At 72.0% G+C, this 40,823-nt stretch carries 39 protein-coding genes, 1 tRNA gene, 1 pseudogene and 1 CRISPR repeat array; of the genes and pseudogenes, 23 read left to right on the top strand and 18 right to left on the bottom strand.

The features are described from left to right. Positions 1-101 precede the first annotated feature (101 nt). Positions 102-1,115, bottom strand: coding sequence for an agmatinase (gene speB, locus ACFV88_RS07865; protein WP_385487194.1), 1,014 nt, complete (start codon positions 1,113-1,115; stop codon positions 102-104). Positions 1,116-1,392: 277 nt separating this feature from the next. Here speB and ACFV88_RS07860 point away from each other — a divergent pair, with 277 nt between their 5' ends. Continuing rightward, entirely contained in the window at positions 1,393-1,629 is a 237-nt protein-coding gene (locus tag ACFV88_RS07860) for a helix-turn-helix domain-containing protein (protein ID WP_385487192.1), read from the top strand. A gap of 174 nt (positions 1,630-1,803) precedes the next feature. Next, positions 1,804-2,781, top strand: coding sequence for a cation diffusion facilitator family transporter (locus tag ACFV88_RS07855; RefSeq protein WP_385487190.1), 978 nt, complete (start codon positions 1,804-1,806; stop codon positions 2,779-2,781). Positions 2,782-2,820: 39 nt separating this feature from the next. Here the strand turns inward: ACFV88_RS07855 and ACFV88_RS07850 are convergent, their stop codons facing one another. After that, positions 2,821-3,615 carry a phosphatase gene (locus ACFV88_RS07850; RefSeq protein WP_385487188.1) on the bottom strand — a complete coding sequence of 265 codons (795 nt, stop codon included), beginning with the start codon at positions 3,613-3,615 and terminating at the stop codon, positions 2,821-2,823. Between the two features lie 304 nt (positions 3,616-3,919). Here ACFV88_RS07850 and ACFV88_RS07845 point away from each other — a divergent pair, with 304 nt between their 5' ends. Continuing rightward, positions 3,920-4,117 carry a hypothetical protein gene (locus ACFV88_RS07845; protein ID WP_385487186.1) on the top strand — a complete coding sequence of 66 codons (198 nt, stop codon included), beginning with the start codon at positions 3,920-3,922 and terminating at the stop codon, positions 4,115-4,117. 13 nt (positions 4,118-4,130) lie between these two features. Here the strand turns inward: ACFV88_RS07845 and tesB are convergent, their stop codons facing one another. Together tesB and ACFV88_RS07835 are read right to left on the bottom strand one after the other, a co-directional pair. Continuing rightward, a complete protein-coding gene (tesB, locus tag ACFV88_RS07840) occupies positions 4,131-5,012 on the bottom strand; it encodes an acyl-CoA thioesterase II (RefSeq protein WP_385487184.1) in 882 nt (293 codons plus the stop codon). Between the two features lie 12 nt (positions 5,013-5,024). After that, positions 5,025-6,182: an acyl-CoA dehydrogenase family protein gene (locus ACFV88_RS07835; protein WP_385487182.1), complete on the bottom strand. Its 1,158-nt coding sequence runs from the start codon at positions 6,180-6,182 to the stop codon at positions 5,025-5,027. 252 nt (positions 6,183-6,434) lie between these two features. On the opposite strand from ACFV88_RS07835, the gene ACFV88_RS07830 reads away from it, so the two are divergent. Next, entirely contained in the window at positions 6,435-6,977 is a 543-nt protein-coding gene (locus ACFV88_RS07830) for a hypothetical protein (protein ID WP_385487180.1), read from the top strand. 45 nt (positions 6,978-7,022) lie between these two features. Here the strand turns inward: ACFV88_RS07830 and ACFV88_RS07825 are convergent, their stop codons facing one another. Next, a complete protein-coding gene (locus ACFV88_RS07825; protein WP_385487178.1) occupies positions 7,023-7,592 on the bottom strand; it encodes a GNAT family N-acetyltransferase in 570 nt (189 codons plus the stop codon). After that, positions 7,589-8,638, bottom strand: a complete 1,050-nt coding sequence (locus ACFV88_RS07820) for a hypothetical protein (protein WP_385487176.1) — start codon at positions 8,636-8,638, stop codon at positions 7,589-7,591. Before ACFV88_RS07820 ends, ACFV88_RS07825 begins: the two co-directional genes overlap by 4 nt. A 496-nt stretch (positions 8,639-9,134) precedes the next feature. On the opposite strand from ACFV88_RS07820, the gene ACFV88_RS07815 reads away from it, so the two are divergent. The 6 genes from ACFV88_RS07815 to ACFV88_RS07790 all read left to right on the top strand — a co-directional run bounded on the left by ACFV88_RS07815 (position 9,135) and on the right by ACFV88_RS07790 (position 13,720). Then, positions 9,135-9,683 (top strand): hypothetical protein, encoded by a 549-nt coding sequence (locus tag ACFV88_RS07815; RefSeq protein WP_385487174.1) that lies wholly within the window; start codon positions 9,135-9,137, stop codon positions 9,681-9,683. Positions 9,684-10,331: 648 nt separating this feature from the next. Continuing rightward, entirely contained in the window at positions 10,332-10,742 is a 411-nt protein-coding gene (locus ACFV88_RS07810; protein WP_385487172.1) for a hypothetical protein, read from the top strand. A 99-nt stretch (positions 10,743-10,841) separates the two neighbouring features. Further along, positions 10,842-11,945, top strand: coding sequence for a radical SAM protein (locus ACFV88_RS07805; RefSeq protein WP_385487170.1), 1,104 nt, complete (start codon positions 10,842-10,844; stop codon positions 11,943-11,945). Continuing rightward, positions 11,942-12,553: a dTMP kinase gene (tmk, locus tag ACFV88_RS07800; protein ID WP_385487168.1), complete on the top strand. Its 612-nt coding sequence runs from the start codon at positions 11,942-11,944 to the stop codon at positions 12,551-12,553. Before ACFV88_RS07805 ends, tmk begins: the two co-directional genes overlap by 4 nt. Next, positions 12,550-13,362, top strand: coding sequence for an endonuclease/exonuclease/phosphatase (locus ACFV88_RS07795; protein ID WP_385487166.1), 813 nt, complete (start codon positions 12,550-12,552; stop codon positions 13,360-13,362). The genes tmk and ACFV88_RS07795 overlap by 4 nt, the downstream gene beginning before the upstream one ends. A 25-nt stretch (positions 13,363-13,387) precedes the next feature. Then, a complete protein-coding gene (locus ACFV88_RS07790) occupies positions 13,388-13,720 on the top strand; it encodes a MazG-like family protein (protein WP_385487165.1) in 333 nt (110 codons plus the stop codon). Positions 13,721-14,038: 318 nt separating this feature from the next. Continuing rightward, positions 14,039-14,372: direct repeats of the CRISPR family, unit length 29 nt; unit sequence GTGCTCCCCGCGCGAGCGGGGGTGGTCCG. A gap of 40 nt (positions 14,373-14,412) precedes the next feature. Here ACFV88_RS07790 and ACFV88_RS07785 read toward each other — a convergent pair. Both ACFV88_RS07785 and ACFV88_RS07780 read right to left on the bottom strand, forming a co-directional pair. Then, positions 14,413-15,381 (bottom strand): ADP-ribosylglycohydrolase family protein, encoded by a 969-nt coding sequence (locus tag ACFV88_RS07785; RefSeq protein ID WP_385487432.1) that lies wholly within the window; start codon positions 15,379-15,381, stop codon positions 14,413-14,415. Positions 15,382-15,401: 20 nt separating this feature from the next. Next, positions 15,402-15,869, bottom strand: coding sequence for a MarR family winged helix-turn-helix transcriptional regulator (locus ACFV88_RS07780; RefSeq protein ID WP_385487163.1), 468 nt, complete (start codon positions 15,867-15,869; stop codon positions 15,402-15,404). A gap of 156 nt (positions 15,870-16,025) precedes the next feature. Here ACFV88_RS07780 and ACFV88_RS07775 point away from each other — a divergent pair, with 156 nt between their 5' ends. Then, positions 16,026-16,442, top strand: a complete 417-nt coding sequence (locus tag ACFV88_RS07775; RefSeq protein WP_385487161.1) for an HGxxPAAW family protein — start codon at positions 16,026-16,028, stop codon at positions 16,440-16,442. A 41-nt stretch (positions 16,443-16,483) separates the two neighbouring features. On the opposite strand, the gene ACFV88_RS07770 is transcribed toward ACFV88_RS07775, so the two are convergent. The 3 genes from ACFV88_RS07770 to ACFV88_RS07760 form a co-directional block, all read right to left on the bottom strand. Continuing rightward, entirely contained in the window at positions 16,484-17,287 is an 804-nt protein-coding gene (locus ACFV88_RS07770) for a phosphatidate cytidylyltransferase (protein WP_385487159.1), read from the bottom strand. Then, positions 17,284-19,143, bottom strand: coding sequence for an aminotransferase class I/II-fold pyridoxal phosphate-dependent enzyme (locus ACFV88_RS07765; protein WP_385487157.1), 1,860 nt, complete (start codon positions 19,141-19,143; stop codon positions 17,284-17,286). The genes ACFV88_RS07770 and ACFV88_RS07765 overlap by 4 nt, the downstream gene beginning before the upstream one ends. Positions 19,144-19,348: 205 nt before the next feature. Continuing rightward, positions 19,349-19,939, bottom strand: a complete 591-nt coding sequence (locus tag ACFV88_RS07760; protein WP_385487155.1) for a TetR/AcrR family transcriptional regulator — start codon at positions 19,937-19,939, stop codon at positions 19,349-19,351. A gap of 98 nt (positions 19,940-20,037) precedes the next feature. Here ACFV88_RS07760 and ACFV88_RS07755 point away from each other — a divergent pair, with 98 nt between their 5' ends. From ACFV88_RS07755 to ACFV88_RS07735, 5 genes are all read left to right on the top strand, one after another. Then, the gene (locus ACFV88_RS07755) at positions 20,038-21,660 is read left to right on the top strand and encodes a carboxyl transferase domain-containing protein (protein ID WP_385487153.1); all 1,623 of its coding nucleotides are present in this window, start codon (positions 20,038-20,040) and stop codon (positions 21,658-21,660) included. 7 nt (positions 21,661-21,667) lie between these two features. After that, positions 21,668-23,710: an acetyl/propionyl/methylcrotonyl-CoA carboxylase subunit alpha gene (locus ACFV88_RS07750; protein WP_385487151.1), complete on the top strand. Its 2,043-nt coding sequence runs from the start codon at positions 21,668-21,670 to the stop codon at positions 23,708-23,710. A 17-nt stretch (positions 23,711-23,727) separates the two neighbouring features. After that, positions 23,728-24,750, top strand: a complete 1,023-nt coding sequence (locus ACFV88_RS07745; protein ID WP_385487430.1) for a hydroxymethylglutaryl-CoA lyase — start codon at positions 23,728-23,730, stop codon at positions 24,748-24,750. Continuing rightward, entirely contained in the window at positions 24,747-25,913 is a 1,167-nt protein-coding gene (locus ACFV88_RS07740) for an acyl-CoA dehydrogenase family protein (RefSeq protein ID WP_385487149.1), read from the top strand. Before ACFV88_RS07745 ends, ACFV88_RS07740 begins: the two co-directional genes overlap by 4 nt. 95 nt (positions 25,914-26,008) lie before the next feature. After that, positions 26,009-26,872, top strand: a complete 864-nt coding sequence (locus tag ACFV88_RS07735) for a siderophore-interacting protein (protein WP_385487147.1) — start codon at positions 26,009-26,011, stop codon at positions 26,870-26,872. Positions 26,873-26,894: 22 nt separating this feature from the next. Here ACFV88_RS07735 and ACFV88_RS07730 read toward each other — a convergent pair whose 3' ends face one another. Beyond that, the gene (locus ACFV88_RS07730) at positions 26,895-28,523 is read right to left on the bottom strand and encodes a beta-N-acetylhexosaminidase (RefSeq protein WP_385487145.1); all 1,629 of its coding nucleotides are present in this window, start codon (positions 28,521-28,523) and stop codon (positions 26,895-26,897) included. Positions 28,524-28,670: 147 nt separating this feature from the next. On the opposite strand from ACFV88_RS07730, the gene ACFV88_RS07725 reads away from it, so the two are divergent. From ACFV88_RS07725 to glmS, 3 genes are all read left to right on the top strand, one after another. Continuing rightward, on the top strand, positions 28,671-29,579 hold the full coding sequence (locus tag ACFV88_RS07725) for a DUF4429 domain-containing protein (protein ID WP_385487143.1): 909 nt from the start codon (positions 28,671-28,673) through the stop codon (positions 29,577-29,579). A 140-nt stretch (positions 29,580-29,719) separates the two neighbouring features. Next, positions 29,720-29,977, top strand: coding sequence for a hypothetical protein (locus tag ACFV88_RS07720; RefSeq protein ID WP_385487141.1), 258 nt, complete (start codon positions 29,720-29,722; stop codon positions 29,975-29,977). Between the two features lie 48 nt (positions 29,978-30,025). Beyond that, complete coding sequence (gene glmS / locus ACFV88_RS07715; RefSeq protein WP_385487139.1) at positions 30,026-31,843, top strand: glutamine--fructose-6-phosphate transaminase (isomerizing); 1,818 nt, start codon at positions 30,026-30,028, stop codon at positions 31,841-31,843. A gap of 92 nt (positions 31,844-31,935) precedes the next feature. On the opposite strand, the gene ACFV88_RS07710 is transcribed toward glmS, so the two are convergent. Together ACFV88_RS07710 and ACFV88_RS07705 are read right to left on the bottom strand one after the other, a co-directional pair. Continuing rightward, entirely contained in the window at positions 31,936-32,505 is a 570-nt protein-coding gene (locus tag ACFV88_RS07710) for a GPR1/FUN34/YaaH family transporter (RefSeq protein ID WP_385487137.1), read from the bottom strand. A 282-nt stretch (positions 32,506-32,787) separates the two neighbouring features. Next, the gene (locus tag ACFV88_RS07705) at positions 32,788-33,312 is read right to left on the bottom strand and encodes a universal stress protein (RefSeq protein ID WP_385487135.1); all 525 of its coding nucleotides are present in this window, start codon (positions 33,310-33,312) and stop codon (positions 32,788-32,790) included. A 1,304-nt stretch (positions 33,313-34,616) separates the two neighbouring features. On the opposite strand from ACFV88_RS07705, the gene ACFV88_RS07700 reads away from it, so the two are divergent. The 3 genes from ACFV88_RS07700 to ACFV88_RS07690 all read left to right on the top strand — a co-directional run bounded on the left by ACFV88_RS07700 (position 34,617) and on the right by ACFV88_RS07690 (position 36,618). Further along, on the top strand, positions 34,617-35,840 hold the full coding sequence (locus ACFV88_RS07700) for a helix-turn-helix domain-containing protein (protein WP_385487133.1): 1,224 nt from the start codon (positions 34,617-34,619) through the stop codon (positions 35,838-35,840). 10 nt (positions 35,841-35,850) lie between these two features. Next, positions 35,851-36,462 (top strand): oligoribonuclease, encoded by a 612-nt coding sequence (gene orn, locus ACFV88_RS07695; protein ID WP_385487131.1) that lies wholly within the window; start codon positions 35,851-35,853, stop codon positions 36,460-36,462. 83 nt (positions 36,463-36,545) lie between these two features. Continuing rightward, a tRNA-His gene (locus tag ACFV88_RS07690) sits at positions 36,546-36,618 on the top strand. A gap of 95 nt (positions 36,619-36,713) precedes the next feature. On the opposite strand, the pseudogene ACFV88_RS07685 reads toward ACFV88_RS07690, so the two are convergent. Continuing rightward, positions 36,714-37,104, bottom strand: a pseudogene (locus tag ACFV88_RS07685) (helix-turn-helix domain-containing protein). 10 nt (positions 37,105-37,114) lie between these two features. Continuing rightward, on the bottom strand, positions 37,115-37,867 hold the full coding sequence (locus tag ACFV88_RS07680; RefSeq protein WP_385487129.1) for a DUF6879 family protein: 753 nt from the start codon (positions 37,865-37,867) through the stop codon (positions 37,115-37,117). A 169-nt stretch (positions 37,868-38,036) separates the two neighbouring features. On the opposite strand from ACFV88_RS07680, the gene ACFV88_RS07675 reads away from it, so the two are divergent. Further along, positions 38,037-38,222, top strand: a complete 186-nt coding sequence (locus tag ACFV88_RS07675) for a hypothetical protein (protein ID WP_385487127.1) — start codon at positions 38,037-38,039, stop codon at positions 38,220-38,222. A 133-nt stretch (positions 38,223-38,355) separates the two neighbouring features. Here ACFV88_RS07675 and ACFV88_RS07670 read toward each other — a convergent pair whose 3' ends face one another. After that, positions 38,356-39,135 carry an NUDIX domain-containing protein gene (locus ACFV88_RS07670; RefSeq protein ID WP_385487125.1) on the bottom strand — a complete coding sequence of 260 codons (780 nt, stop codon included), beginning with the start codon at positions 39,133-39,135 and terminating at the stop codon, positions 38,356-38,358. A gap of 122 nt (positions 39,136-39,257) precedes the next feature. Further along, on the bottom strand, positions 39,258-40,310 hold the full coding sequence (locus ACFV88_RS07665; protein ID WP_385487121.1) for a LacI family DNA-binding transcriptional regulator: 1,053 nt from the start codon (positions 40,308-40,310) through the stop codon (positions 39,258-39,260). Positions 40,311-40,823 lie beyond the last annotated feature (513 nt).

Genomic DNA, 40,823 nt, shown 5'->3' with positions numbered 1-40,823 from the left:
TCCGGGGTGGGGTTGGCCCGCCCGGCGGGGGGGGGGGGGGGGGGGGGGGGGGGGGGGGGGGGGGGCCCCCCGGGGGGGGGGGGGCCCGCCCCCCCGGGGGCTCAGCCCTCGGTGCGGGAGGCCGCGATCTGGCGGGCCATGATCGTGGTCAGTTCGTACGCGGTGTGCGAGGCGGCGACCGCGGTGATCTCGGCGTGGTCGTACGCCGGGGCGACCTCGACGACGTCCGCCGAGACGAGGTTGCAGGAGGCGAGTCCGCGCAGGATCTCCAGCAGTTCGCGGGAGGTCATGCCGCCGGCCTCGGGGGTGCCGGTGCCGGGGGCGTGGGCGGGGTCGAGGCAGTCGATGTCGATGGAGATGTACAGGGGGCGGTCGCCGACGCGTTGGCGGAGCTGGTCGGCGACCTCGTCGGCGCCCCGCCGGTAGACGTCGGCGGAGGTGACGATCCCGAAGCCCATCTTCTCGTCGTCGGTGAGGTCCTGCCGGCCGTAGAGCGGGCCGCGGATGCCGACGTGGGAGAGGGCGGAGGTGTCGAGGATGCCTTCCTCGACGGCGCGGCGGAACGGCGTGCCGTGCGTGTACTCGGCGCCGAAGTAGGTGTCCCAGGTGTCGAGGTGGGCGTCGAAGTGCAGCAGGGCCACCGGGCCGTGCTTCTTCGCGACGGAGCGCAGCAGCGGCAGGGCGATGGTGTGGTCGCCGCCGAGGGTCATCAGTCGGGCGCCGGAGCCGATGAGGTCGTCGGCGGCGGCCTCGATGGTGTCCACGGCCTCGTTGATGTCGAACGGGTTCGCCGCGATGTCGCCGGCGTCCGCGACCTGCGCCAGCGCGAACGGGGAGGCGTCCTGCGCGGGGTTGTAGGGGCGCAGCAGTCGGGACGCCTCGCGGATCGCGTTGCCGCCGAAGCGGGCGCCGGGCCGGTAGGAGACGCCGGTGTCGAAGGGGACGCCGACCACGGCGACGTCGGTGGTGGCGACCTGGTCGATGCGGGGCAGTCGGGCGAAGGTGGCGGGGCCGGCGTAGCGGGGGATGCGGGAGGAGTCGACGGGACCGACGGGCCCGGTGGCGGCCGGGCCGGTGGTGGGGGCGCCGTCGGCCGGGTTCTCGGTGCTGCTCATCGTCGGACTCCTCCTGAGTGCGGTGCGGGGCGGTGGTCGCCGGGGGCCGGGGGTGTCCCGGGCCGGAGGTCCGCCGGACGCTCGTGGCTGTGTGGTGGGCCGGAGGTCCGGACACCGCGGTGGTGCCCGGGGTGGGATCCGACCCCGTGTTCCAGTGTGGCGCACACCGGACGCCACCCCGGCCACGGGGACCCCGCCCGCCCGGGTGGTGGGCGGGGTGCGGGTGAGCAGGCCCTAGGGTGGCCGCGACCCCGGCGGAGAAGAGACGGAGACCACGGTGAGCAGCGGGAACGGTGGCGGTACGGGCGGCGGCAGGACGGTTTCCCCGCGGCGGGACGCGGTACGGAACCGGGACGCGCTGCTGGCGGCGGCCCGCGGGCTGTTCGCCGAGCGCGGGCTGGACGTGCCGTTCGACGACGTGGCGCGCCGGGCGGGGCTGGGCAGCGCGACGCTGTACCAGCACACCACTGCCTCGGCGCACCGCTCGACTGCGCCGAGGCGGTCGCCGCGCTGACGGAACTCCTGGCCGGCCGACCCGCACTACGGCTGGCCGTCGCACCCGACGCGCCGCGCTGGCGCTCCGCCACCCTGCCGCGGGGGCTGGCCGAGTTGCCCGTGCGGTTCGACTGACCCCGGCACCCATCGAACGACCCACCATATCCCTACAATTCCGGCATAATTCGCCTCCATGAACGAAAAGGGCGAAGCCGCTTCGGGGGGCGGGGAGAGCGTCACCACGGTGCTGATCGCTGCGGCGGCCAACTTGGGGATCGCCGTGGCCAAGGCGGTCGCGGGGGTCGTCAGCAACTCCAGCGCGATGCTGTCGGAGGCCGCGCACTCGGTCGCGGACACCGTCACGGAACTGCTCCTGCTGACCGCGTTGAAACGCGGCGAGAAGCCCGCCGACGAGGCGCACCCGGTCGGCCACGGCGCGGAACGGTACCTGTGGGCGCTGCTCGCGGCCGTCGCCACGTTCGTCGGGGGCGCCGTGTTCGCCCTGTACGACGGGGTGCACACCCTCACCCACGGCGAGGAGCCGGGCGACCCCACGGTGTCGTACCTCGTCCTCGCCGTGGCCTTCGTCCTGGAGGGCTACTCGCTGCGGACCGGCCTACGGCAGACCCGGCGGGAGGCACGCGGTCACGGGGTCCCCTTCCGGACGTACCTGCGGCACACCCCGGACACCGCGGTGAAGGCCGTCGTCCTGGAGGACACGGCGGCCCTCGCCGGGCTGCTGCTCGCCGCGGGCGGACTGCTCTGCGGCCAGCTCACCGGCTCCGGGGCGGGGGACGGGATCGCCTCCCTGTGCATCGGGGTGCTGCTGCTGTGCGTGGCGTGGGTGCTGGGCCGCTCCAACGCCGAGCTGCTGATCGGACGACCGCTGCCGGCCCCCGTACGGCGGGAGATCCGGGCGCTGCTGGTCGCCGATCCGCATGTGGACGCCGTGCTGGAGCTGACCACGCAACTGTTGGGGCCGCGCGAGGCCCTGGTGGCGGCCAAGGTGGACTTCCGGGACGTGTCGACCGCCGCGCAGGTCGAGCAGGCGTGCGAGGCGGCCGAGCGACGGCTACGGGCCCGGTTCCCGGTGATCAGCCGGGTGTACCTGGACCCGACGCCCGGCCCCGCCCGGCCCGAGGAGCCGGGCGGTGGGCGACCGGGTCGGTGAGCGGCGGGGTCGGTCCGCGTCGGCCAGCCGGTCGACCGGTCAGCTGGCGGTGAGGCCCGCGGCGGCCAACAGGTACGCGGTCATCGGGTCGTAGTAGCGCGGGCTGGGGACGTGGTCGTCCAGCGGAACGGTGACCTGGAGGGTGCCCTCCGCCTCGGCGATGAACAGCGCCGGGTCGTTGCAGTCGGCGTACCCGAGGGTGTCGAACCCGCGCTGCCCGGCGCGCCCCGCCCACCCGTGGTCGGCGACGACCAGGTCCGGCGGGGTGAGGCCGGCCCGCTCCAGACCGTCGAGCACGGCGTTCATCGGCTCGGGCGAGTGGGTGTGCCACAGCGTCGCCCCGCGCTCCAACATCGCCACGTCCGCGATCTGGTAGACGACGCCCTCGTCCACGTACAGCTCGTCCGGGACGACGACGATGTCGCAGCCCGCCGTGCGCAGGGCGGTGGCGGTGGCCCGGTGGACGTCCAGCAGCCCGCCCGGGTGGCCCGTCGCGAACAGCACGCGCTCGCGCCCCGCGGCGGCCTTCCGCAGTCGGGCGGCCATCCGCTCCAGTCCGTCGACGGTCAGCTGCGGGTCGATGGTGTCCTGGCCGTGGCGGTGCTGCGGGTCGTCGTTCACCCCGCACCGTTCGGCCATCACCGCGAGCACGTCCTGCTCGTCGGCCCAGCGGTCACCCAGCTCCAGGCCCAACCAGTAGTGCCGGTCCCCGTTGGCGAGCTTGCGGTAGTGGTCGAGGTTGTTCTCACGCGACGTGGCCACGTCACCCGCGATGCGCCTACGGATCAGATGGTCGACGAGATCGGCTCGGCTGGGTGTCCCGGATATCGGCATGCCGCCCATTGTGCCGTCGCACCCACGCCCGGCGGAGCCCGATCCACGACCCGGAACGCCGACGGCCCGCCGGGAGCCCTGGTCGACCGCCCCCGAACGTGCGACCCGATTTGAGACTTCCGACGGGCCGACTCCCCTCCCACCGGGCTCCTCGGCACGCGAAGCCCCAAGAAGGAGTTGCATGAAACGATTGAAGGAGCGCACCGGACCTCCGTTCCCGTTGTCGAGGGCGACGGACGTCCCGTTGGCGCCCGGGGCCCCACGAACCAGACGACCAGTCCACTCCCGACGAGAGGCACCACCCGTGAAGTTCGTCCTCGAAGTGAACGTCCCCGACACCGAACCCGCCAGCACCGCGGTTCGCGAGTTGTCCCGGGTCCTGCGGTACTGGGGCGGCAACCTGCACCACTACGCCCTGGAACCCGGCACCGGCGAGACGGTGTACGACTCCGCGTACCGGGAGGTCGGCCGGTGGACGATCACGGAGTCCACCGACTCCTGACCGTCCCGCCCGCTCACCCGGTGGGGGTGCGCGGAACCCTGATGACGCCCTCCTGGATGACGGTGATCGCCAACCGGCCGTCCTGGGTGTAGATGCGGGCCTGCCCGAGTCCCCGACCGCCCGAGGCGGACGGGGACTCCTGGTCGTACAGCAGCCATTCGTCGGCGCGGAACGGGCGGTGGAACCACATGGCGTGGTCCAGCGAGGCGCCCACCACGTCCCCGACCGCCCAACCGCCCCGCCCGTGGGCGAGCAGCACCGAGTCGAGCAGCGTCATGTCGGAGACGTACGTGGCCAGGCAGACGTGCAGCAGCGGGTCGTCGGCGAGCTTGCCGTTGGCGCGGAACCACACCTGGGAGCGCGGTTCGCGGGCCTCGCCGAGGAACGCGAACGGCGGGGCGTCGACGTACCGCAGGTCGATGGCGCGCCGCGCCTCCGCCAGCCGTCCCGGAACCCCGGGCAGCAGCACGTCCGCGTACCGGTCCAGGGTCTCGTCGGCGGTGGGCAGCGACTCCGGGTCGGGCGATGCCGGCATGGGCGCCTGGTGGTCCAGTCCCTCCTCGTGCACCTGGAACGAGGCGGACAGGTGGAAGATCGGCTGCCCGTGCTGCACGGCCACGACCCGGCGGGTGGTGAAGGACCGCCCGTCCCGGATGCGGTCGACGGTGTAGACGATCGGTGCGCCCGGGTCGCCGGGGCGCAGGAAGTACGCGTGCAGGGAGTGCGCAGGGCGGTCGGCGGGGACGGTGCGCCCGGCCGCGACCAGCGACTGGGCGGCGACCTGACCGCCGAAGACCCGCGGGACCACGGAGGGGTGGGAGCGCCCGCGGAAGATGTTCTCCTCGATCTGTTCGAGGTCGAGGAGATCGAGGAGCGACTGGAGTGCTGGGGCCATGTCGCGACCTTCTCAGAGACCCATGTCCTTCGCGATGATCATTTTCATGACCTCGCTCGTGCCGCCGTAGATCCGGTTGACGCGGTTGTCCGCGTAGAGGCGGGCGATCGGGTACTCGTTCATGAAGCCGTAGCCGCCGTGCAACTGGAGGCAGCGGTCGATGACCCGGTGGGCGACCTCGGTGCAGAACAGCTTCGCGGACGCGGCCTCCGCGGCGGTCAGCTCACCGGCGTCGATCGCCTCCACGGCCCGGTCGACGACGGCTTCGGCCGCGTCCACCTCGGCCTTGCAGGCGGCGAGTTCGAACTTGGTGTTCTGGAAGGCCGCGACCGGCTGGCCGAAGACGACGCGCTCCGCCACGTAGTCCTGCGCGAACCGTACGGCCGCCTTGGCCTGCGCGTACGCCATGACCGCGATGCCGAGGCGTTCCTTGGGGAGGTTCTGCCCGAGGTAGGCGAAGCCCTGGTGCTCCTCGCCGAGCAGGTCCTCGACGGGCACCTGGACGTCCGTGAAGGACAGCTCCGCGGTGTCGGACACCCGCAGGCCCAACTTGTCGAGCTTGCGCCCGATCGCGTACCCCTCGGACCTGGTGTCCACCACGAACAGGGATATCCCGTGCCGACGGTCCTCGGGGGTGGCCGCGGCGGTGCGGGCGCAGACGATGACGCGGTCGGCGTGGACGCCGCCGGTGATGAACGTCTTGGCCCCGTTGAGCACGTAGTGCGTGCCGTCCTCGGAGAGCTTGGCGGTGGTCCGCATGCCGGCGAGGTCGGAGCCGGTGCCGGGCTCGGTCATCGCGATGGCGTACATGGCGCGACCGGTCGCGAAGTCCGGCAGCCAGCGCTTCTTCTGGTCCTCGGTCGCGTACGCCTTGAGGTAGGGCAGGCACAGCATGACGTGCACGCCGCTGCCGCCGAACGAGACGCCCGCGCGGGCGCACTCCTCGGCGATGACCGCCTCGAACTTGAAGGTGGACAGCCCCGCGCCGCCGTACTCCTCGGGCACCTCGATCCCGAAGACGCCCAGCTCACCGAGCTTGTCGTAGAACGCGCGGGGCACCTGTCCTGCGGCGAACCACTCGTCGTAGACGGGGACGACCTCCGCCTCGATGAAGGCCCGGATCGTGTCCCGGAACGCCTCGTGGTCCTCGTTGTAGACGGTGCGGCGCACGGGGTCTCCTTCGGCTCCGGCGGGCCCTCAGCGGGCACGGCAACAAACTAAGCGCTTGCTCAGCCCCAGGTTACCCGCCGGTTACGCCCACCGTCCAGACCTCGGGCGGGCGGTTGGGGGGCGGTGGGACGCCGGCCCGCTCGTACGCACGTACGTACGCCCGCTGGCCCGTTGTGGGGACTTTCCCCGACCTGCTGCGACGCTGGCCGGGCATTGCCATGATGGCCGCACCAGAATGTCGGGGAGGGAATCGTGGCGCTGAGTGGTGCGCAGGTCGAGGCACTGGCGGCGATCGAGGCGCGGCAGGGCAAGCGGGGCTGGATCGCCGCCGCTGACCTGGACGTCGCCCGGAAGCACGTGGCCGCGTTGCAGGAGCAGGGCCTGATCGAGGGGGCGGACGTCGAGAACCGACGGCTGGCGGGGTCGGTGCGGCTGACGCCGGAGGGCCATGACGTCCTGGCCTTCCGCGAAAGCCGGCGTGCGTCCAGGCACGGCACCGGCGAGCCGCCTCCACGCACCAGGGCCGTGGAACTCGCACCGGCCGAGTTCGCCGCCGTCCGTCACTTCGTGGCCATCGCCGACCGCCTCCGCAAGCCTCCCGCCGAGGGCTTCGCGGAGGCGGTCCTCACCGCGAGACACGTACCCGAGCGGTCCCGGCACGTCCTGCACCTGACGAGGGCGCAGACGAAGTCCCTCGCCTACGCCATGCACTTGGAGGGCCTGGCGCTTTCGCGGTCCGGTACCCATCGCCTCATCCATGAGTACGGGCTGCGATACAAGCCCCTGCCGGAGTAGATCCGACGGGCCGTTCCGTGACGGTGTCGATGGCGACGCGGGCGATCAACCGGTGGGCTGCGGAACGTCGAGCACCATGACGGTGTAGGCCGGCCCTTCCTCCCGTGGCCGCACGGGGCCGACCTCGCGGTACCCCCACTTCGCGTACGCCGACTGCGCGGGCTTCGCTTCCGGCTCGGGCCGGACCGCGAGCGTCACCCGCTCGACGGCGAGGCCGTCACGGAGCAGGGCGTGCAGCCGGCCGGCAACTCCACGGCGTCGCCACGGCTTTCGCACGGCGAGCTCGAAGACGGCCAAGGTACGTGCACCGTCCTCCCTCGTGAAGTCCTCGTGCAGTCCTGGGACTCCCTGCCACCAGGCGGCGTCAGCCGCGAGGGGCAGACCGTAGGCGAAGCCGACCACCTCCCCACCGTCTCGCGCGAGGACCAGACGCATCCCGGGGCGCTGCACGTGAGCTTGGTAGTGCGTGACGAACAGGGCCACGTCGCCGGGCCCTTCCCGGTAAGGCGGCTCGGCATACACCTCCTCGTACGCCGGCATGAAGGTGTCGAGCTGGCCTGCGGCGCCCTGCCCTTCGAAGCGCTCGTAGGTCACCGCGCTCGGTGTCGTGGTCATGCTGCTCCCGTTGCCCGTGCGTAGTCGGTCAGGCATGCGACGGCCTGGCGTGCGCAGTCGGCATCCTGCCACCGCAGGAGGTTGGTGACCTTGGAGATTTCTTTGGCCACGCGACCGGATTCAACCTCTTCAAGGGACGGAATGGTCTCCACTGCGTGAGCGGCGCCTTCGTCGATCTCACCGGCCTTGACCAGGGTCGTTGCCAGGCGGATCCGGTACAGAGCCCGATTGCGACCGTACATCTGGTCCTGCCGGGCAAGGGTCTGGCGGAGGAACGGGATGGCGGCATTGTGCCGGCCGGCGTTGATGTGGAGCGATGCCTCCCAGTTGTCGAGTTCGGCGTGTCCGTGGAAGGCGGCCCACTCCGGAGCCGGCCTGCCGCGAGGGAGGTCGAGTAGGCGTCGGGACTCGGCCAGCTTCTTGCTGGCGCCGCTCGCGTCCGCGAGGAAGGACAGGGCGCCGGCCTCCCGGGCAGCCATGATCGACCGGAGCGCGGGCGAGTCGAGCCGCGCGGCCCGCTCCTGAGCGGCTCGGGCCAGGTCGACGGCTTCGCGGGGCCGATTCTCATGGCGCGCTTGCAAGCTCATGAACCCGAACACGTAGGCCTGGAGGTGAGCGTCCTGCACCATCGTGGCCGCGGCGAGGGCCTCGCCCCAGTATCGGCGGGCGGTGTTCTGGTCCTCGGCGTCGTAAGCGAGCCAACCGCAGAACCCGGCGGTTTCACTCACCAGGAGGTGGAGTTGGCGGGCGATGGCCTCGGGGGGATTTCCTTCGTTGAGTACGCGTCGGACGCGGTGCAGGTGACGGACGGCCAGCCGGAGAACGTCGCTACCGCCGTATGCGGCGTCGAGGACGAAGAGTGAGTTCAGGCCCTCGCGGAGTTCGACGAGATGCACGACGCCGATGGCTCCGGAAGATCCGGGTGGGGTCACGGGGCGGGTGTACGTCGGGAGGCTCGTGGATGCGGCAACGCCCGCGGCATCGGTAAGAAATGCACGTCGCTCCACTGAAGTGCCTTTCTGCGGTAAGGCCTCGATGGGTTCCACGTTGACACCTGGCGGTGGGCCGGGGAAGCCGAGTTGCTGAGGACTCGCCCCGAACATTGCATGGAGCACGTGCCAAGCCCCCGCCCGAGGCGCGGGCGGGAGCGGCTGTCGCCACCGGTGAAACTGACGCTCCGTCACCGCAACTGACAAACCCAGAGCAACAGCCGCCGCCTGAAACGCACGGAGAAAGTCGCGCGGCTTGGACCAGCCACGCTCGCTACACGCCTGCGCGAATGGCGTCACTGGAACATCCACACCCACACCCACCTTCGGTGACCAACCCCACACCGACGGTAGCGCCCGGACCTGCCGAAAGTCCGGTTTCCCAGAAAGTCCGGCGAAGTGTCCGCGCCAAGGTCCGATGGGGCAGGGCTCGGTCCAGTTGGCTCGTACGTGAAGAAACGCGCCGTCGTAGCCCGTTGGCCCGGATCCCCGGGTCACGACTCCGCCGCGGTTCCACCTACGGCTAGGGGCACGGCGACCCCGAGGAGTGTTCGTGACGTTGAAGAGCAAGCACCAACTCGACGGACGCGCCGGCTGGCTTCTGGGCGCGGCCGAGGACGCGAGCCGCGCCCTGGGCGAGTGGGCGTCCCAGGGCATCGCACTGTTGGGCTGCGGCCTGATCTTCTCCGCAGTCCGCGTGCCGGGAGACCTCGTGCATGCCGCCGCCCGGACGGATGACGAGCAGGAGATCGCGGCCTTCCTACGGCACTCCCTGGACGGCGGGCCGGTGATTCGGGACCGGTACGCCCGGCAGTACTACGTACTGGTGCCGGTCGGCACCGAGTTGTGGAAGGCCGCCCGGCCCGGCCGGTTGGAACACCTCGGACGGGACTGCTACCTCGGCGTACCGAAGGTGGAGTGCACGACGTCGGACGGACGCGCCTACTGGTGCGTGCCGATGACTTCGCCCGGACGGCTCTGCTCCATGACCCGGCTGAGGGAACTCATCAACGACGGGGAGAAACGCCTTCAGGCCGAGGCCGAGGATGCCTGCCCGTCGTTGAGCGGGGGCCGCCCGGAGAAGCCGGGAGGGCGGGCGTGACCAGCCGGGCCGCCGTGCGCGAAGGATGGCTGATCGGCGGTCCTGAGGTTCGTGACGGCCCGGTCCCCACCAACAGGTGTCGACGATCCCCGGCCCGGATCGTCCTTGCCGACAGCGAAGGTCCGTCGTGAGGCCGGCCACCGAGCAGGTGCTCTGCGTCGTGACGGTCGCCGCGCTGGTCATCAGTCTCGCGTACGGCATCACCCGCTCCTGAACCACGCCCGGCGGCGAACACCCCCGGCCACGGACCTCCCCCAGGGCTCCGGCTCCCAGCCAAAACCCTTCAGTCCTACCCTCGACACACCTAGGACCCCGCTGTGCCTCCTCCTCCCGTGCTCTGTGCCAAGTGCGACGAGCCCATCCGCTGGTGGCAGCGGCTGCCGGCACGGATGCTGTCGGTGGCGAAACTCATGACCCCTGCCACGCATCGCCGGTGTAGGCCGAGTGCCGTGCTGGAGACGGTGCGGTGCGCCCCCTGCTTCAAGGCCGCCATCTTCGAGCGGCCCGGCGACCACGGGTGCCACACCTGGACCGCGGGACGGGTGGCCTTCCGCGAGGGCCACTTCCGTCTGGGCATGAGCCCGGACGAGCGTCCCGCTCCCTGCCCCTGTCCCTGCCAGAAGCCGCAGCGAAAGCACGGATAGCGGCGTGGGCGTAGCGACCGTGTGGGTCGACTGGATCGTCGGCGAGTGCTGGAAGTGCGACGGCGACGACCTGCTCGTCACGTGGGTGGGGCCAGCCCAGTGGTACGGGCGGCACGCCCCCATCTACCTGTGCGAGGCGTGCCTCGTCGCCGTGGAGGAGCGGGTCCGCACCCACTTCGTGGAACACCCTGCCTCGAGTCCGGCGAACACGCCTGTCGTCCGCCCGTACTCCCCGCTCCCTCCGGTGAAGCCCGCTGTGCCCGATCCGGAACGTCCGGCGACCCACATTGCACTGTCGCTTGGCCTCGGGGTCCGCGTCACCGCGGAGGGCCGTACGGGACTGACGCTCGTCGCCGCGGCCTACGTGCTGCTGCTCGCGAGCGCGGTCGGCGCCGCTGCGTTCGGCCTGCTGTGACACCCGGTGGGCGTGACCGCCTACCGACGAACTACCGCCCCGGCCGTGACCGTCCGGGGCGGGCACCGGCACCACCCGTCTCTTCCCGTGGAGGTCCGTATGACCGCACGCCCGATCATCGCCCGTGGGCAGGCATCGTCCTGCTACTTCCGCACGACCGTCGACCAACAGCACCGCAAGGCCCTCGTTCAAATCTGCGAGCCGTGCAAGCACTGCTTCGTGTCGGCGACGAAGCGTGGCGCCTACATGAACGTGGAGGCGGTCCGGGACCGGCTCATCCCCCAGCTCGTCGCGGCCCGTGTGAAGCGGGTGACGGTGACCGGCGGTGAGCCGTTCATGCACGCCGACCTCATCCAGATCATCAGCGAGTTCCGGACCGCGGGCATGGACGTGGGCGTGTGCACGAACGCGACGATGTCGACGCCGCACCAGATCGAGCGCCTGGCGGAACTGAAAGCGCACATGAACGTCTCTCTCGACGGGTTCTCCCCGGACTCGCACGGCGTGTTCCGGGGCCGCCGTGAGGGTTTCCAGGAGACCGTCGACAACGTCCGCGCGTTCGCTGAGGCAGGCATCCTGCAAGGGCTGCTCTGCACGCCGAACAACCTCGCCCAGGACGAGGAGTACGCGCAGCTCTGCGCATTCGCCAAGGAGCAGGGTGCGCGGTACGTGTTGATGAACCCCCTGGGCTCGATGGGGCGTGGCGCGTCACGCGCGGCACAGAAGCTGCGGCGGCCGGACGATCACATGCGGCACATCGGGGACCTGACAGCGCCCTTCGCTGACGAGGACTTGGACGTGACGCTCATCCGGTTCCCGAACGACGACCGGAAGCCGTTGGCGGGCTGCGAAGCGGGGACCATCATCTACGTGTTCACCGACGGAGGTGTGGCGATCTGCCCGTATCTCGTGTTCGCCGCTCGGACACGAGTGTCCCAGCACCCCGACAGCGACTTCCTCGTGGGCAACGTCTGGAGCGACGACGACGTGGCCGCACAGCTCGACGCGTACGGTCGGTTCTCCGACCGGTGGGATCTCGGGGCGAACGACACGTGCCGCGGCTGCTCGATGTCGTCCCAGTGCGGAAAGGGCTGCCCGGCCGCCGTGGTCGCGGCCGGGCACCGCATCGGGGCCGTCGACTCCGAGCAGTGCCCGATCGTCCCGCCCCAGTCCCGGACGCTGCCGGTAGTGGGTGTCTCATGACGGGACTGTTCGTCACTCTCGACGGGCCGGGCGGCGTCGGGAAGTCGACCGTGGCCGCCGCGGTCGTCGGGCTCCTCCGGGAGGACGGCGTCCCGGTGCACATGACCCGGGAGCCGAGCGACACCCCGCTCGGCAATCTCGCTCGGCACGGTACGGACACGTACCGCGGGATGGCGTTCGCCTGTCTCATCACGGCGGACCGGTACGTACACCTGGAGGCGGAGATCAGGCCGGCGATCGCCCGGGGCGAGACGGTCGTGTGTGATCGGTACGTCGCCTCCTCGCTCGTGCTCCAGGTCCTGGACGGCGTGGGCCGCGACACGGTGTGGGAGCTGAACCGCCATGCCGACATGCCGGACCTTGCCGTCGTCATCAGCGCCCGTGCGGACGTGCTTGACGGGCGGCTGAGGGAACGCGGGACGCACAGTCGGTACGAACGCGAACCCGGCAGCAGCGAGCGAGAATGTGCTTCGTTCCGTGAGGCCGCTAGGTTCCTCATGACCGCCGGTGTCCGTGTGCTCCAACTCGACGCGAGTACTGACGGGCCGGATGAGATCGCCCGCACGATCGTGTCGGCGATCAGGAACCTACGGACGGGCGGTCCATGAACGGCCTCGGTGTGCTGACGTTCAACCTCAACAACCCAGGGCGGGAGAGGGCTGAACGGCAGTTCGTCTATCTGGCGAAGCGCCCGGAGCAGGTCCTCGTGCTCACCGAGACGGCCGGCAGTGTCGGGTGTGACCTGCTGGCGGAGCGGTTCACGACGGCCGGGTACGACGTCGTGTTCCCTAGGCCGCAGGAGCGCGGCGAGCGCGGCGTGATGGTCGTGAGCCGACTGAAGACGCGACCGGCGCCGGTCGGTGTCGACTACCTGCCGCACCGGGCGGTCGCAGTGACCGTGGACACCGACAGAGGGCCACTCGACGTCATCGGGCTGTACGTGCCCTCCCGGAATGCGACGCAGACCAAGATCGACCGCAAGGTTCAGTTCCTGGAGGAGTGCCGGGACAAGCTCTCGTCGGGGTTCGAGGAAGCACGGGTCGTGCTCGGGGACTTCAACGTCCTGGAACGCCACCACAAGCCGGGATACCGGTTCTTCCAGCCGTTCGAGTACGAGTTCTACGACTGGTTCGCCCGGGCCGGATACGTGGACGCGTTCCGATCGCTGCACCCGGACGAAGCCGAATACTCCTGGGTCGGCCGGACCGGCGACGGCTACCGGTACGAGCACGCGCACGTCTCCACGTCACTCGCCGGCAGTCTCCGCGGCTGCGCGTACGTACACGAACCGCGCACCGTGCCGCAGCGGCTGACCGACCACTCGGCTCTGTCCGTTCAACTCGCCGTCGCCCCGGTGACACCGGTGCCGACGACTACCCCGGCCGGCGCCGCCATTGCGACGCCGTCCCTGTTCTGAATCCGCACGACCGGTGGGAGAAGCGATGGAAGCGACGACGTGGGACCGGATCGGCAGGATCCGGGAGTGGCTGGACGCGGAAGGCATCCAGAATTCGGAGGCCGACCGGCGGCTGCTGCGCGTCCTCAAGATCGGTGAGGAGTACGGGGAGGTCGCCGAGGCGTTGCACGGTGCACTCGGCGCGAACCCCCGGAAGGGCGCCTCGCACTCGTGGGAGGACGTACGCAAAGAACTGTGCGACGTGGCCGTGACAACGCTGGTCGCGTTGGCGACGCTCAGCCCGGACGCGGAGAAGGAGTTCGACGATCGGCTGCGCCACCTCGTCGGACGCATCTCGCCTCCGCAGCGGGACATCTGACGTTTCCATGTCGGGGTGACGGCCGCGACGACCCGGGGCGCCCACGAAGCCACGCTCCGGCCGTCACCCAACGTCCCCCGCTGCGGCATCCGACGACGGCGCCGTACCCTCCGGGCGGAATCGCGAGTTCGCAGCCCCAAGGACGCGCCCCGGGTTCTGCGCGACAGTTCGCCCCCCATCTCGCTCTCGACTTCACATCGATTGCCCCGACTAGGAGGTCCAGCAGGGCAACAGCTGGGAAGATGAAGTCGAGGTGACACCACTGACGACAACGGTCAAGGAACGGCAAAGCCCCTTTAAAGCCGCAGGTCGCTAAGGGTGCTCCCCGCGCGAGCGGGGGTGGTCCGAAGCGCGGACGCGCTCGGCTGCTGTACGACCAGTGCTCCCCGCGCGAGCGGGGGTGGTCCGTGGGACGCGTCGTCGTCTCGGTCGTGGGTTCTGTGCTCCCCGCGCGAGCGGGGGTGGTCCGCAGCTTCACGGGAAGTGGGGTGCCCGCTGCTGGTGCTCCCCGCACGAGCGGGGGTGGTCCGTTGGATGAGCCCGGGGACATCCCGCGGGTTGCGTGCTCCCCGCACGAGCGGGGGTGGTCCGGGTCGGGACGCGGCCAAGAACAACCTGAAGTCGTGCTCCCCGCGCGAGCGGGGCGCCCGTTCTCACGACTGCGTGCCCGGGTGCAAACTTCACCGCAGCCGTCAACCGAGTTCAGCCCTGACGCCCCAGCCCCGCGCACCCGCCGCCACCAGCCCCCGCGCGAGGTCCACCAGCTCGGGAAGCCGCAGGACCCGGTCGCCGAAGCCCGGGAGCGGGACGTGCAGTGGCTCGGTCCAGCGGACGGGGATCGCGTCCGGGCCGTAACAGGCACCCGCGAGCCCGCCGGTGACCGCGGCCACCGTGTCCGTGTCGCCGCCGAGGTCGATCGCCGCGCGCACCGCACCCTCGAAGGAGTCGGTGGCGCGCAGGGCCCATACCGCCGACCCCAGGCACGGCCACACCGCACCGTTGAACTCGGTGGCCCGGTCGGGGTGCCAGTCCGGAGCGAGGACCGTGGCGTACCGCTCGCGGTGGTCGGGGTGGACGAACGCCAGGGCGTCCGGCAGCGCGTCGAGGGGATCGGCGCCGGACAGGGCGAACCGTACGAGTTCGTGGAAGACGGCCGTGCCCTCCCAGGCGGCAGGGTCGCCGTGGGTGAGGGCGGCGAGGCGCCGGGCCGCGTCCATGGTCACCGTCCGGCCGGCTGCGGCGAAGTGGACCGCGGAGGTCGACGCCCGCATCAGCGAACCGTTGCCGGCCGCACGGTGGTTGACCCGGAAGTGCTGCGCGGCGGCCCGGTCCCAGGGGAGGCCGTTGGTGAGGACGTCCTCGGTCTGGAGGCCGATGTCCTTGGGCTCGGCCGCCGCCCAGCGTTGGAAGCGGGCGAAGACGTCCGGCAGGTCGAGGTCACCGCGCTGGAGCAGCGAATCCGCGACGAGGACGGCCATCTGGGTGTCGTCCGTGGCCTCGCCCGGCTCCCAGCCACCACCCCCGCACATCTCCCCGCCGCCCCCGGGGTCCGGGAACCGTGCGGAGAACACGCCCGGGAGGCCGAACTCGAAGGGCGCGCCCAACGCGTCGCCGACCGCGGACCCCACGACGGCACCGACGGCCCGCTCGATGCGGCTCACCGACACGGGCGCGGGACCGCTCAGCACGAGTCGTCCACGTAGTCGCGGGCCAGCGTGGAGGCGCGGGACATCCAGTCGGCGAGGACGGCGATCTCGTCGGGCGTGTAGTCCGCGAACAGCGAGGCGAGCCGCGCCCGGTAGGGCCCGTAGACGGCCTGGACCCGTTCCGCGGCGGCGGGTACGGCCGCGACGCGCACCCTGCGGCGGTCGTCGGGGTCCGGCTGGCGGGTCACGAATCCCCCGCGTTCGAGCCGGTTGATGATGCCGGTCACCGCGCCGGTGGTGACGTTCGCGCGTTCGGCCAGGTCGCCGGCGGTGACCGGGGCGTCGCCCGATTCCAGGACGTGGGCGAAACAGGTGAGGTCCGTGATGCTCAGGCCCAGGTTCCGGGCGAACTCCTGCTTGCCCACGATGTTCGTCGCGACGAGGTCGTCCAGCGCGCTGAGCACGTCCGCGGCGGAGGCGACGGGACGGGGCTTGCCCTCCATTGAACTTCCCTTAGTACGTAAGATAAATTTCTCACTTGCTAAGCCAGCATAGGTCGGGCGCCGGACGGCACCGTCGCCGCGCGCCCCGGCGCACTCCGGCATGCCCCGCACACCCGGGCATGCCCGGCACGTCAGCGCACCCGAGGAGGCAGGCACATGAGCGGACACACGTACGACCACGGGCACACCGTCGCCGGTTGGGTGGGGGTCGTGATCGCCTCGGTCGGCGGCACGGCCGTCGGGACGGGGATCATCGCCTGGCGGCCGGGGATCTGGTGGGGGCTCGCCGTCACGGCGCTGGCCGTCCTGGTCACCTGGGCGCTGCACCTCGCGGGGTGGGGCAAGCCGCCCGGCCTGCGGCCCCCGAGCCAGCGGGGGTTACGGGTGCGGGACCGCGCCGCGCGCGGGGGCCATCCGAACTGCCTCGGTTGCCGGTTGGCCGGACGAGCAACCGAACAGGAAGCCACCCCGGGCGCCGACCCACCCACCATCGACCCACCCACCACCGGGACACCCACCGTCGAGGTCCCCGCCGCACGCACCCCCGAGTCCCCGTCCGAGCAGCCTTCCTGACGACCCATCACACACAAGGCACCCGCAGCTAGCTGCGCGGATCAGCTCAGGACCAGCAGCACGGCCAAGGCGATGAGCAGCGAGTCGATCCGGTCCAGGAGGCCGCCGGAGCCGGGGAGCCAGCTGCCGGCGTCCTTCACCCGCGCCCCCCGCTTGACCATGGATTCGAGGAGGTCGCCGGCCGGACCGCCGACCGCGACGGCGACCGCCGTGGGCCAGCTCAGCACGGACAGTGCGGTGAGCACCCCGAGCCCGGCCGCGGCCCCCGCCGCCGTGCCGCTCCACCGCTTGGCCGGCGACAGGGGCGACAGCAACGGCCCGCCGAGGCGCCGGCCGGCGAAGTACGCCACGATGTCGGCGACCGAAACCGCGGCGAACAGCGCCAGCGCATCCGCCCCGAGCGGCACCAGCGCGGCCAGCACGCTCAGCCACGCGAGTCCCAACAGCCCGGCGCCGAGCCGGCGCAGGCCGTGGTCCGCGTCGCCGGCCAGCAGCGGCGCCGCGGCGACCGCGAGCGCTCCGACCGCGAGCGCACGGAGTTCCTGGCCGGGCGCCAGCCAGGCGGTGAGCACCACGCCGACCACCGCCGCGGCCAGGATCGTCCGGTCCGCCCGGCCCGAGCGCATCAGGGCGCCGTACTCCAGCACCGCGACCACCGCGACGAGGACGGCGATCGCCGCGGTGCCCGGGCGGCCCCACCAGAACGCGGCGGTGACCAGGGGCACTCCGACCGCCCAGGCGCACCAGCGCACCATCAGCTCACGGCGCCGGGACGCGGCCACCGCGACCCCGCCCAACGCCAGCGCCCCACCGAGGTAGGGCACCAGGGCCGACGTCGTGGTCACCGGGCGCCCCCGGCCGAAGCCACCGAATCGGACGCCCCGGCCGAAGCCACCGAATCGGACGCCCCGGCCGAAGCCACGGAGTCGGACGCCCCGGCCGGAGTCACGGAACCGGAAGTCCGCACCGGCGCCACGGAACCGGGCGACAGTGCGTCCAGCGCGGCCCGACACGCCTCCACGATGCGGGCGTTCTCCGCGGCGCCCCGTACCGCAGTGCGCACCGTGCGCCCCCGGTACGCCGACGACAGCGGTGACAGGTCGCGCAGGTACACGTCGTGGCGGCGGCACTCGTCCACGAACCGTGCGGCGCTGGGCCCGCCGTCCGGGAGGGTCATGGTGAGGAAGTTCGCCACGCCTTCATCGACCTCCGCGAACCCTTCCAAGTCCTTCAGATCGGCGGCGAGTCGGCGGCGCAGGGCGTGGGTGCGGAGCCAGCGTTCGCGGTAGTACGCCGGGTCGCGCAGTGCCGCCACCGCGGCCCACTGCGCGGGGAGGCTGACCGGCCAGGGCGGGGTCCACCTGCGCAGTTCCGCCGCCGTGGCGGGCTCGGCCACCAGGTAGGCGGCCCGCATCCCGGAGAGTGCGTACATCTTGGACAGGGAGGTGCAGACGACGACCCGGGGGTGCGTCGCGGCGAGGTCGGCGAGCGATTCGGCCGGGTCGACGTAACCGAGGTAGGCCTCGTCGATCCACCAGCGCGTGTCGGCGGGCGCGGTGGCGATCACCGAGCGCAGTGCGGCGGCCGGGGCGTGGCGGCCGGTGGGGTTGTTGGGGTTGACCACGACCACGAGGTCGTAGCGGCCGGCGTCGACGGCGGCGGACAGTCGGGCGGGGTCGATGCGCCAGCCGTCCTCGGGGCGCAGCCGGAACCGGTCCACGTGGCAGCCGATGACCCGCTCGGTGACGTGGGCGTACTCCCCGTAGCCGGGGTCCATGAGGAGCACCCGGCTGTGCGGGGTCAGCCAGCGGCCGAACGCGCGGAAGATCAGGTCGGAGGAGCCGGCGCCGACGGCGAGGGTCTCCACGGGGAGCGTCCGGGCCGCGGCGATCTCGGTGAGCAGGCCCTCGGCGCCGGTGGGCGGGGAGGTGCGGGCGACCCAGGCCGGGTCCTCGGTGAGTGCGGCGCGCACTCCGGGGGCGGGCGGGAACCAGGCGTCCAACACGTCGGCGGCGACCACCCGGTGGCGGCGGTGCAGGGTGCGGAAGTCGGTGCCGATGGCGGTGAAGGAGGCGCCGCCGTGTTCGCAGCCGTCGGGGCGGGGGGAGAAGGGCACGTCGAGCTGCCAGTCCACCGTGGCGGCCATCCGCTCCAGCGCCCCGCGGTGGCGGTCCGGCACGTCGCGGGTCAGTTCGGTGACGTCGCCGGTGAGGACCTCGAAGGTGACCGCGCCGCTGCGGACGGTGCGGCCGACGGTGCGCAGGCCGACGGAGAGGTACAGGGCGAGCAGGTCGGTGCGGCCCATCGCCACCACGCGGCGCCCGCCCCGGGCGGCGATCCAGCGCAGGGCCGCGTACATCAGCAGGGGCGCCGCCGCGGTGGACCGCCAGCGCGGTTCGACGGTGAGGATGCGCACCTCGAAGGGTGCGTCCTCGCTGAGCAGCGGCAGTTCGTCGCGGGTGAGGTACTTGTCGAGCGCGTACCGTCCGAGCCAGGGCGGGGTGAGGCTGACGAAGCCGATGCGGTCGGTTCCGCGGGCCGCGGCCAGGTAGACGTTGTCGCCGTCGAGCCCGTCGCGGAGCTGTCCGGTGGGGTCCGGTGGGTGTTGGCCGAGTTCCTGTGCGTACACCCGGTGGCGCAGTCCGTGGATCCACTCGCGGTCGTCCTCGGTGGCGGGGCGCAGTTGCAGGTCTCGGCGCATGGGCACCTCTTTCGACGCGGGGGCTCCATGGTGGGCGCGGCGGGTCGGCCACGCTCAGGGCGGAGCGACGCAGTCGCTCTGAGTACGGGTACTCAGGCGGTCCCGAAAGCCCGCGCCCCCGGGGCCGGTCGGCGCCACTCTCCGGGACCGGGGCGGCCGTCACAGCCCGGCGTCGGTGGGCGTCACAGCCCGGGACCGGTGGACGTCAGCCCGCGGCGGCGTCGAAGGCGCCGCGCGCCAGGCGGTGCAGCAGCGCGGCGGCGGCTGCCCGGGAGGGCGGGGCGTCGGGGCGGCTGAGGTGCGGGGTGGAGTTGAGCAGCCCGAACACGGCGTGCACGGCGGTCCGCGCCTCGACCTCGGTCAGGGGTGCGTACCGGGCCCGTACCGTCTCGACCCACAGCTCCACGTACTGCCGTTGGAGCTGGCGCACCAGCTTGCGGTCGCTGTCGCGCAGTCGCTCCAGCTCGCGGTCGTGCAGGACGATCAGCGGCCGGTCGTCGAGGGCGAAGTCGATGTGCCCCTCGATGAGGGAGTCCAGCAGGGCGGCCGGGTCGTCCGGGCACTCCTCGACGCGTCGTCGGCCTCCGGTGAGGAGCTGTCCGCTGATGCCGACGAGGAGTTCCGCGAGCATCGCGTCCTTGCCCGGGAAGTGCCGGTAGAGCCCGGGGCCGCTGATCCCGACGGCGGCCCCTATCTCGTCGACGCCCACTCCGTGGAACCCGCGCTCGGCGAAGAGGCGGGCCGCCTCCTTGAGGATCTGCTGGCGGCGGGTGGTGGCGTCGGTTCTGGTGACCATGAGGTCAATTCTAGACAGGGACGTTAGCGGTCGTTAACCTGAAGCCATGGACGTTAACGCTCATTAACTCGACGGTACGGGCAAGGGGGCTCGACACGATGCAAGAGGCACCGGTGCTGGCGACCGCGGCCGATCCCGCGGCGGAGGCGTTCCGGACCAACGAGGCGGCGCACCTGGCCCTCGGCGAGGAGCTGCGCGGCCGGCTGGCGCGGGCCCGCCTCGGCGGCGGGGAGCGGGCCCGCGCCCGGCACACCGCGCGCGGCAAGCTGCTGCCCCGGGACCGGGTGGACACCCTGCTGGACCCGGGCTCCCCGTTCCTGGAGCTGGCCCCGCTGGCGGCCGAGGAGCTGTACGGCGGGGACGCCCCGGCGGCCGGGGTGATCGCCGGGATCGGCCGGGTCTCGGGCCGCGAGTGCGTGGTGGTCGCCAACGACGCCACGGTCAAGGGCGGCACCTACTACCCGTTGACGGTGAAGAAGCACCTGCGCGCCCAGGAGGTCGCGTTGGAGAACCGGCTCCCCTGTCTGTACCTGGTGGACTCGGGGGGCGCGTTCCTGCCGATGCAGGACGAGGTGTTCCCGGACCGGGACCACTTCGGGCGGATCTTCTACCACCAGGCCCGGATGTCCGGGGCCGGCATCCCGCAGATCGCGGCGGTCCTCGGCTCCTGCACCGCAGGTGGCGCCTACGTGCCGGCGATGAGCGACGAGGCGGTGATCGTGCGCGGCCAGGGCACCATCTTCCTGGGCGGCCCGCCGCTGGTGAAGGCGGCGACGGGCGAGGTCGTGACGGCCGAGGAGCTGGGCGGCGGCGAGGTGCACTCCCGGGTCTCGGGGGTCACCGACCACCTCGCCGAGGACGACGCGCACGCCCTGCGGATCGTCCGCACCATCGTCTCGACGCTCCCCTCCCGCGGTGCACCGCCCTGGACGGTGGCCCCCGTCGAGGAGCCCAAGGTCGACCCGTACGGCCTGTACGGAGTGGTGCCGGTCGATTCCCGCACCCCCTACGACGTGCGTGAGGTCATCGCGCGGGTGGTGGACGGCTCGCGGTTCGCGGAGTTCAAGGCCGAGTTCGGGCAGACCCTCGTCACCGGTTTCGCCCGGGTGCACGGCCACCCGGTCGGGATCGTCGCCAACAACGGCATCCTGTTCTCCGAGTCCGCGCAGAAGGGCGCCCACTTCATCGAGCTGTGCGACCAGCGCGGCATCCCGCTGCTGTTCCTCCAGAACGTCTCCGGCTTCATGGTGGGCCGCGCCTACGAGGCCGGCGGCATCGCCAAGCACGGGGCGAAGATGGTGACGGCGGTGGCCTGCGCCCGGGTGCCCAAGCTGACGGTCGTCATCGGCGGTTCGTACGGGGCGGGCAACTACTCGATGTGCGGGCGGGCCTACTCCCCGCGCTTCCTCTGGATGTGGCCCGGCGCCAAGATCTCCGTGATGGGCGGCGAGCAGGCCGCGTCCGTGCTCGCCACCGTCAAGCGCGACCAGTTGGCGGCCCGCGGCGAGCCGTGGTCGGCCGCGGACGAGGAGGCGTTCAAGGACCCGGTCCGCGCCCAGTACGAGAGCCAGGGCAGCGCCTACTACGCGACGGCGCGCCTCTGGGACGACGGGATCATCGACCCGCTGGAGACCCGCCAGGTCCTGGGTCTGGCCCTGACCGCCTGTGCCAACGCCCCGCTGCCGGCCCGCGGCGACGGCTTCGGCGTCTTCCGGATGTGAGGGCGACATGACCGAAACGATCCAGCCGCACGCCGTTGCCGAGCAGGGCGGGACGCTGTTCGACACGGTGCTCGTCGCCAACCGGGGCGAGATCGCCGTCCGGGTGATCCGCACCCTGCGCACCCTCGGCATCCGCTCGGTCGCCGTGTTCAGCGACGCCGACGCGGACGCCCGGCACGTGCACGAGGCCGACACCGCCGTACGGATCGGCCCCGCCCCGGCCGCCGAGAGTTATCTGTCGGCCGAGCAGATCGTCGAGGCGGCCCGCCGCACCGGCGCGCGGGCCGTGCACCCGGGGTACGGGTTCCTCGCGGAGAACGCCTCCTTCGCCCGGGCCTGCGCGGACGCCGGGTTGGTGTTCATCGGCCCGTCCGCCGGGGCGATCGCGCTGATGGGCGACAAGATCCGGGCCAAGGACACCGTGCGGGCGGCGGGCGTCCCGGTGGTGCCCGGCTCCACGGGCAGCGCACTGAGCGACGCGGAGCTGATCGCAGCCGCCCGCACGATCGGCACGCCGGTGCTGCTGAAGCCGTCGGCGGGCGGCGGCGGCAAGGGCATGCGGCTGGTCCGGGACGAGGACGCGCTGCCCGAGGAGATCGCCGCCGCCCGCCGGGAGGCGCTGGCCTCCTTCGGCGACGACACGCTGCTGGTGGAGCGCTGGATCGACCGGCCCCGCCACATCGAGATCCAGGTGCTCGCCGACGCCCACGGCAACGTCGTCCACCTCGGGGAACGCGAGTGTTCGCTCCAGCGCCGGCACCAGAAGCTCATCGAGGAGGCGCCGAGCGTGCTGCTCGACCCGGCGCTGCGGGCCGCGATGGGCGAGGCCGCGGTCCGGGCGGCCCGCTCCTGCGGCTATCTGGGCGCGGGCACCGTCGAGTTCATCGTGCCGGGCGCCGACCCCGCGCGGTTCTCGTTCATGGAGATGAACACCCGCCTCCAGGTCGAACACCCGGTGACCGAACTGGTCGCCACGGTCGGCGGGCGGCGCGGCCTCGACCTGGTGGAGTGGCAGCTACGGGTCGCCGCCGGGGAGCCGCTGCCGTTCGCCCAGCAGGACGTCACCCTCACCGGGCACGCGGTGGAGGCCCGGATCTGCGCCGAGACGGTGTCCGTGAAGGAGGGCGCGCGGGGCTTCCTGCCCTCCGGCGGCACGGTCCTCGCGCTGCGCGAACCGCAGGGCGACGGGGTGCGCACCGACTCCGGGCTGAGCTGCGGCACCGAGGTCGGCAGCCGCTACGACCCGATGCTGTCGAAGGTCATCGCGTACGGCCCCGACCGGGCGACGGCCCTGCGTCGGCTCCGGGCGGCGCTGGCCGGGACGGTCACTCTGGGCGTGCCCACCAATGCCGGGTTCCTGCGCCGGCTGCTGGCCCACCCGGCGGTGGTCGCGGGCGCGTTGGACACCGGCCTGGTGGAACGCGAGACGGACGCGCTGGTGCCCCGCGAGGTGCCCGTGGAGGTGTACGAGGCGGCTGCCGCGGTCCGGCTCGCCCAGCTGGTGCCGCCGCCCCGCGCGGACGGCTGGCGCGACCCGTTCGACGCGCCGACCGGCTGGCGGCTCGGCGGCGAACCGGTCACCCCGGCCTTCCCGTTGCGGGTGCCGGGACACGAGCCCGTCACGCACCGTCCGCGCGGCACGGCGAGCGTCACCGCCGACCGGGTCAGCGTCACCCTCGACGGGGTCCGGCACACCTTCGACCGGGCCGAGGACTGGCTCGGCCGGGACGGCGACGCCTGGCAGGTGGGCGACCACGACCCGGTCGCCGCCGCCCTGACCGGCGGGGCGCACCCGGGCGCCGACTCGCTGACCGCCCCGATGCCCGGCACGGTCACCGTGGTGAAGGTCGCCGTCGGCGACGAGGTGACGGCCGGGCAGAGCCTGCTGGTGGTCGAGGCGATGAAGATGGAGCACGTGGTGTCGGCCCCGCACGCCGGGACGGTCACCGAACTGGACGTGCGCCCCGGCGTCACCGTCGCGATGGACCAGGTGCTGGCGGTGGTCGAGCCGGCCGAAGCCCCCGCGGTCGAAGGGGAGGCGCGCCCGTGACCGCCGCCGGCCTGCCGATGGAGGTCCCGGCGCAGGACCTGCCCGCCCGGGTCCGCATCCACGAGGTGGGCCCGCGCGACGGCCTCCAGAACGAGAAGGCGACCGTGCCCACCGCGGTGAAGGCGGAGTTCGTCCACCGCCTCGCCGACGCGGGCCTCACCACCATCGAGGCCACCAGCTTCGTCCACCCGACGTGGGTGCCGCAGCTCGCCGACGCGGCGGAGCTGTATCCGTTGGTGCGCGACCTGCACGACCGGCGGGGCGTGGCCCTGCCCGTGTTGGTGCCCAACGAACGGGGGCTGGACCGGGCGCTGGCGCTCGGCGCCCGCCGGCTCGCCGTCTTCGCCAGCGTCACCGAGTCCTTCGCCCGGGCCAATCTGAACCGCACGGTCGACGAGTCGCTGGCGATGTTCGCCCCGGTCGTCGCCCGGGCCAAGAGCGGTGCGCACGGCACGGTCCACGTCCGCGGCTATCTGTCGATGTGCTTCGGCGACCCGTGGGAGGGCCCGGTGCCCGTCGCCCGGGTGGTGCGGGTGTGCCGGGCGCTGCTGGAGATGGGCTGCGACGAGCTCAGCCTCGGCGACACCATCGGCGTCGCCACCCCCGGCCACGTACTGGCGCTGCTCGCCGAGTTGAACGAGGAGGGGGTGCCCACCGACCGGATCGGGGTGCACTTCCACGACACCTACGGACAGGCGCTCGCGAACACCCTCGCCGCCCTCCAGCACGGGGTCACCACCGTCGACGCCTCGGCGGGCGGACTCGGCGGCTGCCCGTTCGCGAAGTCCGCCACCGGCAACCTCGCCACCGAGGACCTGGTGTGGATGCTGACCGGCCTCGGCATCGAGACCGGCGTCGACCTCGGCCGTCTCACCGCCACGAGCAGGTGGATGGCCGACCGGCTGGGCCGCCCCAGCCCGTCCCGAACCGTCCGCGCCCTGACCGGGAGCCCCGCGGACCCGACCCCCGAGGACCCCACGGGCCGCACTGACCCTGAGAGGCCCACGGGCCCTACGGACCCCAAGGAGCAGCAGTCATGACGCTCGACCACCGGCTCGCCCCGGAACACGAGGAACTGCGGCGCACCGTCGAGGAGTTCGCGCACGACGTGGTCGCGCCGAAGATCGGCGACTACTACGAGCGGCACGAGTTCCCGTACGAGATCGTGCGGGAGATGGGGCGCATGGGCCTGTTCGGGCTGCCGTTCCCCGAGGAGTACGGCGGGATGGGCGGCGACTACCTGGCGCTGGGGATCGTGCTGGAGGAGTTGGCCCGGGTCGACTCCTCGGTGGCGATCACCCTGGAGGCGGGGGTGTCGCTGGGGGCGATGCCGCTGTTCCTGTTCGGGACCGAGGAGCAGAAGCGGACCTGGCTGCCCCGGCTGTGCTCGGGCGAGGTGCTGGGCGCCTTCGGGCTGACCGAGCCGGACGGCGGCTCCGACGCGGGCGCCACCCGCACCACGGCCCGGCGCGACGGGTCCACGGGCGAGTGGGTGATCAACGGCACCAAGTGCTTCATCACCAACTCCGGTACGGACATCACCGGGTTGGTCACCGTCACCGCGGTCACCGGACGCAAGGCGGACGGGCGCCCGCTGATCTCCTCGATCGTGGTGCCGTCCGGCACCCCGGGCTTCACCGTCGCCGCCCCCTACTCCAAGGTCGGCTGGAACGCCTCCGACACCCGGGAGCTGTCCTTCCAGGACGTACGGGTGCCGGCCGCGAACCTGCTGGGCGAGGAGGGCCGCGGGTACGCGCAGTTCCTCCGGGTCCTGGACGAGGGCCGCATCGCGATCGCCGCGCTGGCCACCGGGCTCGCCCAGGGGTGCGTGGACGAGTCGGTGAAGTACGCGAAGGAGCGGCACGCGTTCGGCCGGAACATCGGCTCGTACCAGGCGATCCAGTTCAAGATCGCCGACATGGAGGTGAAGGCGCACACCGCCCGGTTGGCCTGGCGGGACGCGGCGAGCCGGCTGGTCACCGGGGAGCCGTTCAAGAAGGAGGCCGCGTTGGCGAAGCTGTACGCGTCGACGGTGGCCGTCGACAACGCGCGGGAGGCCACCCAGGTCCACGGCGGGTACGGGTTCATGAACGAGTACCCGGTGGCACGGATGTGGCGGGACTCCAAGATCCTGGAGATCGGCGAGGGCACCAGTGAGGTGCAGCGCATGCTGATCGCCCGTGAACTGGGGCTGGCGGGCTGAGCGGACGGGCTCCGGATCGTGCCCGGACGCCCTTCCGGGCGGCGGGTTAGGGTGGGCTAACCCGCCCCCGCGCAGCACCGATCGGAGTTGAGCACGTGCCCACCGCCGTGGCCGTAGCGTTCCGCTTCTTCCGCATGGAGGTCACCCGGGTGACCCCGCTCGGCCCGTCCCTGGTCCGGGTCACGTTCGGTGGCCCCGAGCTGACGGACATCGCGTCGGGCGGCCGGGACCAGAGCGTCTCGCTGTTCCTGCCGCAACCGGGCGAACGGGACCCGCTGGTCCCGGTGGAGGCCGGCGAGGACTGGTGGCACGCCTGGCGCGCGCTGCCCGAGACCGAGCGGGCGGTGATGCGCACGTACACGGTGCGGGCCCAGCGCCGCGCCCCGGACGGCGGCACGGAGATAGACATCGACCTCGCCCTGCACGGCGCCGGCGAGGACGCACAGGGGTCCTCCGCCGCTGGACCCGCCGCCCGGTGGGCCGCGCGGGCGGTGCCGGGCGACCGGGTGCTGCTCTACGGGCCCGCGGTCGAGGACAACCGGGCCGTGAAGTTCCGCCCGCCGCACGGCACCGACCTGGTCGTCCTGTGGGCGGACGAGACGGCGCTGCCCGCCGCGGGGGCGATCCTGGAGTCCCTGCCGCCGGGGGTGCGGGCCCGCGCCTGGCTGGAGGTGCGCCACCCGGACGACCGGCAGGCGCTCGCCACCGATGCGGAGATCACCTGGCTGGTGGCGGCCGAGGGCGCCCCCGACGGACTGACGGCGATCCGCTCGGCCGTCTGGCCCGGGGCCCGCGCCCCGTACGCGTGGATCGCCGGGGAGGCCGGCGCCGTGAAGGAACTGCGCCGGCACCTCGTCGGGGAGCGGGGCCTGGACCGCCGGTCGGTGACCTTCACCGGGTACTGGCGGCGCGGACTGTCCGAGGACCGGATGCGGGCGGAGGGCGCCGGAGCGGAGTGACCCGCCCCGACGCCCCCGGGTGTCACTTCGTCGACGCGGGCCAGGACACCTGCGGCGAGCGGTGGTAACGGATGCCCAGCACGTCCCAGCGGGGCGCCTGCGCGGCGAGCCGCTGCCGGTAGGCGTCCCAGTCGTGGGTGGACCGCGGTGACCAGCCCAGCTCCGCCAGCCCGGGCAGCCGCGGGAAGGCCATGACCTCCAGCTCGGTCGAGTTCGACAGGGTCTCCGTCCACAGCGGCGCCTCGATGCCGAGCACCGAGTCCGCGGGCAGTCCGTCGAGGTACGCGTCCGGGTCCCAGTCGTAGGACCGTCGCACGTCCACCTTGCCCGCCCACTCCAGACCGAGGTAGGGGATGTCGGTGACCTCCGGGTACTGCATGTCCAGGTACGCCCGGTCGGCCGGCGAGAGCACCACCTCGGCGCCGTCCCGCGCGGCGCGCACCACCTCCTCGCGTTCGGCGTCGCCGGTCTCGTCGTAGCCCCAGTACTGGATGACCGCCCCGTCCACGGGGCGCGCGCCGGCGAGTTGGTGCCAGCCCATGACCCGCTTGCCGTAGCGGTTGACGACGTCCTGCGCCCGGTCCATGAAGGTCGCGTACTCGTCGGCGGGCGTCGCGTCGGCCTCGTCGCCGCCGATGTGGATGACCTCACCGGGCGTCAACTCGGCCAGCTCGCGGATCACGTCGTCCACGAAGTCGTACGTGATCTCCTCCGGCACGCACAGGGAGCTGAAGCCGACCTTGGTGCCCGTGTACGGTTCGCGGGCCTCCCCGTCGCAGTTCAGCTTGGGGTACGCGGTGAGCGCGGCGTTGGTGTGGCCGGGCATGTCGATCTCCGGTATCACCTCCAGGTACCGGGAGGCCGCGTACCGGACCAGTTCGCGGTACTGGTCCTTGGTGTAGTAGCCGCCCTTGCCGCCGCCGACCTCGGTGGCGCCGCCCTTGACGGCCAGGTCCGGCCAGGAGTCCACGGCGAGCCGCCAGCCCTGGTCGTCGGAGAGGTGCAGGTGCAGCGTGTTCACCTTGTACAGCGCGAGTTGGTCGATGTACCGCTTCACCTCGTCGACGGTGAAGAAGTGCCGGGCCACGTCGAGCATGGCGCCCCGGTAGGCGTAGCGCGGGGTGTCCCGGACGGTGCCGCCCGGCACGGTCCAGGGGCCGGACTGCGCGGTGCGCGCCTCCACGGCGGGCGGCAGCAGTTGGCGCAGCGTCTGGACGCCGTGGAACAGTCCGGCGGGCCGGCGCGCGGTGATCGTCACCGCCCGCTCCCCGCTCTCCAGCCGGTAGCCCTCCGTACCGAGGTCCGCCTCGTCGGCGAGCAGCAGGCGGATGCCGTCGGCGCCGGCGTCCGCGGTGACGGGCAGGGCGTAGCCGGTGGAGGGGCGCAGCACGTCGGCGAGGTAGTCGGCGACCTCGCGGGCCTTGCGGGAGCCGCCCGGCACCCTGATGGGGGTGGCGGAGGTGATCCGGTAGGGGACCTCGTGCGGGGTGACCGAGGCGGGTGCCGGGATGACCCGGCCGAGCGCGGGGACGACGGGTGCGGACGCGGCGCCGCCCCCGTCGCCGGAGTCGGCGAAGCAGGAGACGCCCGTGGCGGCGATGAGGAGCAACGAGCCGACGAGCAGTGACGAGCGTGTGTGACGGGGGTTCACCAGCGGTCCCTTCGGGATGGTCCGGGTCGAGCGTCGTGGACGGGCAGGGTGTGGTGAGGGTGCGGTGTCGACCGGACCCGCCCGCACGCGTGGCCCGGCCGACGGGAACCACCATCCCTCCTCGGGGGCGGATGGGAGAATCCCCGTATGGCGGAAATCATCCAGCGCGACGGAACATGGACCTTCGACGGGGGCACGCTGCGGCTCGTACCGGGCCGGGACAAGGGCGTGAGCCTGTTGCGCCGGACCCTGGGTGAACTGACCGTCCCGCTGGCGGCGGTGGCGGGCGTCTCGTTCGAACCGGGCCGCAAGTCGGGGCGGTTGAGACTACGGCTGCGGGAGGGCGCCGACCCGCTGTTGCAGGCCGCGGGCGGTCACCTCACGGACGGGGGAGACCCGTACCAGCTGGGTGTGGACACGGACCGCGGCGGGGTGGCCGAGTACTTCGTGGACGAGGTCCGCAACGCGCTGCTGTTGGACGAGGTGCCGTCCGGGCCGACGGACGCGTACCTGTTGGCGGGCCCGGCGGTCCCCCTGTCGGTGCAGGCGGGCGACGGCACCGCGAGTTTCGACGGGGAGCACGTGCGGCTGGAGTGGAACTGGAAGACGGAGGAGGCGAAGGCCGCGGCGGGGACCCGGTCGATGCCCGTCGACACCATCCAGGCGGTGGAGTGGCAGCCGTCCGCCGGGCTGGAGAACGGTTTCATCCGGTTCATGCTGAAGAACGTCCCGGCGACCAAGGCCCCGCCGAAGTACGACCCGCACGCGGTGGTCCTGTGGGGTTTCCGCAAGGACCCGCTGATGGCGTTGATCGCCGCGGCGGTGCAGGCCCGGCTGCCGCACCCGGGGGACTTTGCGGCCCGGGTGAACGCGCCCCGGGACGCCGCGGCCCCGGCGCTCGCGAAGGCCGAGCCGCCGCCCGCGCAGGGGCCGACCGAGGACGATCACGACGCCCTGCTGCGGCGGCTGCGGGAGCTGGGCGAACTGCGGCAGGCGGGGGTGCTGACGGAGGAGGAGTTCACCTCGGCCAAGCAGGCGGTGCTCCGCCGGATGTGACCCGGCGCAGCCGGTGGTGATCCGGCGCACCCCCGCGCGTACGGGGCGATCGGGTGGTCCTGAGTGGCAATCGGGCTCTCCCCTGCCCGAAAGCGGGCAGGATTCTTGCGAAACTCCCCCGGGTCGCCCAGGATCATCGGGTGCACGACGACCTGGTTGATCATCTGACGCGCAGTACGCCGCTGAGCCGCGGCGAGGCCCTGCGGGTGATCCAGGACGTCCTCGCGTACTTCGACGAGACGACGGAGGCGTACGTCCGTCGCCGCCACCGCGAACTCCAGGGTCAGGGCCTGGTGAACGCGGAGATCTTCGAACGGATCGAGGCGGACCTGAACTACCGCGCGGTCGCGCCGCCGACCCTCTCACTGAGGCAGCTGCGCCGCATCGTCTACGGCTAGCGGTGGCCCCGGCCACCGGAGCGACAGGAATATAGGGGAAAGCGTTCTATGTGCGGAATCGTCGGATACATCGGCAGGCGTGATGTGGCCCCGCTGCTCCTGGAAGGGTTGCAGCGACTGGAGTACCGGGGCTACGACTCGGCCGGTGTCGTGATCACCGGCCCGAAGGCCAACGGCCTCAAGATGATCAAGGCCAAGGGGCGGGTCCGGGACCTGGAGGCCCGCGTCCCCAAGCGCTTCAACGGCACCACCGGCATCGCCCACACCCGCTGGGCCACCCACGGCGCCCCCTCCGACGAGAACGCCCACCCGCACCTGGACGCCTCCGGCAAGGTCGCCATCGTCCACAACGGCATCATCGACAACGCCTCCGACCTGCGCGCCAAGCTCACCGCCGAGGGCGTGGAGTTCCTCTCCGAGACGGACACCGAGGTCCTCACCCACCTCATCGCCCGCAGCGACGCCCCCACCCTGGAGGAGAAGGTCCGCACGGCCCTGCGCCTGATCGAGGGCACCTACGGCGTCGCCGTGCTGCACGCCGACTTCGCCGACCGGATCGTGGTCGCCCGCAACGGCTCCCCGGTCGTCCTCGGGATCGGCGAGAAGGAGATGTTCGTCGCCTCCGACGTGGCCGCACTCGTCACCCACACCCGTCAGATCGTCACCCTCGACGACGGCGAGATGGCGACCCTGAAGGCCGACGACTTCCGCACCTACACCACCGAGGGCACCCGCACCACGGCCTCCCCGACCACCGTGGAGTGGGAGGCCGAGTCGTACGACATGGGCGGCCACGACACGTACATGCACAAGGAGATCCACGAGCAGGTCGACGCCGTGGACCGGGTGCTGCGCGGCCGGATCGACGACCGGTTCTCCACCGTGCACCTCGGCGGGCTGAACCTCGACGCCCGCGAGGCCCGTGCGGTGCGCCGGGTGAAGATCCTGGGCTGCGGCACCTCGTACCACGCGGGCATGATCGGCGCCCAGATGATCGAGGAGCTGGCCCGCATCCCCGCCGACGCCGAGCCCGCCTCGGAGTTCCGCTACCGCAACCCGGTGGTGGACCCGGACACCCTCTACATCGCGGTCTCCCAGTCCGGTGAGACGTACGACGTGCTGGCCGCCGTCCAGGAGCTGAAGCGCAAGGGCGCCCGGGTGCTCGGCGTGGTCAACGTCGTCGGTTCGGCCATCGCCCGGGAGGCCGACGGCGGGGTGTACGTGCACGCGGGCCCCGAGGTGTGCGTCGTCTCCACCAAGTGCTTCACCAACACCACCGTCGCGTTCGCGCTGCTCGCCCTGCACCTGGGCCGCACCCGGGACCTGTCGGTGGCGGACGGCAAGCGGATGATCGAGGGACTGCGCCGGCTGCCCGGCCAGATCTCGGAGATCCTCAAGCAGGAGGACGACATCAAGCGGCTGGCGAAGGACTTCGCCGAGGCCCGCTCGATGATGTTCATCGGCCGGGTGCGCGGCTACCCGGTGGCCCGCGAGGCGTCCCTGAAGCTCAAGGAGGTCTCCTACATCCACGCCGAGGCGTATCCCGCCTCCGAGCTGAAGCACGGTCCGCTGGCGCTGATCGAGCCGGCGCTCCCGACGGTCGCGATCGTCCCCGACGACGACCTGCTGGAGAAGAACCGCGCGGCCCTGGAGGAGATCAAGGCCCGCAGCGGTCGCATCCTCGCGGTGGCCCACCAGGAGCAGGAGAAGGCCGACCGGACGATCGTGGTGCCCAAGAACGAGGACGAGCTGGACCCGATCCTTCTGGGCATCCCCCTGCAACTGCTCGCCTACCACACGGCGTTGGCCCTCGGCCGGGACATCGACAAGCCGCGCAACCTCGCCAAGTCCGTGACGGTGGAGTAGCCGTACGCGCCAGTGACCCCCGTACGGCTGCCCTTCGGCGTACGGGGACCACTCGGGTGCCGGGGATGCCCACCGCCCCGGCTGCCGCTGCCTCAGCCGGTGGCCGTCACCCCCCGGCCGGCAGCGCGTCGCGGGAGGGCGGTCGGCCAGTGCGCGAGGGCGGCGGTGGCCGCGTACCAGGCGACGAGGCCGGCGACGGCGGCGAACCAGCCCCCGACCTCGGCGAGGGAGCCCGATTCGGCGAACTGCCCCACGGCGAGCAACAGGAGGGCGACGGCCGTCAGCCCGTAGGTGCCCCGGTCCAGGAGCGGGTCACTCGGCGCACCGGCGGTCAGACTCACCGCGACCAGCGCGAACAACAGCAGGAACAGGCCGGCCGCGTTGTGCGACACCAGCCCGCCGGCGCCGATCCCCCAGGTGAACCAGAGGGCGCCGAACGCGGCGAACGCCGTCCCGGTGAAGGTGTCGTGGTCGCGCAGGGCCAACAGGCCGGCGAGGAACAGCGTGACCCCGCCGACGTAGGTGGCGAGGGTGACGGCGTCGGCCGCCGTGACGCCGTCGATGACTCCGGTGTGCCCGACGCCGAAGGCCAACAGCGTGAGGCCGAGCGCGAGATGACCGAGGGTGGAAGTGCTGCTTCCCGCAGAGACTTGGCTGTTCACGGCGGGCTCCCTTCGCATGCAGTCGTGCTGCTTGGTGTGGGGCCGCTGGGTTGCGACCCGCGAGCGCTATGTACCCGCCACTCGGTCACGATCCACCCCTACGCGCGAGTAGATTTGTCGACCTTCAGCACCCGCGCGCGCCGGGCGCACGAAACGGGGAAGCATCCCATCTCTTGGGGGGGCCACGGGGAGTTGACGTTCCCTGCATGCGCCGAGCGCCCGGAGTGTCCCGCGGTACGGATGTCACGAACGAGGCGGAAGTGACCCCCGAAGGTCAGCGGGCTACGGGATGACGACGACCGGGCGCTGCGCACGGCGGGCCAGCCGTCCGGCGACCGAGCCGAAGATCCGCCCGACGATGCCGTGCGTGGAGCCCACGACGATGGCGTCGGCCTCGTACTCCCGGCCGACCTCCTCCAGTTCGTGACAGATGTCGCCACCGCGCTCCACCAGAATCCAGGGCACCTCTGCCAGGTAGTCCGCGCAGGCGAGTTCGAGGCCCAGGACCTCCGTGCGGTGATCGGGCACGTCCACGAAGACGGGGGGTTCGCACCCGGCCCAGACCGTGGTGGGCAGCCGGTTGGCCACGTGCACGATGATCAGACCGGAGCCCGAGCGGTGGGCCATGCCGATGGCATAGGCGAGGGCGCGTTCGCTGGAGGTGGACCCGTCGAAGCCGACGACGACTCCGTGCTTGAAGGCGGGATCGCAGGGGTGACGTGATTCTTCCGCCGCCAGCGGGTCGGCCGTCGGATCGACGACCTGGCGCTTGCGGTCCGCGGGTTCGAAGGATTCGTGACCGGCCATGGGTGTCTCGGCGAAGAAGATCCTCTGAGGAGGGGCGGCTGCTTGCTGTGTTCGCTGTCTTCTCGGGGATGCGGCTGTCAAGGAGGGTCAAGTCTGCCGGGAGGGCCGACTGGTCGATCCGGGCGGGCTGGTCGGACGGAAGGAACGGTGGTGAAGGTCCGATACCCGGAGCCGTGTCCGGGAATCATCTTCCCAACCCCCTACCCCCAAGGGTACGGCGACACTCCCCTCCTGCCCAGCGAGCCGTGCCCGCCCCGAAGAGCGCGCACTCGACACCGTGCGCGCCCCACGGCACGCCGCGGCGACGCACCCCGGAGCATGCACGAGCGGCCGGCCCGCTGGCAATGGTGACTGGCGGGTACAGCCGCTTCCGGTCCGGAGGGGGTGCGGTCTCGGACAGCAGTTGGTTCAATATCAGACGACCTCCACTTGACCGTTATGAGCGCTATACGCCGTATAGACGCCCAGGGCCACCATCTCCGACCCCCTGCGCACCCTTGCCCACCGCCACCCCGCACCCACGAGAACGCCCGCCACCCACACCCGCACCCCACCCACCACCGCACCCGACGGGCGGTCCGTACGGTGACCCCGGGGCGGGTGCGGACGTTGGTCTTTGCGAACCCTTGCCCATGGCTGTGCAAACACCCTCACCACCCCTCCCCCACCACCCGGCGGGACCACCACGACCGGCACGGCACACGGGGCGACCCCTCCGCCGCACCCACCCCCTCCCACCCCCCTCACCACCCCCACGAACCTCGCAGGAGCAACCGAACGACGAGGGCGGCCCGACCGGGCGAGGGAGCGGCGATGCACGGCACGGCCCCCCGGAACGACGCCGCCCTCCGACGGGGCTCCGCAGGGGCGTACACCGCATGAACGTGTCGACACCGGGCACACGCCGGGCAGCTGACCGATTCCGGCGTACACCTACGCAAGATTTCAGCCAACTTGGCCAGGGGTCGCTTTCTTTGGTCCAGACCCCTCCCACCCCCGCTCCCACCTGGAAAGAAAGGAGCGGCGGCCGGTTTCGCACCCTACGCGGACCGGCCATGCGCCGAATGCGCACTTCCCTGAGCGCTCCCGGAGTGCCACGCTTCGTGATCGAATGCTTTACGCCAAGTTGCCATGTCGACAATGCACCGGGGTGCGGAAGTGGTCACGCGGGCACCACGGGACACAGTAGATTCGATCATGACTGTCTTACGGCGGGGGACTCGTGCAGGACCGAGGGGAATTGTGCTGGAGCGACAGGCCCGACACGTTAGGGACGCCGCGACCACTGAGGGGGGCTTAGCCACATGAGCCACGACTCCACGACCGCGAGCGACACCGTTGTCCGGAAACTATCCGGGCGCCGCCGCAGGGAAATCGTCGCGGTACTGCTGTTCAGCGGCGGCCCCATCTTCGAGAGTTCGATCCCGCTCTCGGTGTTCGGCATCGACCGCCAGGACGCCGGCGTGCCCCGGTACCGCCTGCTGGTGAGCGCCGGCGAAGAAGGACCGCTGCGCACCACCGGCGGACTCGAACTCACCGCGCCCCACGGCCTGGAGGCGATCGCCCGCGCCGGGACGGTGGTCGTCCCCGCCTGGCGGTCGATCACCGCGCCGCCCCCCGAGGAGGCGCTCGACGCACTGCGCCGCGCCCACGAGGAGGGCGCCCGGATCGTCGGCCTGTGCACGGGCGCGTTCGTGCTCGCCGCGGCCGGCCTCCTCGACGGACGCCCGGCCACCACCCACTGGATGTACGCACCGACCCTCGCCAAACGGTACCCGTCGGTCCATGTGGACCCCCGGGAGCTGTTCGTCGACGACGGCGACGTCCTCACCAGCGCGGGCACGGCCGCGGGCATCGACCTGTGCCTGCACATCGTGCGGACCGACCACGGCAACGAGGCGGCGGGCGCCCTGGCCCGCAGGCTGGTCGTGCCGCCCCGGCGCAGCGGCGGCCAGGAGCGCTACCTCGACAGGTCTTTACCAGAAGAGATCGGCGCCGACCCCCTCGCGGAGGTCGTCGCCTGGGCCCTGGAGCACCTGCACGAGCAGTTCGACGTGGAGACCCTGGCGGCCCGCGCCTACATGAGTCGCCGGACCTTCGACCGACGGTTCCGTTCGCTCACCGGCAGCGCACCCCTCCAGTGGTTGATCACCCAGCGGGTCCTCCAGGCGCAGCGGCTCCTGGAGACCTCCGACTACTCGGTCGACGAAGTGGCGGGCCGGTGCGGCTTCCGCTCCCCCGTCGCGCTGCGCGGGCACTTCCGGCGTCAGCTGGGCTCCTCGCCGGCCGCGTACCGCGCGGCCTACCGGGCGCGCCGTCCGCAGGGCGAGAAGCTGCTCGACACCGGTGCGCTGACCGGGCCGGACTCACCCGTTCCGGCCCAGGCACGCCGGCCCGCCACGGCCGGTGCGCTGAGCCCGCACGGACACGTGTCCGCCGACCCAGGGCGGCACGCACACAGCTCGGACATGTACGCATCAGGTCTGATGGGACGCCCGAGCCTGCCCGGTCAGCGGAGCGCGCCTTAGGGTAAGACCCATGAACGATCGCATGGTGTGGATCGACTGCGAGATGACGGGACTCTCGCTGGCGAACGACGCGCTCATCGAGGTGGCCGCACTGGTCACCGATTCCGAGCTGAACGTCCTCGGCGACGGAGTGGACATCGTGATCCGCCCGCCGGACGAGGCGCTGGAGACCATGCCCGAGGTGGTGCGACAGATGCACACCGCCTCGGGTCTCCTCGCCGAGCTGGCGGGCGGCACCACGCTGCCCGACGCCCAGGAACGGGTCCTCGCGTACCTGCGCGAGCACGTGAAGGAACCGGGCAAGGCCCCGCTGTGCGGAAACTCGGTCGGCACCGACCGCGGCTTCCTCTCCCGGGACATGCCCGAGCTGGAGTCCTACCTCCACTACCGGATCGTGGACGTCTCCTCCGTCAAGGAGCTGGCCCGACGCTGGTACCCGAGGGCGTACTTCAACAGCCCCGACAAGAGCGGCAACCACCGGGCGCTCGCGGACATCCGCGAGTCGATCGCCGAGCTGCGCTACTACCGGGAGGCGATCTTCGTCCCCCAGCCCGGACCCGACTCGGAAACCGCTCGGACGATCGCCGCGCGTCACGTGGTGCCCGCTTCCCCGACCCCGTAGAAACACGTGCGCGAGCACCCTCCAGGACCCTGTACACTTTTTCTCGGCCGGTCGGTAAACCGCAAGGTGAACCGCCGCTCGTGGTGGGTGTAGCTCAGCTGGTAGAGCACCTGGTTGTGGTCCAGGATGTCGCGGGTTCAAGTCCCGTCACTCACCCTCAATGATCAAGGGTCGACCTGCACGTCAGGTCGGCCCTTGATCCGTTTCAAAGGTTCTGGGAACACCACGGGAACAGCACCGGCCGGGTCGGGTCAGCGTGTGGTCAGCGCCCGCCTCGCCCCGTGGATCACGTTCTGCGCTTCGACTCCGTACACCGCGGACTCCTCCAGCGCCTTCCAGGTGCGGAGGTAGAGGGCGATGTTCGCGGCGTCGTCGAGCCAGAGTTCCGCGTGCCAGTCCTCAGTGGCGACCAGTCGCTCGTCGAGGATCCAGAACCCGTTGCCCAGTGGCATCGGCCCAGTCGCGTAGATCATCCGGGGTGGCGGTCTGTCGACCGCCCTCCAGCTTGTAGATCTTCGAGTGCGGCCAGCCGAGCCGCTGCGCCAGCCGGGGCCCGGTGAGACGACCACCAGGGGCGGACAGGCGCAGCTCGCGTAGGCGTGCGCCGAGGGCCTCTCGCGCCTGCTGGTAGTCGGTACTCACTGACGCCGGTTCAGCCCTTCAGGCCGAGGCGGGCTGCGAACCGGTCGTAGGGGATGGACGCGCTCGTGGCCCTGTCCCGGACCTGGCAGTAGCGAAGCACCTCGGCGGGTTCTGTGATGACCTCGACGTCGTGGAAGGCGTCTTCGTCATCGAAGCGGAGGATCGCCACGAGGCGGGAGTCGAACAGCCAGAAGTCCTCGGCGGGCAGGTGTGCCCGCTCGGCGTCCTGGCGCCAAACGCACCTGGCGTCCTCGCCGGTGGCCGCATTGCATCGGGCGTAGGAGAGGAGGAACAGCTGCCCCTCGGTCGGTGGTTGGTCGATGACACGGACCCGGCCCACGTACTTTCCGGCGGACGTCTGGCTGGTGATGTTTCGGCACCAGTCGCTGTCGATGTCCATGGGCGCGGTGCCGGTCTTGACGAACTCGGCGTACCCCTCGTCGTCACGGTCGGAGGCGTAGCCACGACGGGTCTCAAGGTGCCAGGCCGAGTGCTCGAAGGTCTGGAAGAGCTGCCTGAACTCGTCGAGGTCGATCAGCTTGGGCACGCGGTCCATCTCCTTGGGGCCGTGGTTGACCAGCAGTTCGCGGGGCACCGCCACCGCGGCATCGCCGGGCCCGAAGTGTTGCAGTTGGGCCAGGTCGGCCGGGTCCGTGAGCGGACGGCCTTGGACGATGATCTCGTCACTGTTGACGTCCTCGTGTACGGCAGGGCACGCGCCGTTCTTGCTGTCGGTGCCGTTGAACCTGAGCTGTCGCGCCATGGTTCCCCTCCGTTGCTGACGGGTCGCCTTCAGCATCGTCACGCCGGGCACCTGGCACCACAGGGTGCCCCCCACTTCGTGAGACCACGAGAGAACAACCGGCCAGACTCCGAGAACATTCGAGACCACGGCATGGCAGTGCATACCGCGGCTTCCGTACGGTCCCGCCATGACCAACCCGCAGTCGACCGACATCGACCCCTTCGCGGCCGTCGTCGCCTTCGAGCCCGAGCCGGAGACGACTCCGCCTGAGCTGCTGACCGACCGGCTGGTGGAGTGGGCCGCGGAGGTGGACCACTCGATGCGGGCCGCGATCACCGCGCTCCTCCAGGAGGACACCATCCTGCGCACGTGACGGTGGGCCGTGCCGGCTGCGACCGGAGGGTCCTGGCGGCCAGCCGTTCGACGCTCGCCTCCGGCGCTCCACCTCCGCCGCGGGGTGCACGGTGTCCCGTCATCGCCGTTGGTCCGTTTCCCCACGGTCGCGTTCAGTCGCTGCGGTCCGCGTTCTCCTCCTGGTGGCGGCCGAGGACCGGCGTCAGGTAGTCGACGGGCCGGCCGCCCAGTTCCTCGGCCACCTCGGTCAGCTCGGCGAGCGAGCGGACGAAGGCGATCCGGTCCAGCTCGGGTTCGCGCCCCTCGGCCCGCTCGGCGGACGCCAGGGCCTCGAAACGGGCGCGCAGTTCCTCGGCCGACCGGGGCGGGGCAAGGTGGACCACGCCGACGCTGCCGTTGCCGCCCCGGGTGATCCCCCACAGTCGCGGCTGCGGGGGACCCAGCTCCACCCCGACCTCCTCGACCAGTTCCCGGGCCGCCTCCCGGGCCAGCGCCGCCTGGTCCAGCGACGCCCCCTGCGCCGGCGGCTCCACGCCGCCGCCGGGCAGCAGCCACCGCCCCGGGGAAGCCGTCCAGGACGCCATGCGGCCCACCAGCAGGCTTCCGTCGTCCACCGGCTGGATGACGCTCACGAACAGCGAGGGCAGCCAGTCGGTGTTGCCGGGCACGCGGCGCAGGGCGCGGTGCCGGAAGGTCAGTCGGGCCCAGGAGACGGTGAGGTCGCCGTCCTGCGGGCCGCCGTGCCGCTCCAGCCCCGCGCAGCCCGTCACGGGCCCGTCGAAGAGGTGCGGATTGGCCCGGACCGCCTCGTCCCAGATCCGGTCCCGGGCCGCCTCGTCCTCGGGGGAGGGTTTCGGTGCCTCGACCTCGGTCAGATGGATGCGGTGAACGTCCAGGAGTTCGGCGCCCGTTGCGGGGAGGGTGTCGGTCATCGGCCCATCGTAGGGTCGGCTGGACGGCCGCCACCTGCGACGCCACCCGACCGGCCCCGCCCACCGCACCCACCCGACCGGCCCCGCTGACGGGCCTCGCCGACGGGCCTTCTCCTACCGGGTCAGGACGAGGCCCGCGCCACGAGCTCCGTGGGCAGGACCACCTGACGCCCCGGGTCGCGACGGCGGGCGCGGGGGTCCTTGGCGATCTCCTCCAGCAGCACCTCCGTCATGGTGCGACCCATGTCCTCGATGGGCTGCCGGACGCTCGTCAGCGGCGGGTCCATGTGGCGGGCGATCGCGGAGTCGTCGAAGCCGACGAGGGCCACGTCGTCGGGAATCCGGCGGCCCCGGGCGCGCAGGGCCTGGCGGGCGCCGGCCGCCATCACGTCGGACGCGGCGAACACCGCGTCCACGTCGGGCCGGCGGTCCAGGAGTTCGGCCATCGCCCGCTGCCCGCCCCGCTCGGTGAAGTCGCCGGGGGCCACCAGTTCCTCCTCCACCCGGCGGCCCGCCTCCCGCAGGGCGTCACGGTAACCGTCCACCCGGCGCCGGGCCCCGTACACATCGGGACGGCCGGTGATCGTGGCGACCGTGCGGCGCCCCCGGGCGACGAGGTGGGTGACGGCGGCCCGCGCACCCGCGTAGTTGTCCGCGTCGACGGCCGGCAGGAGTTCCCGCCCCGACCGACGCCCACTGATCACCGTGGGGATGTAGAGCTGTGCGAGCAGGTCGGGCAGCGTGTCGTCGACGTGGACGGAGACCAGCAGCACCCCGTCCACCCGGTGGGCCGCCAGATACTGCGCGAGGCGCCGCCGCTCACGGTCGCTGCCGGCGAACACCATCAGCAACTGGAGCTCCGTATCCGCCAGTTCGGCACCGATGCCGCGCAGGATGTCGGAGAAGTACGGTTCGGCGAAGAACCGGGTCTCGGGCTCGGGAACGACCAGGGCGACCGCGTCCGTGCGGTTCGCGGCGAGCGCCCGGGCCGCCGTGTTGGGGACGTAGCCCAGTTCGGCGATGGCCGACTGGACGGTGGCCCGCGTGGTCTCGCTGACCCGTGGCGAGCCGTTGATCACCCGGGACACCGTGCCCCGGCCCACGCCCGCGCGGGCGGCGACCTCCTCCAGCGTGGGACGTCCGCTGCCCCGTCCGCGTGCCCCTTGAACCGTCATCACCGGCAGCCTCCCGTAGTAGCTCCGCAGCCTGACCCGGCTCGGTCCGCATCCCGGACGTCGGCGGCCCTCGGTAGTGCCGCACCGCGACCGGACGTCCGCACCACCGCACCGCCGTTCGGCGGGTGCCGCTCCGGAAGAGGCCAGGAATCTAGCAGCCTTCCGGCCGGGCCCCGTACGGCCGCGCACCGGTCGGACTGCTACCGGACGCGGGCCGAACGGGAAGTTGACCGGGTCCGGGGCCGGGTCCGGACCCGGGCTCGGCGACTGAGCCCGGTGCGCCCCGGCCGCGTGGGGGAAGCGTCGGCCGGGGCGCAGGGTGGGGGTGGTGCCGTGGGGGGCGTGGGGGTTCCTTCTCTTCTGTGGGGGAGCTTCTCGGGGGACTGCCTTGGGGGACTTCTTGTGGGGGGGGTCGGGCCGGCCGGGCGTGGAGGAAGGGGGCCCTGTCTCTTATAAACATCACCGAGCCCACGAGACCTAAGGCTATCTCGTAAGCCGTAAGGGTGGTGTAAA

The sequence above is a fragment of the Streptomyces sp. NPDC059816 genome (genome assembly GCF_042732055.1).
In the GTDB taxonomy this organism is placed as follows: domain Bacteria; phylum Actinomycetota; class Actinomycetes; order Streptomycetales; family Streptomycetaceae; genus Streptomyces.
The sequence above is the reverse complement of the archived record's forward strand: the minus strand, read 5'-3'. Positions and strand labels throughout refer to the sequence as shown.

Coding starts and splice junctions, on each gene's coding strand:
- ACFV88_RS07825 (WP_385487178.1), bottom strand. CDS start 7,592: ATGACCACGACACCGAGCGCGGTGACCTACGAGCGCTTCGAAGGGCAG.
- ACFV88_RS07760 (WP_385487155.1), bottom strand. CDS start 19,939: ATGGTCACCAGAACCGACGCCACCACCCGCCGCCAGCAGATCCTCAAG.
- ACFV88_RS07855 (WP_385487190.1), top strand. CDS start 1,804: ATGAACGAAAAGGGCGAAGCCGCTTCGGGGGGCGGGGAGAGCGTCACC.
- ACFV88_RS07670 (WP_385487125.1), bottom strand. CDS start 39,135: ATGACCGACACCCTCCCCGCAACGGGCGCCGAACTCCTGGACGTTCAC.
- ACFV88_RS07725 (WP_385487143.1), top strand. CDS start 28,671: ATGGCGGAAATCATCCAGCGCGACGGAACATGGACCTTCGACGGGGGC.
- tmk (WP_385487168.1), top strand. CDS start 11,942: ATGACGGGACTGTTCGTCACTCTCGACGGGCCGGGCGGCGTCGGGAAG.
- orn (WP_385487131.1), top strand. CDS start 35,851: ATGAACGATCGCATGGTGTGGATCGACTGCGAGATGACGGGACTCTCG.
- speB (WP_385487194.1), bottom strand. CDS start 1,115: ATGAGCAGCACCGAGAACCCGGCCGACGGCGCCCCCACCACCGGCCCG.
- ACFV88_RS07665 (WP_385487121.1), bottom strand. CDS start 40,310: ATGACGGTTCAAGGGGCACGCGGACGGGGCAGCGGACGTCCCACGCTG.
- ACFV88_RS07765 (WP_385487157.1), bottom strand. CDS start 19,143: ATGCGCCGAGACCTGCAACTGCGCCCCGCCACCGAGGACGACCGCGAG.
- ACFV88_RS07675 (WP_385487127.1), top strand. CDS start 38,037: ATGACCAACCCGCAGTCGACCGACATCGACCCCTTCGCGGCCGTCGTC.
- ACFV88_RS07850 (WP_385487188.1), bottom strand. CDS start 3,615: ATGCCGATATCCGGGACACCCAGCCGAGCCGATCTCGTCGACCATCTG.
- ACFV88_RS07780 (WP_385487163.1), bottom strand. CDS start 15,869: ATGGAGGGCAAGCCCCGTCCCGTCGCCTCCGCCGCGGACGTGCTCAGC.
- tesB (WP_385487184.1), bottom strand. CDS start 5,012: ATGGCCCCAGCACTCCAGTCGCTCCTCGATCTCCTCGACCTCGAACAG.
- ACFV88_RS07680 (WP_385487129.1), bottom strand. CDS start 37,867: ATGGCGCGACAGCTCAGGTTCAACGGCACCGACAGCAAGAACGGCGCG.
- ACFV88_RS07700 (WP_385487133.1), top strand. CDS start 34,617: ATGAGCCACGACTCCACGACCGCGAGCGACACCGTTGTCCGGAAACTA.
- ACFV88_RS07705 (WP_385487135.1), bottom strand. CDS start 33,312: ATGGCCGGTCACGAATCCTTCGAACCCGCGGACCGCAAGCGCCAGGTC.
- ACFV88_RS07775 (WP_385487161.1), top strand. CDS start 16,026: ATGAGCGGACACACGTACGACCACGGGCACACCGTCGCCGGTTGGGTG.
- ACFV88_RS07745 (WP_385487430.1), top strand. CDS start 23,728: ATGGAGGTCCCGGCGCAGGACCTGCCCGCCCGGGTCCGCATCCACGAG.
- ACFV88_RS07805 (WP_385487170.1), top strand. CDS start 10,842: ATGACCGCACGCCCGATCATCGCCCGTGGGCAGGCATCGTCCTGCTAC.
- glmS (WP_385487139.1), top strand. CDS start 30,026: ATGTGCGGAATCGTCGGATACATCGGCAGGCGTGATGTGGCCCCGCTG.
- ACFV88_RS07795 (WP_385487166.1), top strand. CDS start 12,550: ATGAACGGCCTCGGTGTGCTGACGTTCAACCTCAACAACCCAGGGCGG.
- ACFV88_RS07740 (WP_385487149.1), top strand. CDS start 24,747: ATGACGCTCGACCACCGGCTCGCCCCGGAACACGAGGAACTGCGGCGC.
- ACFV88_RS07755 (WP_385487153.1), top strand. CDS start 20,038: ATGCAAGAGGCACCGGTGCTGGCGACCGCGGCCGATCCCGCGGCGGAG.
- ACFV88_RS07790 (WP_385487165.1), top strand. CDS start 13,388: ATGGAAGCGACGACGTGGGACCGGATCGGCAGGATCCGGGAGTGGCTG.
- ACFV88_RS07750 (WP_385487151.1), top strand. CDS start 21,668: ATGACCGAAACGATCCAGCCGCACGCCGTTGCCGAGCAGGGCGGGACG.